General features: G+C 62.9%; 47 protein-coding genes, 5 tRNA genes and 1 pseudogene (2 of these 53 cut by a window edge). 34 read left to right on the top strand and 19 right to left on the bottom strand.

Features of this window, described 5'->3' with window-relative positions; genetic code table 11:
- The 7 genes from gltX to LMG28727_RS14740 all read left to right on the top strand — a co-directional run.
- Positions 1 to 217: the end of a glutamate--tRNA ligase gene (gene gltX / locus LMG28727_RS14770; protein ID WP_201643079.1), read on the top strand. The gene continues 1,193 nt to the left of window position 1, outside the view; 217 of the gene's 1,410 nt are visible here — the last part of the coding sequence; its start codon lies off the left edge, out of view; the stop codon is at positions 215 to 217.
- A 124-nt stretch (positions 218 to 341) separates the two neighbouring features.
- Positions 342 to 417: transfer RNA gene (locus LMG28727_RS14765), tRNA-Ala, on the top strand.
- 180 nt (positions 418 to 597) lie between these two features.
- Positions 598 to 673: transfer RNA gene (locus LMG28727_RS14760), tRNA-Glu, on the top strand.
- Between the two features lie 100 nt (positions 674 to 773).
- A tRNA-Asp gene (locus tag LMG28727_RS14755) sits at positions 774 to 850 on the top strand.
- Positions 851 to 911: 61 nt separating this feature from the next.
- A tRNA-Glu gene (locus LMG28727_RS14750) sits at positions 912 to 987 on the top strand.
- Positions 988 to 1,082: 95 nt separating this feature from the next.
- Positions 1,083 to 1,159, top strand: a tRNA-Asp gene (locus LMG28727_RS14745).
- 179 nt (positions 1,160 to 1,338) lie between these two features.
- Positions 1,339 to 1,803, top strand: a complete 465-nt coding sequence (locus LMG28727_RS14740; protein WP_201643078.1) for a GNAT family N-acetyltransferase — start codon at positions 1,339 to 1,341, stop codon at positions 1,801 to 1,803.
- Between the two features lie 9 nt (positions 1,804 to 1,812).
- Here LMG28727_RS14740 and LMG28727_RS14735 read toward each other — a convergent pair whose 3' ends face one another.
- Complete coding sequence (locus LMG28727_RS14735) at positions 1,813 to 2,715, bottom strand: AraC family transcriptional regulator (protein ID WP_201643077.1); 903 nt, start codon at positions 2,713 to 2,715, stop codon at positions 1,813 to 1,815.
- 188 nt (positions 2,716 to 2,903) lie between these two features.
- Here LMG28727_RS14735 and rraA point away from each other — a divergent pair, with 188 nt between their 5' ends.
- Together rraA and LMG28727_RS14725 are read left to right on the top strand one after the other, a co-directional pair.
- Entirely contained in the window at positions 2,904 to 3,398 is a 495-nt protein-coding gene (gene rraA, locus LMG28727_RS14730) for a ribonuclease E activity regulator RraA (protein WP_201643076.1), read from the top strand.
- A 65-nt stretch (positions 3,399 to 3,463) separates the two neighbouring features.
- Positions 3,464 to 3,865, top strand: a complete 402-nt coding sequence (locus LMG28727_RS14725) for a gamma-glutamylcyclotransferase family protein (protein WP_201643075.1) — start codon at positions 3,464 to 3,466, stop codon at positions 3,863 to 3,865.
- Positions 3,866 to 4,093: 228 nt separating this feature from the next.
- Here the strand turns inward: LMG28727_RS14725 and aceB are convergent.
- Positions 4,094 to 5,706, bottom strand: a pseudogene (gene aceB / locus LMG28727_RS14720) (malate synthase A).
- Between the two features lie 82 nt (positions 5,707 to 5,788).
- On the bottom strand, positions 5,789 to 6,646 hold the full coding sequence (locus LMG28727_RS14715; RefSeq protein WP_201643074.1) for a (S)-2-haloacid dehalogenase: 858 nt from the start codon (positions 6,644 to 6,646) through the stop codon (positions 5,789 to 5,791).
- A gap of 138 nt (positions 6,647 to 6,784) precedes the next feature.
- Here LMG28727_RS14715 and LMG28727_RS14710 point away from each other — a divergent pair, with 138 nt between their 5' ends.
- Positions 6,785 to 7,687, top strand: coding sequence for a LysR family transcriptional regulator (locus LMG28727_RS14710; RefSeq protein WP_201643073.1), 903 nt, complete (start codon positions 6,785 to 6,787; stop codon positions 7,685 to 7,687).
- Positions 7,688 to 7,802: 115 nt separating this feature from the next.
- Complete coding sequence (locus tag LMG28727_RS14705; RefSeq protein WP_201643072.1) at positions 7,803 to 8,237, top strand: universal stress protein; 435 nt, start codon at positions 7,803 to 7,805, stop codon at positions 8,235 to 8,237.
- Positions 8,238 to 8,500: 263 nt separating this feature from the next.
- Here LMG28727_RS14705 and aceA read toward each other — a convergent pair whose 3' ends face one another.
- The 3 genes from aceA to LMG28727_RS14690 form a co-directional block, all read right to left on the bottom strand.
- Positions 8,501 to 9,811 carry an isocitrate lyase gene (gene aceA / locus LMG28727_RS14700; protein ID WP_201643071.1) on the bottom strand — a complete coding sequence of 437 codons (1,311 nt, stop codon included), beginning with the start codon at positions 9,809 to 9,811 and terminating at the stop codon, positions 8,501 to 8,503.
- A 462-nt stretch (positions 9,812 to 10,273) separates the two neighbouring features.
- Positions 10,274 to 11,914: a DEAD/DEAH box helicase gene (locus LMG28727_RS14695; RefSeq protein WP_201643070.1), complete on the bottom strand. Its 1,641-nt coding sequence runs from the start codon at positions 11,912 to 11,914 to the stop codon at positions 10,274 to 10,276.
- A 523-nt stretch (positions 11,915 to 12,437) separates the two neighbouring features.
- Positions 12,438 to 12,707 carry an acyl-CoA-binding protein gene (locus LMG28727_RS14690; protein WP_201643069.1) on the bottom strand — a complete coding sequence of 90 codons (270 nt, stop codon included), beginning with the start codon at positions 12,705 to 12,707 and terminating at the stop codon, positions 12,438 to 12,440.
- Positions 12,708 to 12,890: 183 nt separating this feature from the next.
- Between LMG28727_RS14690 and tsaB the strand changes: the two genes are divergently transcribed.
- The 4 genes from tsaB (at position 12,891) to LMG28727_RS34175 (ending at position 16,906) form a co-directional block, all read left to right on the top strand.
- Entirely contained in the window at positions 12,891 to 13,784 is an 894-nt protein-coding gene (gene tsaB, locus LMG28727_RS14685; protein WP_236591903.1) for a tRNA (adenosine(37)-N6)-threonylcarbamoyltransferase complex dimerization subunit type 1 TsaB, read from the top strand.
- A complete protein-coding gene (rimI, locus tag LMG28727_RS14680) occupies positions 13,781 to 14,275 on the top strand; it encodes a ribosomal protein S18-alanine N-acetyltransferase (RefSeq protein ID WP_201643068.1) in 495 nt (164 codons plus the stop codon). The genes tsaB and rimI overlap by 4 nt, the downstream gene beginning before the upstream one ends.
- Entirely contained in the window at positions 14,262 to 15,347 is a 1,086-nt protein-coding gene (locus LMG28727_RS14675) for a uracil-DNA glycosylase (protein ID WP_201643067.1), read from the top strand. Before rimI ends, LMG28727_RS14675 begins: the two co-directional genes overlap by 14 nt.
- Positions 15,348 to 15,886: 539 nt before the next feature.
- Positions 15,887 to 16,906 carry a DUF1853 family protein gene (locus LMG28727_RS34175; protein WP_407945849.1) on the top strand — a complete coding sequence of 340 codons (1,020 nt, stop codon included), beginning with the start codon at positions 15,887 to 15,889 and terminating at the stop codon, positions 16,904 to 16,906.
- A 109-nt stretch (positions 16,907 to 17,015) separates the two neighbouring features.
- Here the strand turns inward: LMG28727_RS34175 and thiD are convergent, their stop codons facing one another.
- Together thiD and lplT are read right to left on the bottom strand one after the other, a co-directional pair.
- Positions 17,016 to 17,822: a bifunctional hydroxymethylpyrimidine kinase/phosphomethylpyrimidine kinase gene (gene thiD / locus LMG28727_RS14665; RefSeq protein WP_201643065.1), complete on the bottom strand. Its 807-nt coding sequence runs from the start codon at positions 17,820 to 17,822 to the stop codon at positions 17,016 to 17,018.
- A 67-nt stretch (positions 17,823 to 17,889) separates the two neighbouring features.
- The gene (gene lplT, locus LMG28727_RS14660; RefSeq protein WP_201643064.1) at positions 17,890 to 19,197 is read right to left on the bottom strand and encodes a lysophospholipid transporter LplT; all 1,308 of its coding nucleotides are present in this window, start codon (positions 19,195 to 19,197) and stop codon (positions 17,890 to 17,892) included.
- 218 nt (positions 19,198 to 19,415) lie between these two features.
- Here lplT and alr point away from each other — a divergent pair, with 218 nt between their 5' ends.
- From alr to LMG28727_RS14645, 3 genes are all read left to right on the top strand, one after another.
- On the top strand, positions 19,416 to 20,486 hold the full coding sequence (gene alr / locus LMG28727_RS14655) for an alanine racemase (RefSeq protein ID WP_201643063.1): 1,071 nt from the start codon (positions 19,416 to 19,418) through the stop codon (positions 20,484 to 20,486).
- A 393-nt stretch (positions 20,487 to 20,879) separates the two neighbouring features.
- The gene (gene radA / locus LMG28727_RS14650) at positions 20,880 to 22,256 is read left to right on the top strand and encodes a DNA repair protein RadA (protein ID WP_201643062.1); all 1,377 of its coding nucleotides are present in this window, start codon (positions 20,880 to 20,882) and stop codon (positions 22,254 to 22,256) included.
- Positions 22,257 to 22,398: 142 nt separating this feature from the next.
- Complete coding sequence (locus tag LMG28727_RS14645; RefSeq protein WP_201643061.1) at positions 22,399 to 22,677, top strand: DUF2866 domain-containing protein; 279 nt, start codon at positions 22,399 to 22,401, stop codon at positions 22,675 to 22,677.
- A 178-nt stretch (positions 22,678 to 22,855) separates the two neighbouring features.
- Here LMG28727_RS14645 and LMG28727_RS14640 read toward each other — a convergent pair whose 3' ends face one another.
- Together LMG28727_RS14640 and abc-f are read right to left on the bottom strand one after the other, a co-directional pair.
- Positions 22,856 to 23,917 (bottom strand): CaiB/BaiF CoA transferase family protein, encoded by a 1,062-nt coding sequence (locus LMG28727_RS14640; RefSeq protein ID WP_201643310.1) that lies wholly within the window; start codon positions 23,915 to 23,917, stop codon positions 22,856 to 22,858.
- A gap of 199 nt (positions 23,918 to 24,116) precedes the next feature.
- Positions 24,117 to 26,060 carry a ribosomal protection-like ABC-F family protein gene (gene abc-f, locus LMG28727_RS14630; protein WP_201643059.1) on the bottom strand — a complete coding sequence of 648 codons (1,944 nt, stop codon included), beginning with the start codon at positions 26,058 to 26,060 and terminating at the stop codon, positions 24,117 to 24,119.
- Positions 26,061 to 26,194: 134 nt separating this feature from the next.
- Here abc-f and LMG28727_RS14625 point away from each other — a divergent pair, with 134 nt between their 5' ends.
- Positions 26,195 to 26,674, top strand: a complete 480-nt coding sequence (locus LMG28727_RS14625; protein WP_201643058.1) for a glutathione peroxidase — start codon at positions 26,195 to 26,197, stop codon at positions 26,672 to 26,674.
- Positions 26,675 to 26,969: 295 nt separating this feature from the next.
- Here the strand turns inward: LMG28727_RS14625 and cls are convergent, their stop codons facing one another.
- From cls to dapC, 6 genes are all read right to left on the bottom strand, one after another.
- On the bottom strand, positions 26,970 to 28,421 hold the full coding sequence (cls, locus tag LMG28727_RS14620) for a cardiolipin synthase (RefSeq protein WP_201643057.1): 1,452 nt from the start codon (positions 28,419 to 28,421) through the stop codon (positions 26,970 to 26,972).
- Between the two features lie 295 nt (positions 28,422 to 28,716).
- The gene (gene prmB, locus LMG28727_RS14615; RefSeq protein WP_201643056.1) at positions 28,717 to 29,601 is read right to left on the bottom strand and encodes a 50S ribosomal protein L3 N(5)-glutamine methyltransferase; all 885 of its coding nucleotides are present in this window, start codon (positions 29,599 to 29,601) and stop codon (positions 28,717 to 28,719) included.
- A 16-nt stretch (positions 29,602 to 29,617) separates the two neighbouring features.
- Complete coding sequence (gene dapE, locus LMG28727_RS14610; RefSeq protein ID WP_201643055.1) at positions 29,618 to 30,757, bottom strand: succinyl-diaminopimelate desuccinylase; 1,140 nt, start codon at positions 30,755 to 30,757, stop codon at positions 29,618 to 29,620.
- Between the two features lie 325 nt (positions 30,758 to 31,082).
- Positions 31,083 to 31,448: an ArsC family reductase gene (locus tag LMG28727_RS14605; RefSeq protein WP_074764257.1), complete on the bottom strand. Its 366-nt coding sequence runs from the start codon at positions 31,446 to 31,448 to the stop codon at positions 31,083 to 31,085.
- Complete coding sequence (dapD, locus tag LMG28727_RS14600; protein ID WP_201643054.1) at positions 31,448 to 32,275, bottom strand: 2,3,4,5-tetrahydropyridine-2,6-dicarboxylate N-succinyltransferase; 828 nt, start codon at positions 32,273 to 32,275, stop codon at positions 31,448 to 31,450. Before dapD ends, LMG28727_RS14605 begins: the two co-directional genes overlap by 1 nt.
- A 104-nt stretch (positions 32,276 to 32,379) precedes the next feature.
- The gene (dapC, locus tag LMG28727_RS14595; protein WP_201643053.1) at positions 32,380 to 33,597 is read right to left on the bottom strand and encodes a succinyldiaminopimelate transaminase; all 1,218 of its coding nucleotides are present in this window, start codon (positions 33,595 to 33,597) and stop codon (positions 32,380 to 32,382) included.
- Positions 33,598 to 33,980: 383 nt separating this feature from the next.
- Here dapC and LMG28727_RS14590 point away from each other — a divergent pair, with 383 nt between their 5' ends.
- The 6 genes from LMG28727_RS14590 to def all read left to right on the top strand — a co-directional run bounded on the left by LMG28727_RS14590 (position 33,981) and on the right by def (position 43,177).
- Positions 33,981 to 34,208 carry a hypothetical protein gene (locus LMG28727_RS14590; protein WP_201643052.1) on the top strand — a complete coding sequence of 76 codons (228 nt, stop codon included), beginning with the start codon at positions 33,981 to 33,983 and terminating at the stop codon, positions 34,206 to 34,208.
- Entirely contained in the window at positions 34,205 to 35,224 is a 1,020-nt protein-coding gene (locus LMG28727_RS14585; RefSeq protein ID WP_201643051.1) for a DMT family transporter, read from the top strand. The genes LMG28727_RS14590 and LMG28727_RS14585 overlap by 4 nt, the downstream gene beginning before the upstream one ends.
- A gap of 231 nt (positions 35,225 to 35,455) precedes the next feature.
- Complete coding sequence (smc, locus tag LMG28727_RS14580; protein WP_201643050.1) at positions 35,456 to 38,974, top strand: chromosome segregation protein SMC; 3,519 nt, start codon at positions 35,456 to 35,458, stop codon at positions 38,972 to 38,974.
- A gap of 113 nt (positions 38,975 to 39,087) precedes the next feature.
- Positions 39,088 to 40,380, top strand: a complete 1,293-nt coding sequence (locus LMG28727_RS14575; RefSeq protein ID WP_201643049.1) for a cell division protein ZipA C-terminal FtsZ-binding domain-containing protein — start codon at positions 39,088 to 39,090, stop codon at positions 40,378 to 40,380.
- 200 nt (positions 40,381 to 40,580) lie between these two features.
- A complete protein-coding gene (gene ligA / locus LMG28727_RS14570; protein ID WP_201643048.1) occupies positions 40,581 to 42,647 on the top strand; it encodes an NAD-dependent DNA ligase LigA in 2,067 nt (688 codons plus the stop codon).
- Entirely contained in the window at positions 42,644 to 43,177 is a 534-nt protein-coding gene (gene def / locus LMG28727_RS14565; protein ID WP_201643047.1) for a peptide deformylase, read from the top strand. The genes ligA and def overlap by 4 nt, the downstream gene beginning before the upstream one ends.
- Before the next feature lie 152 nt (positions 43,178 to 43,329).
- Here the strand turns inward: def and LMG28727_RS14560 are convergent, their stop codons facing one another.
- Genes LMG28727_RS14560 through map form a run of 3 tightly spaced genes read right to left on the bottom strand, consistent with a single transcriptional unit; the run spans position 43,330 to position 49,012 of the window.
- On the bottom strand, positions 43,330 to 45,579 hold the full coding sequence (locus tag LMG28727_RS14560; protein WP_201643046.1) for a pseudouridine synthase: 2,250 nt from the start codon (positions 45,577 to 45,579) through the stop codon (positions 43,330 to 43,332).
- A 6-nt stretch (positions 45,580 to 45,585) separates the two neighbouring features.
- A complete protein-coding gene (locus tag LMG28727_RS14555) occupies positions 45,586 to 48,165 on the bottom strand; it encodes a [protein-PII] uridylyltransferase (RefSeq protein ID WP_201643045.1) in 2,580 nt (859 codons plus the stop codon).
- 37 nt (positions 48,166 to 48,202) lie between these two features.
- On the bottom strand, positions 48,203 to 49,012 hold the full coding sequence (gene map / locus LMG28727_RS14550) for a type I methionyl aminopeptidase (RefSeq protein WP_201643044.1): 810 nt from the start codon (positions 49,010 to 49,012) through the stop codon (positions 48,203 to 48,205).
- A gap of 510 nt (positions 49,013 to 49,522) precedes the next feature.
- Between map and rpsB the strand changes: the two genes are divergently transcribed.
- The 9 genes from rpsB to bamA form a co-directional block, all read left to right on the top strand.
- Positions 49,523 to 50,275, top strand: coding sequence for a 30S ribosomal protein S2 (gene rpsB, locus LMG28727_RS14545; RefSeq protein ID WP_201643043.1), 753 nt, complete (start codon positions 49,523 to 49,525; stop codon positions 50,273 to 50,275).
- A gap of 193 nt (positions 50,276 to 50,468) precedes the next feature.
- Positions 50,469 to 51,350, top strand: coding sequence for a translation elongation factor Ts (gene tsf, locus LMG28727_RS14540; RefSeq protein ID WP_201643042.1), 882 nt, complete (start codon positions 50,469 to 50,471; stop codon positions 51,348 to 51,350).
- Positions 51,351 to 51,568: 218 nt separating this feature from the next.
- Complete coding sequence (gene pyrH / locus LMG28727_RS14535; RefSeq protein ID WP_201643041.1) at positions 51,569 to 52,282, top strand: UMP kinase; 714 nt, start codon at positions 51,569 to 51,571, stop codon at positions 52,280 to 52,282.
- 100 nt (positions 52,283 to 52,382) lie between these two features.
- Positions 52,383 to 52,943 carry a ribosome recycling factor gene (gene frr / locus LMG28727_RS14530; protein ID WP_054035184.1) on the top strand — a complete coding sequence of 187 codons (561 nt, stop codon included), beginning with the start codon at positions 52,383 to 52,385 and terminating at the stop codon, positions 52,941 to 52,943.
- Positions 52,944 to 53,109: 166 nt separating this feature from the next.
- Entirely contained in the window at positions 53,110 to 53,892 is a 783-nt protein-coding gene (gene uppS / locus LMG28727_RS14525) for a polyprenyl diphosphate synthase (protein WP_201643040.1), read from the top strand.
- Positions 53,886 to 54,707 carry a phosphatidate cytidylyltransferase gene (locus LMG28727_RS14520; protein ID WP_201643039.1) on the top strand — a complete coding sequence of 274 codons (822 nt, stop codon included), beginning with the start codon at positions 53,886 to 53,888 and terminating at the stop codon, positions 54,705 to 54,707. The genes uppS and LMG28727_RS14520 overlap by 7 nt, the downstream gene beginning before the upstream one ends.
- 10 nt (positions 54,708 to 54,717) lie before the next feature.
- Entirely contained in the window at positions 54,718 to 55,923 is a 1,206-nt protein-coding gene (locus tag LMG28727_RS14515; protein WP_201643038.1) for a 1-deoxy-D-xylulose-5-phosphate reductoisomerase, read from the top strand.
- A 7-nt stretch (positions 55,924 to 55,930) separates the two neighbouring features.
- Positions 55,931 to 57,325 carry an RIP metalloprotease RseP gene (gene rseP, locus LMG28727_RS14510; RefSeq protein WP_201643037.1) on the top strand — a complete coding sequence of 465 codons (1,395 nt, stop codon included), beginning with the start codon at positions 55,931 to 55,933 and terminating at the stop codon, positions 57,323 to 57,325.
- Positions 57,326 to 57,392: 67 nt separating this feature from the next.
- Positions 57,393 to 57,406, top strand: the 5' portion of a protein-coding gene (gene bamA / locus LMG28727_RS14505; RefSeq protein ID WP_201643036.1) for an outer membrane protein assembly factor BamA. It continues 2,299 nt past the right edge of the window; the window shows 14 of its 2,313 coding nt (coding positions 1-14); the start codon lies at positions 57,393 to 57,395; its stop codon lies off the right edge, out of view.

Here is a 57,406-nt window from a genome sequence, read left to right as displayed (position 1 = left end):
TCTGGCCGCCGCGCTCAAGACCGTCGAGTGGACCAAGGAAGCGATCGCCGCAGCGTTGAAGGCAACGCTCGCCGCACACAAGCTAAAGATGCCGCAACTGGCGATGCCGGTTCGTCTGCTGGTGGCGGGCACGACGCATACACCGTCAATCGACAGCGTGCTGATGTTGTTTGGTCGCGATGTCGTTGTCGGCCGCATTGAAAAAGCGCTGACCTGAGCGAGTTCGAGCGTGTGTTGAGAGGGTTTGCATGCGACTTGCGAAAAAAGTCGCATGCAATTGCTCAAAGGGTATTTACAAGACGCAAATTGGCCTCTAGAATCTCGTTTCTCTGATGTGCCGCGGGGGTATAGCTCAGCTGGGAGAGCGCTTGCATGGCATGCAAGAGGTCAGCGGTTCGATCCCGCTTACCTCCACCAACACAGCAGAGCGAGTAGTAGAAAGTTGTTGAGAAGTCTGCAAGTTGTAGTAAAAAAACTTCCCCAACGACTGAAACGTAGTTATAATAGCGGTCTTCGCAGTTGACGAAACGAAGTAGCAAGTTAGCAACAGTTACTGGCGTGTTAGCAGCGAATTAAAGACAGATCTGAAAAGATTATGTCCCCTTCGTCTAGAGGCCTAGGACATCACCCTTTCACGGTGAGTACAGGGGTTCGAATCCCCTAGGGGACGCCAAACATCAGCGTCGCTTTAGTGTTCGAGTGAAATCTCGATTGGCAGTAAAGCAGCGCAGCTTGCAGAGAAAAAACCAACGCTCGCAAGTAGATGGAAAACTGGAGTGGTAGTTCAGTTGGTTAGAATACCGGCCTGTCACGCCGGGGGTCGCGGGTTCGAGTCCCGTCCACTCCGCCAGATAAAGCCCGTTCGCACGAACATGAACGGGCTTTTTCATTAAAGTTGTAAGCAGTACGCTGTCCCCTTCGTCTAGAGGCCTAGGACATCACCCTTTCACGGTGAGTACAGGGGTTCGAATCCCCTAGGGGACGCCAAAACATCGGCGTCGTTCGGTTGGAAGTTTGAACGGTGCAGTAGCAGGTTGCTGTAGGTAAGTGGGCGTAGCTCACAAGCCAGCGGTACAAAATCTGGAGCGGTAGTTCAGTTGGTTAGAATACCGGCCTGTCACGCCGGGGGTCGCGGGTTCGAGTCCCGTCCGCTCCGCCAGATTTTAGAAAGCCCACTTCGAAAGAAGTGGGCTTTTTTTATTGCCGCTTATTTTTCATCGCTTATTCCACAGACTATCCCGCCTGGGTATGCTCGGGACAAACAGCCATTGCCAGCGCGCTTCGCCTGTTTTACCGTTGACCCGAATTATCCCCGTCGCTCATCTTCGTCGTTGCGCCATGTTCGATCCAACCGAAGCTACCTCACCGTTTCATCTGCGTCATGCCAGCATGGATGATTTCGAGTTCGCCGAGGCGCTGACTCGCAACAACATGGGTGGCTACTATCGCCGGCATCATCTGGTCTGGCGCGGCGATCTTTTTCTCGGCAGTTGGCGCGAATCGGAGAATTTTATTCTCGAGGTGGATGGCACGCCGATCGGCGTACTGCGCATCACGCAAGAGGGCGATTCGCTGCATATCCGCGACGTGCAGATTGCCGAGGGGCATCGGCGGCTTGGAGCCGGCACTTATCTGCTCGATATTTCGCACCAGTGGGCACGGGAGCGCGGGCTGCGCGAACTGCAACTGCGGGTGTTCGTCGACAATCCCGCCGCACGGCTCTATCAACGCAAAGGCTACAAACTGACGGGACCACGGCTCGCGCAGCTTGGCGCAATCCGCCATCTGGCGCGACGGGTCTGAGATCGCCACTTAGCGGTCGCGGTCGCCTGCCACGTCGACACTTTCTCGCGCAGTTTCTTCATCATCGGGCCGCGCACTGCGAGGCTCGCGATTTTCCGGACGATGCTCCGAGCCCCGCTCGATAAACGCGCGCGGACTTTCGCCGAACGCGCGCCGGAACATGGCGGAAAACGCACTCTGGCTTTGATAGCCAAGTTCCTGCGCGACATGCGAAAGCGGCCGCCCCTGGCTCAATAGCGGAATGGCGCGCGCCAGAATTGCCTGCTGACGCCATTGCGAAAAACTCACTCCCAATTCCTGCCGGAACAGCCGCGCGATCGTACGCGTACTCGCGCCGACACTGGACGCCCATTGTTCGAGCGATTCGCCATGCGTCGGGTCTTCGATCACCGCTTCGCATAACGCACGCAGACGTTTCTCGTTAGGCATCGGCACGGATAACGGCAACGGCTGCGAGCGGGTCAATTCATCAAGCGCAAGGGCGCCGAGCAACTGCTCACGCGCGGCGGAAATGCCAGGGGTGTCGAGCGCGGCAATCACCTCTCGCAACAGATCCGAGACTTCGACTACGCGCGGCGTATCCAGCCCGGCGGGCACGGTGCTTTCGGTAATGTAGAGCGTGCGCAGATAGGCATCTTCGACGGCCACCACTTCGTGCGTCACATGCGGAGGCACCCAGATCGCGCGCGATGGCGGCACCATCCACGTCGTACCGGTTGTCCCGATTCGCAGCACGCCGCGCGATGCGTAGGCGACCTGCGCCCACGCATGCCGATGCCGTGCGATGCGCGAACCCAACGGCATGGGCCGCGAGCGCACACGGATCGGATGCTCGTCGGTGGGTTGGTGCTCGGGCGGAATGTCGGCGAAGCGTACGAAGCTCAGCAGGTCTGAGTCGGCAGGCGAAGTCATGGCGAAGAGCGATCCAGAAAGCGAATGCTAAATGCGGGGGCCTCAATGCCGACAGTGCAAGCTCGTGAACCTCGCGTCGAAAAACCGTGAAGGTCCGAAGCCCAATCTCCAGCCGGCCTCTCATTGTAGAGGGTGCCCGCCATCCGACGTGCATAATGTCCCGATTGCCCGGTCCGAAGGAGAATCCCATGAGCTTTGCTACAACGGATTTGTGCGACTCACACGAAGTCCAACTGGTGCAGGGCACGCTGCGTGTGCTCGAGCCGGTCTTCCATCTGTTCAGTCGCCCTGAGTGTTTTAGCGGTGAGGCGGTGACCCTGAAAGTGTTCGAAGACAACGCGCTGGTGCGCACCACACTCGAAGAGCAAGGGCAGGGCCGGGTGCTGGTGGTCGACGGCGGCGGCAGTCTGCGTTGTGCGCTGGTGGGCGGCAATCTCGCGCAACTCGCCGAGCAGAACGGCTGGGCGGGCGTCGTCGTGAACGGTTGCGTGCGTGATACGCTGGAGTTGAATGACGCCGACGTCGGTGTCGCGGCGCTGACCACCTGTCCGCGTCGCGCACAAAAGCTCGGCACGGGCGAGCGCAATGTGCCCGTGCAGTTACCGGGCGCACTGGTGCGTCCCGGCGAATGGATTTACGCGGATCTCGACGGCATACTCGTTGCGAGCACCGCGCTGAGCTGAAGCGTTGAGCGAACCTTGGCCTGACTCCAGGCCACCCATCCCTCATTCCAGGAGAACCCACGACGATGCAGACCGTCTTTGTCTACGGCACGTTGCGCGCCGGTGAAGTGAACGACATCCACGAAGCCGCGGCACGCAACGATATCGCCGAGCCGAACCGGCTTGGTACGGCCACGGTGCGCGGCCATCTGTTCGACTTCGGTTCGTACCCGGGTCTCGTCGTCGACGAAGCGGGTGTCGACGTGATCGGCGATGTCTACGAAATCGACGACGCGCTGGTGGCGGTGCTCGATGAAATCGAGGCAGTTTACCCGGGTGTCGAGGATCGCTTTCTGGCACGCGAGGTGATGCTGAAAGTGGACGGCAACGTGGTGAATTGCCGTTTCTATCCTGTCACGCCGAATGCGGTGAAGGGGTTGCCTGAAATCAGATCGGGCGATTGGGTGGGCTATCGTAGTACGCGTTAGCAGCTCAAAAAATGGGATCAAGCAACCGGCTCAAACAACGCGCATGAAAAAAAAAGGCCCGGCAGGTATACGCCTGTCGGGCCATCCGGTCGGTCAGTCCTGCAAGTCAGGCTGGGTTCGCGCAACGTGTGCTCTGCATGAACCCAGTCTTGCCATTGCGTCATGAATTGCCGCCGTCACGGGGCGTCACGAGGCGTCATGAAGCGTCACGAAGCATGAAGCGCCGCGTCAAATTTCCTCATACAGCGGCAGCGTCAGAAAGTCGGTGAACTGCTCCGACGTCGACATTTCTTCGAAGATTTGCGCAGCACGTTCATATGGTTTCGTATTGCCGCCAGCCTCACCGCCGACCGCCTGCTTCACCTTGTCCAACTCCTGCGCCGACAATTCGCGCACGAGTTCCACCGTCACTTTGCGGCCATCGTCGAGCTTGCCCTCGGCGAGCGAATCCACTGCCACACCTGCGAGCGCGAAATTTCCGCGGTGGCTGCATCTTCCATCAGGTTGTGAATCGGCACGCAGCCATTGCCCGCCAGCCACGAGCCCAGGTAGTGAATGCCGACATTGATGTTGTTGCGCAGACCGCCTTCAGTGATCGGCGCTTCCGGACGGAAGTCCGTCAGGTCGGTGGCCGTGACGAGTACGTCGTCGCGTTGCTTGCCGATCTGGTTTGGCCGGTCGCCGAGCACCTTGACGAACTCTTCCATCGCGATCGGCACGAGGCCCGGGTGCGCGACCCAACCGCCGTCGTAGCCGTCGCCCGCATCGCGCGCCTTGTCTGAGCGCACACCGCCCATCGCCTTGTCGTTTGCCGCCGGATCGTTCTTGATCGGAATCAGCGCGCTCATGCCGCCAATCGCCGGCGCGTTGCGTCGATGGCAGGTCTTCAGCAGCAACAGCGCATACGCGCGCATGAACGGCGAGGTCATCGTGATCTGCGAGCGGTCGGCCAGACAGAAGTCGCGGTCGGCCTTGAACTTCTTGATCGCCGAAAAGATGTAGTCCCAGCGGCCCGCGTTCAGTCCCGAGCTATGTTCGCGCAGTTCGTACAGGATCTCGTCCATCTCGAATGCGGCGACGATCGTTTCGATCAGCACGGTCGCGCGAATCGTGCCGCGCGGCACGCCGACCGCTTCCTGCGCGGCGAGGAAAATGTCGTTCCACAGACGCGCTTCCAGATGGCTCTCCATCTTCGGCAGATAAAAGTACGGCCCCGAGCCGCGCGCGACCAGTTCTTTCGCGTTGTGCACCATGAACAGCGCGAAGTCGAAAATACCGCCCGACACGCGCTTGCCGTCCACCTTCACGTGCTTCTCATCCAGATGCCAGCCGCGCGGACGCACGATCAGCGTGGCGACCTTGTCGTTCAGCCGGTATGACTTGCCGTTCTGTTCCAGCGAAATCGTGCGGCGCACGGCGTCTTTCAGATTGATATGGCCGCTGATCTGGTTATCCCAGCTCGGCGCATTCGAATCCTCGAAGTCGGTCATGTACGAATCCGCGCCAGAATTCAGCGCGTTGATGATCATCTTGCGCTCGACCGGACCGGTGATTTCCACGCGACGGCATTGCAGATCCTGCGGCAGCGGCGCGACTTTCCAGTCGCCTTCACGCACGTGTTTCGTCTCGGCGAGAAAGTCGGGACGCTCGCCGGCGTCGAGCCGTTTCGTGCGTTCCACGCGCGCCTGCAGCAACTGCTGACGGCGCGGTTCGAACGTGCGATGCAGCGCGGCGACGAGTTCGAGTGCTTCGCGCGTGAGGATTGCTTCGTAGCCCGGCTTGATCTCAGCCGAAATTTCCATGCCCTGCGGCAGCGACAACGATGACAGCGAATTCGCCATGGTTTTTCCTTGGTCGGTCAGATTGCAATGATGCAAACGAGGTTAAGCGGTGGAGGTGTGTTGCATGGACCGGTGACAGCCGTCATGCGCCAGGGCTGTGGCGCGTACGGTTGCCAGCCGGCTTGCCGGAGCTTCCCGGCGTACTGCTGCCGCGGCTGGGAGAAGAGAGCGTCTGCAGGAAGGCAAGCAGATCGCTCATGTCTTCGCCCGTGCCGTGTGGCATGACGCCCAGTTCTTCAACGGGGGCGTTTTGCCGGTTGAGCCAGAAAGTGGTGAAGCCGAACCACGTCGCGCCCGCCACGTCCCATCCATTCGACGACACGAACACGATCTCGCGCGCTGGCGCGTCGAAGGCTTGCGTGCCGAGCGCATAGGCGGCGGGCGAGGGCTTGTACGCGCGGACCGCATCGACGGAAAGAACGTGATCGAACAGGCCGTTCATACCCGCGCTTTTCACCGCGATGTCGAGCATTTGCGGATTGCCGTTCGAGAGAATCGCGAGACCGGGGCGTTGAGTGTTTTCGCCGGTCGCCGGCGTTGTGTTGTGACCCGGCACAGCGGCCGCACTGACGGCTGCATCGCGCAACGTACGCAAAACGGGCGCCGCATCGGGAAACGCCGACAGGCACGCATATTCGTCCATCAGACGCTTCTCAGCGGCACGGCCCAGCGTGAGCTGGCGTTTTTTCGCCGCGAAACGCAATGCGTCGAGCGTGATCTCCCAGAACGGACGGTAGTGCGCGCCGGGCGTCTCCGACGGAGCGGCCAGCGTGCGCAGTTGCGTGTATTCGATCTGCTTCTGACGCCACAACTGCGAGAGCGCGTCGCCGTGACCGGGGAACATCTGCTCTGCGGCAGCGATCACCGAATGCACGTCGAAAAGCGTGCCGTATGCGTCGAAAATCACCGCTTTGGGGGAATGTGTCGTTGTGGCCGACATTGCCGTGCGCTCCAGTTAGAGGTCGAGAAGGATTGTATTAGCAGCTCACAACGCTAAAAAAGAGGCTAAACATCACTTGATCTTTTACTTTTATCCACCTAATCTTGCGCGCTTCAGCCACTTCCCGCGTCGCCGTTCATGGACCGTTTCAAGCAGATCGAGACTTTCGTCACCGTCGCGGCCAAGGGGAGCCTGTCCGCGGCGGCGTTGGCGGAAGGGGTTGCGCCGGCGATTATCGGGCGCCGCATCGATGCGCTCGAAGAGCGTCTGGGCGTCAAACTGCTGGTGCGCACCACCCGCAAAATCACGCTGACGTTCGAGGGCTCGGCGTTCCTCGAAGACTGCCAGCGCGTCATTCACGACATGCAGAACGCCGAAGCCAGCGTGTCGGCGGGTGGCGTGAAAGCCAGCGGCCATTTGCGGCTGTCGGCGCCGGCCGGGTTTGGCCGCAGGCACGTTGCACCGTTGGTGCCGGCCTTTACGGTTGCGCATCCGGACGTCTCGATCACGCTCGATCTGTCCGACCGTCTGGTCGATCTGGTCAACGAGGGTTTCGATTGCGCAGTGCGCCTGGGCGAACTGCCGGATTCGTCGCTGGTGTCGCTCAAACTTGGCGAAAACCGGCGTGTCTGCGTGGCGTCGCCCGCCTACGTGAGCCGGCGCGGCGCACCGCGCACGCTCGCCGATCTCGCGCATCACAACTGTCTCGCGCTCGGTGCGAGCGCCAATCAGCAGCGTGGCTGGATGTTCCAGCAGGGCGACAAGGTCGTATCGATCAAGGTGTCCGGCACGATGGAATGCTCGGACGGTGCGGTGCTGCACGAGTGGTGTCTCGACGGGCACGGCCTCGCGTGGCGCTCGTGGTGGGAAGTCGGCACCGAAATCGCAGCGGGGCGGCTCATCACCGTGCTCGACGAATTCGCAGCGCCGCCGATCGGCATCCACGCGGTGTTTCCGCAGCGTCGCCATTTGCCGCTGCGGGTGCGGCTGTTTCTGGATTTTCTTAAGCATACGTACGGTCATCCCGGTTACTGGGGCTGAACCTCACACGGGGTTTCCGATATGCGGACAGACCCTTCAAGCGCTCCAAACCCGCTTTCGCGCGACCTACAATCGATTGAAGCGGCTTGCACGCCGAGCCAAGACCGAGGGCACCATGTTCACGCACATCCTGGTTCCGACCGATGGTTCAGACCTGTCGCGCAAGGCGATCAACGGCGCGATCGATCTTGCGCAGGCAGTTGGCGCGCGCGTGACGGCTTACGCGTGCCTGCCGCAATATCCGTATTCGCCGTTTTCCGATGTCGTGGTCGAGCCGCCGTCCGAGTTTCTGCAGCGCAGCGAGCGTGAGGCGCGCGTGCATCTGCGGGAAGTGGAGATGGCCGGGCGGCAGGTTGGCGTGGTTGTCGAGAGTCACACCAGCGTGCATCCGGCGCCCTATCTCGGCATCATCGAGGCGGCGCAGCGCGGTGCCTGCGATGTCATCTTCATGGCTTCGCATGGGCGGCGCGGGCTGGGCAGCCTGCTGATCGGCAGCGAAACGCAACGGGTACTCACGCATACGAAAATTCCGGTGATCGTGTATCGCTGACGCGCGTCATGAAAAAACGCGGCGGATGATGAGTCCGCCGCGTCCCTGATAAACCGGCCCGATCTGCTGTGCCGGTTCTTTCTGCGCTGCTGCGAGATTTTTCCTCGGACTTCCGGTCGTCCGCGCTGATTGCCCGCAAAACAGCTTGCGCACAACCATGCCGACGGCGCGGCTCCTCCCTGTGACGGCGGCTCTCTGACGGAGCCGCTTGACGTCTTCTGCTGTCGTTCCTGCGATCAGGCCACGGGGCTGGTCATCGCCAGTTACGCGACCTTCTTGTCGAAGAACTGTTCGTCTTCCGTCGAACCGTGCAGCGCGGTCGTCGATGCTTCGCGTTCGACCGTTTGCGTGACGGCGTCGAAGTAGCCCGTGCCGACTTCGCGTTGGTGCTTGACTGCGGTGAAGCCCTTTTCGGCGGCCGCGAATTCAGCCTGCTGCATTTCGACGAAGGCCGTCATCTGGTTGCGGGCATAGCCGTGCGCGAGGTTGAACATCGAGTAGTTCAGCGCGTGGAAACCGGCCAGCGTGATGAACTGGAACTTGTAGCCCATCGCGCCGAGCTCGCGCTGGAACTTGGCGATCGTCGCGTCGTCCAGATTCTTCTTCCAGTTGAACGACGGCGAGCAGTTGTACGACAGCAGTTGATCCGGGAATTCCTTATGGATCGCGTCGGCGAATTTCTTCGCGAACTCGAGGTCCGGCTTGCCGGTTTCGCACCAGATCATGTCGGCGTACGGCGCGTAGGCGAGGCCACGCGAAATCGCCTGTTCGATACCCGGCTTGGTGCGGTAGAAACCTTCCACCGTGCGCTCGCCGGTCAGGAACGGCTTGTCGTTGTCGTCGATGTCGGACGTGACGAGGTCGGCGGCTTCCGCGTCGGTGCGGGCCAGCAGCACGGTCGGCACGCCGGAGACGTCGGCGGCGAGGCGTGCGGCCGTCAGCTTGGCGATGTTTTCACGGGTCGGCACGAGCACCTTGCCGCCCATGTGACCGCATTTTTTCACCGAGGCCAGTTGGTCTTCGAAGTGCACGCCCGCAGCGCCGGCTTCGATCATTGCCTTCATCAGTTCGAACGCGTTCAGCACGCCGCCAAAACCGGCTTCCGCGTCGGCGACGATCGGCTGAAAGTAGTCGATATAGCCTTCGTCGCCGGGATTCTTGCCTTCCGACCACTGGATCTGGTCAGCGCGGGTCAACGTATTGTTGATGCGCTTGACGACCAGCGGCACCGAGTTCGCCGGATACAGCGATTGGTCCGGATACATTTCACCGGCGACGTTCGCGTCCCCCGCCACCTGCCAGCCCGACAGATAGATCGCCTTGAGGCCGGCCTTCACCTGCTGCATTGCCTGATTGCCGGTCAATGCGCCGAGCGAGTTGACGAACGGCTCGTTGTTCACGCTTTCCCACAGCTTTTCCGCGCCGCGCTTGGCGAGCGTGTGCTCGACCTGCACCGAGCCGCGCAGACGGATCACGTCTTCGGCCGAGTAGCTGCGCTTGATGCCCTTCCAGCGCGGATCGGTGTCCCATTGCTGCTGGAGTTGCTTGGCTTGTTCCTGGCGGGATGCGGTCATGGTGTTCTCCTTGATTTGCCTGTAATGGATGGGTGACCTGGTTGTCTTCGTCGAAGCATCTGGCCGGCTTGGCGTTTCGTTCCGTGAAGTCTTGTATAAGAGTCTAGGCAAATCGAGGTGCGCGCAATAGCCGCAGCAACGCGCTTTTCCAATATTTATTTGTGTTTTAAATCAATTGTTTATATCGATCGTTCCGCATTGAGAAACGACTTTTCCCATCTCGCAATAGGGCTTCTTGTGCCTTGCAGCATGATTTTTTACGACGCAAAAAAATTTTCCACATCGTGAAATTTTGAAGGCTGTAAGAGGCTGACTGGTACAGACGAAAAAAAACCGGCGCCTGAGCACCGGTTTCTTCCAACTGACGGACGGCGGGGAGGCCGTCCGGGTCTTTTCTGACTGACTGCTGTTCTGCTACGAAACTGCCGCACGCCGCCAAGGCGTGCATGCCGGATGCGAAGCTTAGCTGCCGCGACGAGCCGTGCGCGGACCGTCGCTGCGGCGTGCGCCGTAGCCGCCGTCACGCGAACCGCCGTAACCTTCACGCGAGCCGCCGCCGAAGCCGCCGCCGCCTTCACGCGAAGCGCCGCCAGCCGACTTGCCGGCCCAGCCGCCGCCCGTGCCGCTACCGCTGCGCGCGCCGCCGCCATTACCGGCCGGCTTGCCCGAACCGCTACCGAAGCGACGGCCACCGCCGTTGCCACCGCCCGGACGGCCACGGCCACCAAAGCCAGGACGGCCGCCATTGCCCGACGGAGCCGACTTGCGCGGCTCGAAGCCTTCGACGACGCTGACCGGCAGCGGGGTACGCACGAAACGCTCGATGCGCTTGAGCGCGCCTTGCTCGGCGTGGTGCACGAGGCTGACTGCGATACCCGAGCGGCCAGCACGGCCGGTACGGCCGATACGGTGCACGTAGTCTTCAGCGAACTTCGGCAGGTCGTAGTTGAACACGTGCGTGATGCCCGGGATGTCGATACCACGAGCCGCGACGTCCGTCGCCACCAGTACGCGGACACGGCGCTCGCGCAGTGCCTTGATGGTGCGGTTACGCGCGCCTTGCGGCAGATCGCCGTGCAAAGCTGCCGATTCGAAACCGGCATCGGCCAGACGGCCAGCCAGCTGGTCGGCGTCCATCTTGGTTGCCATGAACACGATAGCCTGATCGAGGCCTTCGTCGCGCAGCAGATGGTCGAGCAAACGATCCTTGTGATCGCGGTCATCCACGTAATGGACGGTTTGCGCGATGTTGGTGCGCTGTTCCAGACGCTGAACGATCTCGATCCGTTCCGGATCCTTCAGCAGACGGCCCGTCAGCGAACCGATCTTGCCGTCGAGCGTAGCCGAGAACAACATGGTCTGACGCGTAGCCGGCGTAGCGGCGACGATCGTTTCGATGTCTTCGATGAAGCCCATGTCGAGCATGCGGTCAGCTTCGTCGAGCACGAGAATCTGCAGTTGCGACAGGTCGATACGGCCACGTTCGAGGTGGTCGATCAGACGGCCCGGCGTAGCAACCAGGATTTCCGGGTTCTTCGCCAGCAGCATCAGCTGTTGACCATAAGCGACGCCGCCCAGAATGCTGACGGTGCGCAGGCGCTTGAGGTGCTTGCCGTACGTGGAGGCGGCGGTCGTGACCTGCATCGCGAGTTCGCGGGTCGGCGTCAGAACCAGCATGGTCGGACGGGCAACCGGTTGCGGACGGCGGGTGTTGCGGGCGCCGTCAGCCGGACGCGGTTCACGCGGCTGGCTGGCTTGCGCCTTTTGCAGTTGCGAGAAACGTTCGATAGCGGGCAGCATGAACGCGGCGGTCTTGCCCGAACCGGTCGGGCTCGACACCAGCAGATCGCGGCCGGCGATACCAGCCGGGATAGCGCGTTGCTGAACCGGCGTCGGGTTCTGGTAACCAGCTGCGGTCAACGCGGAGACGACATCCGCGGAAAGACCAAGCGACGCGAACGTCGGGCCGGTCGGGACTGCGGCTTCAGCGGCGACGGCTTCCGGAGCGGCAGCAACGGCTGCGGCTTGTGCGGGTGCGTCGGCGAGACCGAGTGCCTGTTCGGCGATGGCGTTCAACGGGCTGGAGGTGTTGCTCGAAGTCATGAGAATCCTTGGTACACAGGGAATTAAAACGTCGGCGCCAATCGGCATACCCAAGTCGTCGGATTCAGCGAGCAAAGAAGCAGCGAGCAAATCGAAAAACGGGGGCAGCTCGCGACAATAAAGGCGAGCTTTTTGTTAGAAGCTGTATCGGATGCGACATGCCAACACGGCGTGCCGCCAGCCTGGGACATGATCGCCCGTAGGGGGCTAGGCAGGAGGGGACAGGTTCTAAACTGGATTGGAGCTAAACGCTACGAGGCGCTGCGCCGCAAAGGCCGCTAGAAGAAAGCCGGGCAAAGCAGTGAAGCGCAGGCAGCATTGTATAGGCTTTTGTTGCACTGCGCCACTATTAGGAGTTTTCTTAATGAAAAAGTCCTATCGGGCGCGGCGGCGATAGTCAATGCGTGGTTGCCCGACAGTCAACGGGCTGGCGCGCAGGTCGCGCACCACCTGGCTATCGTGAAGGGAAGGCCGGGTGCCCGTGCGGCCGGCTGCGGCGGGCGGGCATCGCGGCCAGCCTGCTTCAGGCGGCAGTGCCGCTTTTCAGCGATTCGACGAGTTCGACATATTGCTGCTTCGCGGCGTCCTGATCGGTGCCCTTGAGCGCTGCCCACGCGTCGTACTTGTATTTACCGACGATGTCGGTAAAGCCCGGCTTGTCGCCGTGCACGTCGCCCTTGGTGGCCTGCTTGTAGAGCGCATAGAGGCGCAGCAGGGTGAGATTGCCCGGACGCTCCGGCAACTGCTGGACTTCTTCATGGGCTTTTGCAAACTGGGTGTCGATATCTGTCATTGTCGTTTTGCCCGTCAGGCGGGATCGGGTTGGTGGGTGTTGAGTTGAAATCGGTTGACGATCATAACAATTGGACGCCGCCGCGGGGCCGAGAGCTTATTCCAAACATCGGCTGCCGGCTTTGAGCGGCAAGGCGCGCGCCAAACCACATTTGCGCGCGCCGCGCCGATTACAATACGGTCCATGACTCAAACTGTGCTCCTTGCCCTCGATACGTCGACCGAATTCTGTTCGGTGGCGCTTCTGTCCGTCACCGCCGACGCAGCCGGCGAGACGTCCGCTGAACCGCGCGTCTGGGTTCGTCACGAACAGACCGGCGCGGTCTCCAGCACGCGGCTGTTGCCTGCCATTCGCGAATTGTTCGACGAGGCTGGCCTCACGTTGGCGGATTGCAGCGCGATCGCCTTCGGTTCCGGTCCCGGTTCATTTACCGGTTTGCGGACGGCGACCGGTGTCGCTCAAGGCCTCGCGTTCGGCCTGAACCTGCAGGTGGTGCCGATCAGCACGTTGCTGGCGTGCGCGGAGAGCGCCCGCCTGCGCGATCCGTCGGTGACCCGCGTGCTTGCCGCGCTCGACGCCCGTATGGACGAAATCTATTGGGCCGACTATGCGTGGGATGCCGCGCAACACGAATGGCGGACGGTTCAGCCGGCGTCGCTCGACGCGCCGGAACGGCTGGTGTTGCCGGACGCGCCGTTTACGCTGGCTGGCAACGCGGCAGCGGCTTTTGGTTCGCGCCTGCCCGCTGTCGCGGCGGCGCGAAGCGTCGACGGCGAAGCGCTGCCGCATGCGTTGCCGCTCGCGTACGCGGCGCTGCGCGCGCTTCGCGCCGGCCGCACGGTGCCCGCCGATCAGGCCGCGCCCGACTATATTCGTGACAAAGTCGCGCAAACCACGGCGGAGCGGATGGCGGATAAAGCGGCCAAGGCGGAGCGGGCGGCGCAGGCTGCCGGGCCGGACCAGCACGCGCCTCAAGCTGCACCTTGCGCGCCGGATCGCCGTGCCTCTGATGAGGCGCCGCAACACGCATCGCAACGGTCGTCGCACGGCGCATCGGGCGGTGAGGGCCAGCAATGAGTGGCGTGCTGCTCGCGGATCGTTATATGTCGCCGATGACCGAAGGCGATCTGGACGAGGTCGCGGCCATCGAGAAAATCGCCTATGAGTTTCCGTGGAGTCGCGGCAATTTCGGCGATTCGCTGCGCAACGGCTATTTCGGCGTTTGCCTGCGGCATGTCACAGGAACGCTGATCGGCTATTGCGTGCTGATGCCGGTTGTCGATGAAATGCATCTGCTCAATCTGTGTGTGACGCCGCAGGCCCAAGGCGCCGGAGCGGGGCTCGCGTTGCTGCGCGAAGCAGTGCGTATCACGCGCGCGGAAAAACTCGATGGGCTGCTGCTGGAAGTGCGGCCATCGAATCATCGGGCGATCCGGCTTTACGAGCGCTTCGGCTTTGCTTCGATCGGCCGGCGCAAGAACTACTATCCGGCGCGGCATCGCAGCCGGGAGGACGCCATCGTGATGCGTTTCTCGTTTGCCACGGAGGGCGCAGATGGCGCTGCATGAATCGGTACTGGAAGAATTTGGGCTTGCGCCGCTGTGGGTGCGTCGCGGTATGGCGGCGCAGCAGGCCGTCGATGCGGCGGATAGTGGCGCGGTAGCGCCCCAGGCGGCGGATGCTGCTGACGCTGCTGGGTTGGCGCGTGCGTCCGCGGCGCAGCAGCGGACTCAGCAGGCGCCTGAGCAAGCGGTTCCTGCTGACGCTCAATCTGCACACGCATATCGACCCGAACCGAAGGCCCACGCAACGCAGCAGCTTCAGCCTGCGTCTGGACAGCCGCCTGCCCAGGCGCGCACGCCGGCTTCCGAGCCGCCGCCCGTTCTGCCGCGTCAAGCTGCAGCGTCGCTTCAATCCGCGCCGCTATCCCGGCCGCCCGAACCCGAGCTCCCCGCCTTCGACGCGCCACCCGCCGACGATTTCGCGTGGTTCGACGATTTGCCCTCCGATTCCTCACCGCAAGCGCGTACCGAAAAACCGGCGCTGCCCGCCATCCAGACACTCGACTGGGATGCGTTGAGCGAGCGGGTCGCGGGCTGCCAGCTTTGCCGCCTGTGTGAGAAGCGCACGAACACCGTGTTCGGGGTCGGGGATCGTGGTGCCGACTGGATGCTGATCGGCGAAGCGCCCGGCGAGAACGAAGACCGTCAGGGCGAGCCGTTCGTCGGCCAGGCGGGCAAGCTGCTCGACAGCATGCTGCGTTCGCTGACCTTGGCGCGCGACACCAACGTCTACATCGCGAATGTGATCAAGTGCCGCCCGCCCGGCAATCGCAATCCCGAGCCGGACGAGGTCGCGCGTTGCGAGCCGTATCTGCAGCGCCAGGTGTCGCTGGTGAGGCCGAAGTTGATCGTCGCGCTCGGCCGGTTTGCCGCGCAGAGTCTGTTGAAGACCACCGCAAGCATCTCGTCGCTGCGTGGCCGCGTGCACGAATATGAGGGGGTGCCGGTGGTCGTCACCTATCACCCGGCGTATCTGCTGCGCAGTTTGCCTGACAAGGCGAAGGCCTGGGCCGACCTGTGCCTCGCACGCGATACATGGCGCGCGGCGGGGGCTGCAGCGCCGAACGCATCCGAGTGATGAGCGCTGACGGGACCAAGGCGGCGCGCGTCGCCGCTGCTGCTGCCGAGTCGGGTTCTTCGAAGGCGCAGACGTTGACTTCTGCTGAGCCGGGGTCGGGGTCGGCCGTGTCGGGGAGCGTGGCTTCGGCTGAGTCTGGTCCTTCAGCGCCGCAGAGCGCGGCTTCGGCCGGGTCTGGTTCTTCGGCGCTGCAAAGCGCTGCTGCTGCCGGCTCCGGTTCTTCAGCGCGGCAGAGCGTGGCTTCGGCTGAGTCTGGTTCTTCAGCGCGGCAGAGCGTGGCTTCGGCTGAGTCTGGTTCTTCAGCGCGGCAGAGGGTGGCTTCGGTCGAGTCCAGCTCTTCGGCGCTGCCAAGCGCGGCTTGGGCCGGGTCCGGTTCTTCAGCGCTGCAAAGCGTGGCTTCGGCCGGGTCCAGTTCTTCGGCGCTGCCAAGTGCGGCTTGGGCCGGGTCCGGTTCCTCAGCGCTGCAAGGCGCGGCCTCGTTCGCGTCCAGTTCTTCAGCGCTGCCAAGCCCGGCTGCTGCCGAGCCCGGCTCCCCAGCGCTGCCAAGCGCGGCTACCCCCGAGCCCGACTCCCCCATAGCGCTGCTCGACACCCTGCTCGGTACGTTGCGCGACAGCGTCGTGCGCGATCTCGCCTGGTTGCTGCTAAGCGCCGACCTGCTGCGTCCGCAACCGCCTGCGGGTGTTCTCGCGAGCCCATTCGAAACGCCCCAGGAACTTCACGCCACCGTCGACTGGCTGCGTGCACTGGACGTCGCGCCGCAGGCATTGCATCGCGATCTTGCGACGACCCGCATGACCCGTCTCGGCCGTTACGCCGAGTGGCTGCTCGGCTGGTTTCTGCAACATGGCCCGGCGGCGCGGCTGATCGCGGCTGGCGTGCCGTTGCGTCGGGCGGGCGTCACGCTTGGCGAATGCGATTTCCTCTTACAGACGCAGCAGGGTGCGCGTTTGCATTGGGAACTCGCGGTGAAGTGCTATCTGCATGCAGGCGATGTCAGTTCGCAAACGCCGGTGCGTCTCGCGGATTACGTCGGTCCCAACCTGAAAGACCGGTTCGACCTCAAGCTCTCGCATCTGTTGAATCATCAGCTGCCATTGAGCGCGCGCGAAGAGTTCGCGTGGGTCGGCCATGTCGGTCCATGGACGCCGCAGATGTTTATCAAAGGCTGGTTGTTTTACCGGCATGGCGCCGCATCGGTCAATGCGCTCGAGCTCGATCCCGGGCATGGTCGAGGCTGGTGGGTGACACGCAGCGACTGGCCGGCATTTGCCGAGAGCCACGCGCAGAAATGGCGGGTGTTGCCGCGTCTCGCGTGGCTGGCGCCTAGGCGCGTTGAATCGGATGAGCCGGGGGGCGACGCCCACGCCGCAGACGAGGCCACCGGAGCGCTTTGTGTCGATGCGCAAACACTCGCCGGGCAAACGTCACATCAGCATGGACCCGCGATGGTGGTCGCCTTCGCTGAAGACGATGCGGGTGATTTGATCGAGCGATCGCGCGGCTTTATCGTGCCGGACGAATGGCCGGAGATGGCGCGGAACTACGCCAGGCAGTAGAAGGAAACGACGAAGGAAACGACGAAGGAAACGACGAACATGAGCCGGAAAAGCACCGGCTTTTCCGCAACGCCGCGCGCCCGGCGTATCCCGCTTAATACCGCTTAACTTACCACCACCGATAAAAATGATGCACCGGTCCGACGCCGCTCCCGACGTCGAGCCGATCGCTAGCCTGGAGCGCGCCGGTCAGATAAACCTTCGCATCGGCTACCGCGCTCGCCAGATCGGCGCGCTGCGGAATCAGCGCCGCAATCGCCGACGACAACGTGCATCCCGTTCCGTGGGTATTCTTCACCGGCACGCGCGGACCGCCCAGACGCAGCGTGCCGCTGTCCTGAATCAGCCAGTCCGGGCTATCCGTCGCGCTCAGATGGCCACCCTTCATCAGCACCGCGCGTGCGCCGAGCGCGCGCAGCGCTTCGCCTTGCTCGACCATGCCGGCTTCGTCGGCGGCCGCCTGGATGCCGAGCAACGCGGCGGCTTCCGGCAGATTGGGCGTCAGCACGTCGGCGAGCGGCAGCAATTCATCGCGCACCGCCGCCACGGCATCCGGCAACAGCAATGCATGATTGCTCTTCGAAATCATCACGGTATCGAGCACGACGTGCTTCGGCTTATGCCGACGCAGCGCCTCCGCGACCGCACGCGCGATCGGCGCATTCGCCAGCATGCCGATCTTCACGGCATCGACCCGGATATCGTCGAACACCGCGTCGAGCTGCGCGGTGATGAAGCCAGCGTCCGGCGCGTGAATCGCGGTCACGCCGCGCGTGTTCTGCGCAGTCAGCGCGGTAATCACGCTCGCGCCATAAGCGCCGAGCGCCGAGAAAGCCTTCAGATCGGCCTGAATGCCGGCGCCGCCGCCGGAATCGGAACCGGCGATCGTCAGCACATTGGGAATCGGTTGAGTCATGGTCAGGCGAGAAGGAAAGAGGTACGGGCGCGCTGTTGAATGCGCGGCCGCCGCAGGTCAGTGTCAGTCAGTGCTTGGCTTCGCCGATCAGCGCGACGGAATCGAACGCGCGCTGGTTGGCCTGGTGGCGTCGCATCACGAACCACATCATCACGCAGACGAAGGTGCCGAACAGCACGATCACCGCCGTGACCGGCACGTCGAGCCAGACGAGCACCGCGTACAGGCACAGCATCACGAGCACCGAGAGATTTTCGTTGAAGTTCTGCACGGCGATCGAGTGTCCCGCCGACAGCAGCACGTGCCCGCGATGCTGCAGCAGTGCGTTCATCGGCACGACAAAAAAGCCCGACAGACCGCCGACGATCATCAGGAAAATATACGCAAAGATCAGATAGCCCGGCACGTGCATGTGGCCGACATAGAAGCCCCAATGGGCGGGGAACAGATCGCGCGTGTAGAACGCCATCAGCATCACGGCGATCCCCATCATTATGCCGACCGGCAACACGGAGAGCGACTTCTTCAGCGGCACGCGCGAGGCGGCGAAAATCGCGCCGGCCGCGACGCCGACCGCGACGACCGCCTGCAGGATCGCCGCCTCGGAAAGCGACATGTTCAGCGATACTTCGGCCCACTTCAGCACGATGAATTGCAGCGTTGCACCTGCGCCCCAGAACAGCGTGGTGACGGCAAGAGAAATCTGTCCCAGCTTGTCGCGCCACAGTACGAGGAAGCAGTCGGCGAAATCGGTGACGAGCTTGATCGGGCCGCGTTCCTGTTTCGGATAACGCGCGCCGGTATCGGGAATTCGCAGATTGAAAAGCGCCGCGATGACATAGATCGCCATGATCACCAGCATCGCCGCCTCGGCGGGCGTGTTGACCGTGGGGATGTGCTGCCGCAGGATCGGCGCGGCAATGTGCGGACTGATCAGCGCGCCACCCAGCACCGTGCCGAGAATGATCGAGCCGACCGTGGTGCCTTCGATCCAGCCGTTCGCGGCGACCAGACGGTCAGGCGGTAACAGCTCGGTAAGAATGCCGTATTTGGCGGGCGAATACGCTGCCGCGCCGAAACCCACGATGCCGTAGGCAATCAGCGGGTGTGCGCCGACCAGCATCGTGATGCAGCCGAGCACCTTGATGGTGTTCGTGACGAACATCACGTGGCCTTTCGGACGGGAATCTGCGAAGGCGCCGACGAACGCGGCAAGAACGACGTACGACAGGACGAAGAACAGCTTGAGCAGCGGCGTCATCCAGTTCGGGGCGTGAAGATCTTTCAGCAGTGCGATAGCAGCGATCAGAAGCGCATTGTCGGCCAGCGACGAAAAAAACTGCGCGGCCATGATGGTGTAAAAACCTTTTTTCATCTGATGCGATGCTGTCCTCGCTGCGGTCTGTCTGCCCCGACCGTTTGAAATGCGTGCGGGCCTATGCCGTTCGAAATGGGTTGTGCGCACGGCTTTATATCACGAAAATAGCTGAATTCGGACTAGCAGAATCCTTGATCGCACCGCCCAGCAGGCTGCCGAGCGCTGAAAACGCCCTGTAAGCTGCTGATTCGCAAGCGTCTTTACGAAAATATCCCATGCCGCGCCCCCTCTCAGCCACGATCCACACCGCCGCACTTGCCAATAATCTTGCCGTTGCCCGCCGCTATGCGCCGAAATCCAAAATCTGGGCCGTCGTCAAGGCAAACGCCTACGGGCATGGTCTCGCGCGTGTCTTTCCCGGTCTGCGCGCAACCGACGGCTTTGGATTGCTCGACCTCGAAGAGGCCGTGAAGTTGCGTGAATTGGGCTGGGCGGGCCCAATTCTTTTGCTCGAAGGCTTCTTTCGTCCGACCGATATCGACGTGATCGACCGTTACAGCCTGACCACCGCGCTGCATTCGGATGAACAGTTGCGCATGCTGGAAATGGCGCGACTGTCCAAACCCGTCAATATCCAGTTGAAGATGAACACCGGTATGAACCGGCTCGGCTATACGGTCGAAAAATTCCGCTCGGCGTGGGAACGGGCGCGCGCATGCCAGGGGGTTGGCCAGATCACGCTGATGACCCATTTTTCCGATGCCGACGGCGAGCGCGGCATTGCCTATCAGATGGAAGCATTCGAGCGCGGCGCGCAGGGCATTGCCGGTGCGCGCAGCCTTGCCAATTCGGCCGCCACGTTGTGGCATCCCGGTTCGCATTTCGACTGGGTGCGGCCGGGGATCATCCTTTACGGCGCATCGCCGTCGGGCGTGACGGCAGCGGTGGCCGGTGCCGGATTGCAGCCGGCGATGACGCTCACGTCGGAACTGATCGCGGTGCAGACGTTGAGCGAAGGCAATACGGTCGGCTACGGTTCGGCGTTTAAGGCGCGCGGATCGATGCGTATCGGCGTGGTCGCATGCGGGTATGCGGACGGCTATCCGCGAGTTGCACCCGACGGCACGCCGGTGATCGTCGACGGCGTCAGGACGCGGATCGTCGGACGGGTGTCAATGGACATGCTCACAGTCGACTTGACGCCGGTTCCGACCGCCAATATCGGTTCGCGCGTGGAGCTGTGGGGTGCCACGCTGCCGATCGACGACGTCGCACAGGCGTGCGGCACGATCGGCTATGAGTTGATGTGCGCGGTCGCACCGCGCGTGCCGGTGCGCGCGGAGTAACGCGAGGCCGTGTCCGGAGCGGGAGCACGGCGCTGGACCGGCTAGGCGCGGGCGGGTAGTGCGGTGGTGTTGGCGGGTGGGCGCGGGGCAGGCATCGTGGCGGTACGGTGCGGCGTGTAGGTCGCGGTTGCCGTCACTGTTGCCGTTGTACGCGTCAGTGCGATGGCAGCGGGCTTGCAGTTCCGTGTGCGCCACCGTTTGCCTGATTGCAGCGTATCAATAGCCCTTTAGCAAACCGCCAGGCCGGCCGCTTAGCTTATCCACCCGGTCGCCGACAACCTCACCGCGCGCCACCCAGTTTCTCATCTGAGGCTCGCTGAACCGGCCCAATCCGGCTGGTTCAGCGAGCGTATCAATCCCCCGAACACCAACAGGCAACACAGGCAATCACGCGTGGCTAAACCGAAGACCTTGTACATCTGCAGTGAATGCGGCGGGCAGTCGCCGAAATGGGCCGGACAGTGCCCGTCGTGCCAGGCGTGGAACACGCTGGTCGAGTCGGTCGCGGAGGCGCCGTCCACGCACCGTTTCCAGTCGCTCGCGAAAAGCGCGCCGGTACGCCGTCTCGCCGATATCGACGCGTCCGACGTGCCGCGTTTCTCGACCGGCGTCAGCGAGTTCGACCGGGTGCTCGGCGGCGGTCTGGTGCCGGGCGGCGTGGTGCTGATCGGCGGCGATCCGGGGATCGGCAAATCGACGCTGCTGCTGCAATCGCTCGCCGAAATTGCCGCCGACAAACGCGCGCTGTATATCAGCGGCGAAGAATCGGCCGCGCAGATCGCGTTGCGTGCGCAACGGCTTTCGCTGCTGGAGCCCGGTTCGAAAGCGAGCGAGCTGCAATTGCTCGCGGAAATCCAGCTCGAAAAAATTCAGGCGACGATCGCCGATCACAAACCCGATGTCGCGGTGATCGACTCGATCCAGACCGTCTATTCCGACGCGCTGACGTCGGCGCCCGGCTCGGTCGCGCAGGTGCGCGAGTGCGCGGCGCAGTTGACGCGCATCGCCAAGCAGTCGGGCACGACCATCATCATGGTCGGCCACGTGACCAAAGAAGGCGCGCTGGCCGGCCCGCGTGTGCTGGAGCATATCGTCGACACGGTGTTGTACTTCGAAGGCGACACCCATTCGTCGTACCGTCTCGTGCGCGCGATCAAGAACCGCTTCGGTGCGGTCAACGAGCTCGGCGTGTTCGCGATGACCGAGCGCGGTTTGCGTGGCGTGGCGAATCCGTCGGCGCTATTTTTGTCGCAGCACGAGCAGTCGGTGCCGGGTTCCTGCGTGCTGGTGACGCAGGAGGGCACGCGCCCGCTGCTGGTCGAAGTGCAGGCGCTGGTGGACGCCGCCAACGCGCCGAATCCACGGCGGCTCGCGGTCGGCCTCGAACAGAACCGTCTCGCGATGCTGCTGGCCGTGCTGCACCGGCATGCCGGGATCGCGTGTTTCGATCAGGACGTGTTTCTGAACGCAGTGGGTGGCGTGAAGATTACCGAACCCGCCGCCGATCTGGCCGTGCTGCTCGCGATCCATTCATCGATGCGCAACAAGCCGCTGCCGAAGGGGCTGGTGGTCTTCGGCGAAGTGGGACTGGCGGGCGAAATCCGGCCCTCGCCGCGTGGCCAGGAGCGTCTGAAGGAGGCTGCCAAGCTCGGCTTCTCGGTTGCCGTGATTCCGAAGGCGAATGCGCCGAAGCAGCCGATAGAAGGCTTACAGGTCATTGCGGTCGAGCGGATCGAACAGGCTATCGACCGGGTCCGCACGCTTGAATAGACAGGACGGCGGCGCCTGCCGCCACCTTGCGCGCCGTAATGACCGGTAAAGATCTCCATATTGGCTGTAACCTGAATGCCGTTCCTTTTTCCTAAGCTGCGAGGGTAAGCATCCCCTTTGATGCCCGAAAAAGGATCGCGCCTTGAAACAGTCATATGAAACCGTCGCCGAGCGGCCAATCCAGGTACGTGGCTGCCGTGTCTCCGCACCGATTCGCCAGCCTTGGGGCGGTGCTTGCCGGATTGTCGAGTGGATCGACACCGCCGGTCAGATATCGCGCCGGGTCGTGGCCGAAGACGCCACGGCCGCCGATGTGCGTGCCACGATCGACCGTCACGTGGAAGGCCGCAAGCACGTGCTGTATGACGATGAAAAGACGCCGCGTCAGACGTTGCCGAGACAGACGGTGGCGAGGCGGTGATTTGACGGGAGGTCTGGAGCCGAAGCGTTTGGGGTTTCCCAGTTGGCTTTGGGCAGTTTTTATGGCGCGTTCTGAACGCGCGTCGCGGGCGCTACCTGGATCCGCACCAGCTTTTTCGTGGTCGGCCTGGCGTGGTCTGGCTTGATCGGGCAGCAACGCAGTCGGCCAGTCGGGCGTGTCAGCCCATCAGGTTGTCGCCGTGGTCCGCTTCTTCGTCATCGTCCTGCGGCACGTAGGCCGCCGGATTAAACAGCGGATGCTGCGCCGCTTCGGCCGGTGTTAGTACCGGCGAAACACAGCAGTCGATCGGCTCCAGCAGCATCACCCATTCTCCCAGCGGACGCTTGTCAATCACATCGGCCAGTTCCTGCGTCAGCGCAACGGCATCCGGGCCGCCAATCGCCTGACCGAGACTCCAGTGGCGCGTCGCCCATTCGGGATGATCGAGCGCCATGCATAGCGTTTCCCAGAACTTCAGTTCGAGCGCGCCGACTGCGAGCCAGCGGTGATCGAGCGTGCGGTACAGGTTGTAGCAGGGCACGCCACCGTTCAGCAGACCCTCGCCGACCGCGGGCGTCGCGCCTTCATTGGCCAGCGCGACTTGCGCGACGAGGTTATGCGCATGCGTGACGTGCGTCATCGAGACATCGACGAAGCGGCCTTCGCCGCCACGCGACACGTGCCATAACGCGGCGAGAATCTGCGTGACCGCGCTCAGTGCGCCGCCGAGCAGGTCGGCGATCTGGAAATTGGGCAGGATCGGTGTGCCGTCGCGGCTCGCCAGTTGATCGAGCACGCCCGCATAGCCGATGTAGTTCAGATCGTGGCCCGCGTAATCGACGAACGGGCCGCTCGCGCCGTATCCACTGATCGCGCAGTAGACGAGCCGGGGATTGGCCGCGCGTAGCGTTTCGTAGCCGATGCCCAGACGGTCCATCACGCCGGGGCGAAAGCTCTCGATCAGCACGTCTGCTTCCGCCGCGAGCGCGCACAACACATTGCGCCCCGCCGCGGATTTGAGATCGAGGCGTGTCTCGCGTTTGCCGCGATTCACCAGCCGGTAAAACGCGCCGGGGCGGCCGGCCACGCGGTCGCTCGACGACTGCATCATCGTGCGGGTGGGGTCTCCCGCGCCGGGTGCTTCGATTTTCAGCACGTCGGCGCCGAGTTCGGCCAGCCGCAAAGCGGCAACCGGGCCGGGCAGCAGTCGCGTCAGATCGAGTACGCGCAGCCCCTGCAACGCGGGCGGTGCCGACACGGGCAGCGCCGCAGTGGCGGCCGACGAAGCCGACGAAGCCGACGAAGCCGATGAAGCCGATGAAGCCGACGAAGCCGATGAAGCCGATGAAGCCGATGAAGCCGATGACCCGGATGATGATGTCGCAGATGACAAAGCCAACCTCTCGTCGGTGCTGGCGCGGGCCGCGAACAGCGTGCCGTTAGCCGATTTGTTCGAGTTCCTCGTGAGTCTCGAGCCATTCGGCTTCGAGCGCTTCGAGACGCGCGTTCACATCTGCCTGACGGCGGATCGCCTCCGTCAGCCTGCTTTTCTGCTCGGGCTCGTAACTGGCCGGATCGACGACGAACGCGTCGAGCGTCGTTTTCTCCGCGTTGAGCGAGTCCATTTCCTTCTCGATCTTCGTGATGCGGCTTTGCAGCGGCTTTTTCAGATGCGCGAGCTTCTGACGCGTTTCCGCTTCAAGCCGACGCTGTTCCTTGCGATTCACGCCGTTATCGGCGCTGCTGTCAGGCCCATTGGTGCCCGCCGTGCCCGCCTTGAGTGCCGCGCGCTGGTCCGCTGCGTGTTGCAGCAGCCAGTCGCGGTAATCGTCGAGATCGCCGTCGAATTCCTGCAAGCGATGCCTGGCGACCAGCATGAATTGATCGGTGGTGGCGCGCAGCAGATGCCGGTCGTGCGACACGAGAATGAGCGTGCCTTCGAACTGCGCGAGCGCCATGGTCAGCGCGTGACGCGTTTCGAGATCCAGGTGGTTGGTCGGCTCGTCGAGCAGCAGCAGATTCGGCTTTTGCCAGATGATCAACGCGAGCGCGAGACGCGCCTTTTCGCCGCCGGAGAAAGGCGCGATTTTCGACGTCGCCATTTCGCCGGAAAAGTTGAAGCTGCCGAGGAAGTCGCGCAACTCCTGTTCGCGTGTATCGGGTGCGAGACGGGCGAGGTGCTGCAACGGCGTGTCGTCGGCGCGTAGCGTTTCGAGTTGATGCTGCGCGAAATAGCCGATGCGCAACCCCTTGCCTTCGCGCACGTGGCCGCCGAGCGCTTCCAGCGTGCCGGCGAGCGTCTTGATCAGCGTCGATTTACCCTGGCCGTTCGCGCCGAGCAGGCCGATGCGCTGACCGTTCTGGATCGACAGCATCACGTGGTCGACGATCGGAATCTCGACACCTTGTTCGCCGTGATAACCGCAGCGCACGTCGTCCATCACCATCATCGGATTTGGCGCGGAATCGGGCGTGCGGAACTCGAACGTGAACGGCGACGCGGCATGGGCCGGCGCGATCAGTTCCATCTTTTCCAGCGCCTTCACGCGGCTCTGTGCCTGACGCGCCTTGGTAGCCTGCGCCTTGAAGCGGTTGATGTAGCTCTGCAGATGCTCGACCGTGCGCTGCTGCTTTTCATACGCGCTCTGTTGCAGCGCGATCTGCTGCGCCCGGAGCACTTCGAATTGCGAGTAGTTGCCGCCGTAACGCTTGATCTGCTGCTGTTCCAGATGCAGCGTGACATTGCAAACCGAGTCGAGGAATTCGCGGTCGTGCGAAATCACGACCAGCGTGCCGGGATAGCGGTGCAGCCAGTCTTCGAGCCAGACGATCGCGTCCAGATCCAGGTGATTGGTCGGCTCGTCGAGCAGCAGCAGATCGGAGCGGCACATCAGCGCCTGCGCCAGATTCAGCCGCATACGCCAGCCGCCCGAGAAACTGCTGACCGGCTCGCGGGTTTGTTCCAGCGTGAAGCCGAGGCCAAGCAGCAACGCTTCGGCGCGCGCGGGCGCGGTATAGCCGTCGGCGTCGGCGAAGGCTGCGTGCGCTTCGCCTTCGGCTGCGCCGTCGTGCGCGGCGGAGGCGGCGGCAATGCGAGCTTCGATCGCGCGCAACGCGGCGTCGCCGTCGAGCGTATAGGCGAGGGCGGTTTTGTCCGCGGCGGGCGTTTCCTGCGCGACGTGGGCGATCTGCCAGGTGGGCGGCATCGAGAAATCGCCGCCGTCCGCGTGCAGTTCGCCGAGCAGCACGGCAAACAGCGTCGACTTGCCCGCGCCGTTTGCCCCCACGAGGCCGGCCTTTTCGCCGGGATTGAGGGTGAACGTGGTGTTGTCGAAGAGCGGCTTGGTGCCGCGCGCGAGGCTGAACTGATTAAAGCGGATCACGAAGAGGCCGGCTGAAGAAAACCGCTATTTTAGACTGCCGGGCGTGACACCGGGCGCTCAGTCGGGATCGGCCATTCGGCCGACTGTTGTGGCGCTCCTTTTGGCATAGACTGACGGCTTTCACGGGAGAGCACATGACATCGATTTATTCGTTTTCGGCACGTACGCTCGGCGGCGACGAAGTGAGTCTCGAGCAGTATCAAGGCAAGGTTTTGCTGATCGTCAATACGGCGAGCGAATGCGGATTCACGCCGCAGTATGCGGGCCTGCAGAAACTGTATGACGACCTGGCGGCGCGTGGGCTGACGGTGCTTGGCTTTCCGTGCAATCAGTTCGGCAAGCAGGAGCCGGGCGATGCCGCGCAGATCGGCAGCTTCTGCGAAAAAAATTACGGCGTGACTTTTCCGATGTTCGACAAGATCGATGTGAACGGCGCGAACGCGCATCCGCTGTTCCGTTACCTGACCGAAGAGGCACCGGGCTTGCTGGGGCTGGAAGGAATCAAGTGGAATTTCACCAAGTTTCTGATTGCACGCGATGGCACCGTGGTGAAACGCTATGCGCCGCTGACCAAGCCTGAGGCGATTGTCGAGGATATCAAGAAGCTGCTTTGATCTGCGTTGCGTTGCTTCGGGCGGAAGCGGTTAGCGAAGCCTCGATATCTGCCGGCAGCCGGACACACCGCGTTGGGCGGAGCCGCCGGCCGCATTTACCAGCCCTTCAGCGCGTGCGTGGCCATTGGGTTCTGGACACGCTGTTCAGACTAGCCAGCGAGCCTTGTGCGCCACAACGAAGTCGTGACGGCGGCTGCCGCACGGCAACGTCATTGTCTGGTGATGATCCGCGACGGCGGAAGCGTCAGAACAACCGCCGCGCAGCCTGCAATGGTGCAGTGGCTGCGCATGCGGCTTAAAGAATTGGCGAGAATAAGCGCGCCACATGCATCAGCACGCGTTTAAGCGCACTGGCCTGCCGGTACTCGTTGCGGTCGATTTCAAGCGACTCGGCAAAATCGTTCAGCAGCATCGTTTCGACCTCCTGCGCGAAGCCACGGTCGACGGTCAGCACCATGATCTCGAAGTTCAAACGGAACGAGCGGTTGTCGAGATTCGCGCTGCCGATCGCCGCGGCCACGCTGTCGATCAGCACGACCTTCTGGTGCAGGAAACCCGGTTGATAGCGGAAAATCCGGATGCCCGCGCGCAGCGAATCGTACGCATACAGCTTCGACGCGGCGAACACCACCAGATGGTCGCGCCGGCTCGGAATCAGAATGCGGACGTCCACGCCGCGCAGCACGGCGAGTCGCAACGCCGAAAACACGGCTTCGTCGGGGACGAGGTACGGCGAGGTGATCCAGATCCGCTCGCGCGCCGCGTTGATCGCTTCGACGAAAAAGAGTGAACAGGTCTCCTGTTTGTCAGCCGGACCGCTCGGCACGACAAGGCAGTGCATGCCCTGATCGGCGGAGGGATCGACCGGCGCGGCAGGCGGCACGTCGAACTCGGGCAACTGCTGCGTCGCCCAGTGCCAGTCTTCGGTAAACACGAACTGGATGCTGGCGACCGCCGGGCCGCGCACCTCGATATGCGTGTCCCGCCACGGCGAAAGCGGCGGCTTGCTGCCGAGATATTCGACGCCCACGTTGTGTCCGCCGACAAACGCGCGTTCGCCGTCGACCGACACGATTTTGCGGTGATTGCGGAAGTTCAGTTGCAGGCGGTTGACGAAGCGGCGATTGGTCGCGAACGGATGGGTTTCGACGCCTGCGGCGCGCAACGCCGCCACATAACGATGTGGCAAATCGAAACTGCCAATGCTGTCGTACAGGAAATAGACACGCACGCCTTGCTGCGCTTTGGCGATCAGCGCGTCCCTGAGCATTTCGCCGAGCGCATCGTCGCGCACGATGAAGAACTGCACGATCACATAATGACGTGCATTCCCGATGGCCTCGAAGATTGCCTCGAACGTTGCCATGCCATTGACGAGTGTCCGCACGGAATTGCCAGGCAGGAACGGCATGCCGCCCAGGCGCGTCAGCGAATGCACGAGCCTGACGCCGAGTTGCTGCGTAGGCACGCCCGCCGACGACGACCGTGTGTCCCATTCCGGCGGATGCGCGCGGGTACGCAGCAATTCGTTCTCGACACGGCGAGCGTCCGCGTAACCCGCGAATTTGCTGCGTCCGAGGAACAGGTAAGGCACCAGCGTCAGATAAGGCATCGCGACGAGCGACACGGCCCACGCAATCGCGCCTTGCGATGTGCGCGTGTTGAGAATCGCATGACACGCCGCGACCATGCCGAGGATATGGGCGAGGGCGACCAGCGGGCCGACGTGAAGCAGGTCGAATTGCATAGGCGGACGAAGGGTTGGCGAAGCGCTGCGTGTTCCAGCCGATGTCGCGGCGGGCAGCTGACCGCGCTCATCTTACCGAACGCCGGTGTGTTGGGGTGCCACAGTAGGGGGCTTTGGCGTCCGGAGGGTGCGCGACGGGAAGTCTGGACGCGCGAGGAGGAGCGGTCAGGGAGCGGGTGAAACAGCGCAAACGGTGGCGGAGGCGCGCCCACCCACCCGCTACGGCGTGCCGCACGCGGGAGAAGAAGCCACGCACGCCACGCCACAAAACCAACACACCAACAAACCAGAAAACTCAAACCGGCAAATCGGCAGCCTGAATCAAAAACACATTGTCGTCACCGGCGCTGGTCGACAACCACACCAGATCCAACCCGCCGAACGCCGCTTCGACGTTCTCACGCTCATTGCCGATCTCTACCACCAGCACGCCATTTTCGGTCAGCCAGTTGCGCGCATCGGCGATGATGCGACGCACGATATCCATGCCGTCAGCGCCGCCTGCCAACGCCATATCCGGCTCGTGCTTGTATTCAGCGGGCAATTCCTGCATCGACGCCGCGTTCACATACGGCGGATTGCTGATGATCACGTCATAGCGGCGCTCGGCGAGCGGCGCGTAAAGATCGCCCTCGAACAGCGCGATACGGTCGTCGAGCTTGTAATCCATCACATTGCGCGTGGCGACTTCCAGCGCGGGCGCGGACAGATCGACCGCATCGATATCCGCATTCGGGAACGCATGCGCGGCAAGAATCGCGAGGCAGCCCGAACCGGTGCACAGTTCCAGCACCGCGCTGACCTGTTCAGGATCTTCCACATACGGCTGCAAACCGTCCTGCAGCAATTCGCCGATAAACGAACGCGGCACGATCACGCGCTCATCGACGTGAAAGCGGAAACCGTGCATCCACGCTTCCTGCGTGATGTACGCCGCCGGCACGCGCTGCGTGGCACGGCGCTCGATCACGTTCAGCACGGCGTCGATCTCCGCCGCGCTCAAACGTGCGTCGAGGAACGGCTCCAGCAGATCGAGCGGCAAGTGCAGCGTGTGCAGCACCAGGTAAGCCGCTTCGTCGTAAGCATTGGCCGAGCCATGACCGAACGACAGTTCGGCCTGGTTGAAACGCGACACCGCAAAGCGCAGCAGGTCGCGGACGGTGGAAAACGGGAGCGTCATCGCAAATAGTCCTTGTTCAGGCGATCAGTTGTTCGAGCACGCGGCGATACACGTTCTTCAGCGGCTCGATGTGTGCGACTTCGATATGTTCGTCGATCTTGTGGATGCTGGCGTTCAGCGGACCGAATTCGATCACCTGCTCGCAGATGCGAGCGATAAAGCGGCCGTCTGATGTACCGCCTGTGGTCGACAGTTCGGTGCTCACGCCGGTTTCATCCTTGATGGCTTTCGCCAGCGCGTTCGACAGATCGCCACGCGGCGTCAGGAACGGCAGGCCGCTCACGTTCCATTGCAGATCATATTCGAGGCCGTGTTTGTCGAGAATCGCATGCACGCGGGCCTGCAAACCTTCGACCGTGCTGGCCGTCGAGAAGCGGAAGTTGAACATCACGTCCGCATGACCCGGGATCACGTTGGTCGCGCCGGTGCCGCTGTGAATGTTCGATACCTGCCAGGTAGTGGGCGGGAAGTATTCGTTGCCGTCGTCCCAGCGTTCGGCGACCAGTTCGGCCAATGCGGGCGCGAGCAGATGCACCGGATTTTTCGCCAGATGCGGGTAGGCGATATGGCCTTGCACGCCTTTGACGATCAGCTTGCCGGACATCGAACCGCGTCGGCCATTCTTCACCATGTCGCCGAGTTGCGCGCTCGAAGTCGGTTCGCCGACGATGCAGTAGTCCATCCGCTCGCCGCGTGCCTGCAACGCTTCGACGACCTTGACGGTGCCGTCGGTGGCCGGGCCTTCTTCATCGCTCGTGATCAGGAACGCGAGCGAGCCGCGATGGGCCGGGTGCGCCGCGACGAACTCCTCGCTCGCAACCACGAAGCCGGCGATCGACGCCTTCATGTCCGCCGCGCCACGGCCGTACAGCTTGCCGTCGCGCTGGGTCGGCTCGAACGGCGCCGAATGCCATTGTTCGAGCGGGCCGGTTGGCACCACGTCGGTGTGGCCGGCGAACGCGAGCAGTTTGCCCGCAGTGCCGTCGACGCCGCGTTTGACGGCCCACAAATTGGTCACGCCATTCGATTCGATCGTCTCGTGCTCGAAGCCGATCGCGGACAGGCGTTCGATCAGCAGACGCTGGCAATGCTGGTCGTCGGGCGTCACGGACGCGCGGGCGATCAGTTGTTCGGTAAGGGCGAGGGTGCCGGACATGGATTCAGTACAAGCCACTTTGAAATGAAAAAATGCCGGCTGGCGGTGGAACACCGCAGCCGGCAACAGCTTTTGAGCGACGCGGCGAGGCCGCGTTTTGCTTCTTGTTGCTTACCGGTTCCGATTGCCGCGCCTGATGCCAGCGCTGGCGTTCAGGTCCGCGTGCCGGGTCCGGCGTACCGCGTTCAATGCGCGTTAGCACACCGAGTTTGCGGTGGCGCGTTTGCGGCGCCGCGTTTGCGGGCGCCGCATTCGCAGCCGTTTATGCACAGCGGGCGTTCGCTGCGGCAGAGCGCGCCGCGTGCTAACACTCAGACACGCGTACTCAGGCAAACAACGCCGTGTACTCGTCCGCGGAAAAACCGAGCGATTTGACGCGCCCGTTCACCACCAGCACCGGCCGCTTGATCACCGACGGCTTGTGGATCATCAATGCGATCGCGCCTGGCTGCGTTTCAGCCGCCGCTTTCATGTCGTCGGACAGACCACGCCAGGTGGTGCCGCGACGGTTCAGCAGCGCGTCGAGCTTCACGTCTTTCAACCAGTCCTGCACGAGCGGTTCGGTCACGCCATGCTTCTTGAAGTCGTGAAACTCGAACTCGACGCCGTGCTCTTCCAGCCACACGCGGGCTTTCTTCACGGTGTCGCAGTTCGGGATGCCGTAGACAACGGTTTTGGTGCCGCGCGCCATCAGTCGCCTCGCAGCAGCTCGTTCAGGCCGACCTTCGCGCGGGTCTTCGCATCTACCTTCTTGACGATCACCGCGCAGTACAGGCTGTGCGAACCGTCTTTCGACGGCAGGTTGCCCGCAACCACCACCGAGCCCGCCGGAATGCGGCCATACGTGACTTCGCCGGTTTCGCGGTCGTAAATCTTGGTGCTCTGGCCGAGGTACACGCCCATCGAGATCACCGAGTTTTCTTCGACGATCACGCCTTCCACCACTTCCGAACGCGCGCCGATGAAGCAGTTGTCTTCGATGATGACCGGGTTCGCCTGCAGCGGCTCCAGCACACCGCCAATGCCCACGCCACCCGACAGGTGGACGTTCTTGCCGATCTGCGCGCACGAACCAACGGTGGCCCATGTATCGACCATCGTGCCTTCGTCGACGTACGCGCCGATGTTGGTGTACGACGGCATCAGCACGACGTTCTTCGCGATGAACGAGCCACGGCGCGCGATAGCGGGCGGCACGACGCGGAAGCCGCCGGCGGCGAAGTCTTCAGCGGTGTAGTTCGCGAACTTCGACGGTACCTTGTCGTAGAACTGCGAATAGCCGCCAGCCGGCATCGGCGCGTTGTCTTCGAGGCGGAACGACAGCAGCACGGCCTTTTTCAGCCACTGATTGACGACCCAGTCGCCGTCCTTCTTTTCGGCGACGCGCAGCACGCCCTTGTCCAGTTGTTCGATCGCGTGGGCGACGGCTTCGCGGACGTCGGCCGGCGCGGCCTTCGGCGACAGGTCGGCGCGGTTTTCCCAGGCGGTGTCAATGATCTGCTGAAGTTGTTGCGACATATGCGTGTTTTCTGAAGAGTTGAAGGCTGAAGAAGGCGAGGCGGCGCAGCGGGAGCTGATGCGCCAACGGCGGGAGGTCGACCCCAACCGTTGGCCCGGCAGACTCAACCGGCAAGCTTGCGGCAAAAATCGACGATCCGCTGAACACCTTGCGTGCATTCGTCGACGTCCGCGACCAGCGCGAGGCGCACGAAATTGCGGCCGGGGTTCTCGCCGTGCGCAGTACGCGCGAGGAACGAGCCCGGCAGAACCGTCACATTATAGTCGGCGTAGAGGCGCTGGGCGAACTCGGTATCCGTCAGGCCAGTGCGCGACACGTCGGCCCATAGGTAGAACGCGGCGTCCGGCAGGCGCACGTCGAGCACCTCGGCGACCATCGGCGTGACGGTGGCGAACTTCTGCACGTACTTCGCGCGGTTCTCGCGCACGTGCGCCTCGTCGTTCCACGCGGCAATGCTGGCGCTCTGGAATACCGTCGACAACGCCGCGCCGTGGTACGTGCGGTACAGCAGGAAATCTTTCAGGATCGCCGCGTCGCCGGCGACGAAACCCGAGCGCATGCCCGGCACGTTGGAGCGCTTGGACAGGCTCGACAGCATCACCAGCCGCTCGAAGCCGCGGCCGAGCTTGTGCGCGGCTTCCAGGCCGCCGAGCGGCGGATTCACTTCGTCGAAATAGATTTCGGAGTAGCACTCGTCCGACGCGATCACGAAACCATAACGGTCGGACAGCGCGAACAGTTCGCGCCAGTCGTCGAGCGTGAGCACCGCGCCGGTCGGGTTGCCCGGCGAGCACACGTACAGCAGCTGCGTGCGCGCCCAGATGTCTTCCGGCACCGCCGAATAGTCGCAGGCGAAGTTGCGCGCCGGGTCGCTATTGACGAAATACGGCTGCGCGCCGGCCAGAATCGCCGCGCCTTCGTAGATTTGGTAGAACGGGTTCGGACAGAGTACGATCGCAGGCTCGCCGTCAGCATTGCGCTTCGGGTCCACCACGGTTTGCGCGAGCGCGAACAGCGCCTCGCGCGAGCCCGCCACCGGCAGTACCTCGGTAAGCGGATCGACTGGCGGCAGGTTGTAGCGTTGCGTGACCCACTTCGCGATCGACTCGCGCAGCGGCGCCGAGCCGAGCGTGGCCGGATATGCGGCGAGACCACCGAGCGAATTCACCACGGCGTCGCGGATCAACGTGGGCGTGGGATGTTTCGGCTCACCGATGCCGAAGCTGATATGCGAAAGGCCGGCTGGCGGCGTGACCTTCGCGAAAAGCATGCGCAGCTTTTCGAACGGATAGGACTGAAGGGAGTCGAGTAGCGGGTTCACGGGTGGATCGAGCCTGATCGAAGAGGGCGCAGAACGGATGCAGGAAGCAGCGGGGCACGCGCGCTGGCGTTGAAAACGCTGAAATGCCTGAAACACACGATAGACAGATGCGCTAAACATGCTGGCAGCGGCGGCGAACGAATAATTATAGCGTGGGCTGTCGCCGTGCGCGGACGCGCGAGGTCTGATGAGCCGGATAGGGAAACTCGTGAAACGCGGCGAATGCTGCGAGTCGCGGTGAAAATGTAGTGTGAATTGAACGTAGTGTGAACGTAGTGCGCCGCCCCGGAAGCGACGCGACCCGCCAGGCGGCGTATTCGATGCGTTGCAGCGGGAACGACGCGAACCGCCGACGGTTCGCGCAAAAAGAAGCAGGAGCAGCAATGGTTGCAGCAATCCCGGAGACATTCAGACCTGACAGGTGCAGGAGCGCCGCGGTCCATGCGAACGACGCCACGAACCCGCACATCAGGAACGCGGCGCGCAAGGCGGGCGAGCCGGCCGTGACCGACGTGACGGTTATAACGAGCGTAAAGCGTGTAGCGACCACGCCGGTCAGCCCGCGCACCGACGACACGCCGCCACACGCCGTCCGGCGTTTCGCATCATGACCAACTGGCTGCGTAACGGTTGGCCGACGCTTGCGATCATGCTGGGCGCATCGGTGTGGGGAATGATCTGGTATCCGTTGCGGATGCTGGCCGCGCTTGGCGTCACCGGCACGGCGGCGAGTGCGCTGACGAGCGCAGCGGGCTGTCTGTTCGTGCTGCTGGTGCGGCATCGCGCGATCAGAACGGTGCGTTGGCACTGGCTGCTACCCGCGCTCGCGCTGGCGGCGGGCATCACCAATCTCGGCTTCGTGTGGGGTTCGATCCACGGCCAGGTGATGCGGGTGCTGCTGCTGTTTTACCTCACCCCTGCATGGACCGCGCTATTCGCGCATTTCATCCTGCATGAACGCCTGACGTGGTCGGGCGCGGCTCTTGCCGCGCTGTCGCTGGCGGGAGCGATGACCATGCTGTGGTCGCCGCAACTCGGCATCCCGGTGCCAGGCAATCTCGCCGAATGGGCAGGCCTTGCAGGCGGCATGGGCTTTGCCATGAGCAACGTGCTGATTCTGAAGACCAGCCGGGTATTGCCGGAGATGAAACCGGAAATGCGCACTGCGACGATCTTTGGCGGCGCGGCGATCTTCAGCGCGTGCGCGTCGCTGTTCGAAGCGATGCCCGCACCGCCCACCGGCGCGCACCTGGGCACTGCCGCGTGGCTCGTACTCGGGCTCGGCTTTCTGCTGGCGTCGAACAATATGCTCGTGCAGTACGGGCTCTCCCGCGTGCCGGCGAACCGGGCATCGATCATCATGCTGTTCGAGATCGTCGTCACGGCGTTGTCCGCGTGGCTATTTGCCGGCGAGACTCCCGGCCCGCGCGAATGGGCGGGCGGCGTATGCATCGTGCTGGCGTCGGCGTTGTCGAGCTGGGTCCACAGGACGAGGCCCACGCCACCCGATCCGGCCGCGCAGGACGTGAGCCAGGCCGACGCGCTCGACGCCGATAACACGGCTGACAACAATGCGGATAACCACGACCGTAAGGCCGGTAAGAATCGCTCACGCGCGATGGTATGATTGCCCCTCATTAGCCGGCACATGCATGAGCGTGCACAGTGAACGTGCACTATGAGCGTTGTAGTGAGCGTGTGCAGTGAGCGCGTTCTGCGGACTTCAGTGGCCGCATGAAGCCGGCATCCGTGTTCCGAGGGCTTGCGAGCTTCGCTGGCTGCTTCGCTTCATTGGCGAGCGGCTGGCGCGGCCTTCACAAGCCACCTATTTTTTCCCTTTTCAAACAGCGAAATCGCCGTGCGTCTGACCTCGATCAAACTCGCTGGCTTCAAGTCATTCGTCGATCCTACGCATTTCCAGGTCCCAGGCCAGCTGGTCGGCGTGGTCGGACCGAACGGGTGCGGCAAGTCCAACATCATCGACGCCGTGCGCTGGGTGCTCGGCGAATCGCGCGCTTCCGAGCTGCGCGGCGAGTCGATGCAGGACGTGATCTTCAATGGCTCTACCGCGCGCAAGCCAGGTAGCCGCGCCAGCGTCGAACTCGTGTTCGACAACGCCGACGGCCGTGCCGCCGGGCAGTGGGGCCAGTATGCCGAAATCGCCGTCAAGCGCGTACTCACGCGCGACGGCACCTCGAGCTACTACATCAACAATCTGCCGGCGCGTCGCCGGGACATCCAGGACATCTTCCTCGGCACCGGTCTCGGGCCGCGTGCTTACGCGATCATCGGGCAGGGCATGATCGCGCGCCTGATCGAGGCGAAGCCGGAAGAGCTGCGCGTGTTCCTCGAAGAAGCCGCGGGCGTGTCGAAGTACAAGGAACGCCGTCGCGAGACGGAGAATCGTCTGCATGACACGCGCGAAAATCTGACGCGGGTCGAAGATATTGTCCGCGAACTGAGCGCGAATCTCGAGAAGCTGGAAGCGCAAGCGGTCGTCGCCACGCGCTACAAGGAACTGCAAACCGACGGCGAAGAGAAGCAGCGCCTGTTGTGGCTGCTGCGCAAGAACGAAGCGGGCGGCGAACAGCAGCGTCAGCAACGCGCGATCGAACAGGCCCAGATCGACCTCGAAGCGCATACCGCGAAGCTGCGCGAAGTCGAAGCGCAACTCGAAACGCTGCGCGTCGCGCATTACTCCGCCAGCGACGCGATGCAGGGCGCGCAAGGCGCGCTGTACGAAGCCAACGCGGAAGTCAGCCGGCTCGAAGCCGAGATCAAGTTCATCGTCGAATCGCGTAACCGGGTTCAGGCGCAGATCGCCGCGCTGGGCGCGCAGCGCGAGCAGTGGCAGTCGCAGGCCGAAAAGGCCCAAGGCGATATCGAAGACGCTGAAGAGCAGCTTGCCGTCGCCGAAGAAAAAGCCGCGCTCGCCGAAGACGACGCTGCCGCCAAGCACGACGCGATGCCCGCGCTCGAAGCACGCTGGCGCGATGCGCAGACCGAGCTGAACGCGGAGCGCGGCGGCATCGCGCAGACCGAACAGGCGCTGAAGCTCGAAGCGGCGCATCAACGCAATGCCGATCAGCAATTGCAGCAACTGCAGCAGCGTCACGAGCGGCTGAAGTCGGAAGCGGGCGGTCTCGACGCCCCCGACGAAGCGCAACTCGAAGAGTTGCGCATGCAGCTTGCCGAGCACGAAGAGATTCTGCACGACGCGCAAGCCCGTTTGAGCGACGCGCAGGAAACGCTGCCGCGCGTCGACGGCGAACGCCGCGCCGCGCAGGAGCGCGTGCAGGCGGAAAGCTCGCAAATTCATCAGCTCGACGCACGTCTCAGCGCGCTCAAGCAATTGCAGGAAAACGTCCAGACCGAAGGCAAGATTCAGCCGTGGCTGGAAAAGCACGAACTCGGCGGCCTGCCGCGTCTGTGGAAGAAGCTGCACGTCGAAGCCGGTTGGGAAAACGCGCTTGAAGCGGTGCTGCGCGAGCGTCTGGCCGCGCTGGAAGTGTCGAACCTCGACTGGGTCAAGGCCTTCGCGACCGACGCACCGCCCGCCAAGCTCGCGTTCTACGCACCGCCCGCAGCCGGTCAGCCGGTCGCGACGCCGCCCGCGCTGCGGCCGCTGCTGTCGCTGGTGCGGATCGACGACGCCGGCATTCGCGCGGTGCTGAACGACTGGCTCGGCCTCGCGTTCGTCGCCGACGACCTGCAGCAGGCGCTCAGCATGCGCGCGCAGTTGCCGGAAGGCGGCTCGTTCGTCGTCAAGGCGGGGCACGTCGTGACGCGCGTCGGCGTGCAACTGTATGCGGCCGACTCCGAACAGGCCGGCATGCTGGCGCGTCAGCAGGAAATCGAAAATCTCGGTCGGCAAGTGCGCGCGCAGGCACTGCTCGCAGATGAGGCGAAGGCTGCCGCGATCCGCGCCGAAGCCGCGCATACGCAAGCCGCACAAGCGCTGACCGATGTGCGTCAACAGTCCGAGCGCGCGACGCAACGCGTGCACGCGTTGCAAATGGACGTGCTCAAGCTCACGCAGGCGCACGAGCGCTACACGCAGCGCAGCACGCAGATTCGCGAGGAACTCGAAGAGATCACCGCGCAGATCGAAGAGCAGCGTGCGATGCGTGCGGAGTCGGAAGCTAATTTCGAGCGGCACGATTCCGAACTCGCCGAATTGCAGGCGCGTTTCGAAGATCATCAACTGGCCTTCGAAGCACTCGACGAAACGCTCACCACCGCACGTGGGCAGGCGCGCGATCTCGACCGCCACGCCACCGACGCACGCTTCGCCGCGCGCAACATGGCGAATCGCATCGACGAATTGAAGCGCAGCATTCAGGTCGCGCATGAGCAGAGCGAGCGGGTCGAAGGGGCGCTCGAAGACGCTCGCGCCGAGCTCGAAACGATCAACCAGCAGACCGCGCACACGGGCTTGCAGGACGCGCTCGACATCCGTTCGGCGAAGGAAGAGGCGTTGCACGCCGCGCGTCTGGAACTGGACGATCTGACCGCCAAACTGCGTGCCGCCGACGAAACCCGCCTCACCGCCGAGCGCGCGTTGCAACCGCTGCGCGACCGCATCAACGAATTGCAGTTGAAAGAACAGGCCGCGCGGCTGAACGGCGAGCAGTTCATCGAGCAACTCGCCGCAGCCGGTGTCGACGAGGCCGACTTGCAGGCCAAGCTCACGCCGGACATGAAGCCGTCGTACCTGCAAGGCGAAGTCACGCGCATCAACAACGCGATCACCGCGCTGGGCCCGGTCAACATGGCCGCGCTCGACGAGTTGAAGGCGGCAACCGAGCGCAAGACGTTCCTTGACGCGCAGTCGACGGACCTGAACAGCGCGATCGAAACGCTCGAAGACGCGATCCGCAAGATCGACGGCGAAACGCGCACGCTGCTGCAAGGCACGTTCGACCAGGTGAACCATCATTTCGGCGAACTGTTCCCGCGTCTGTTCGGCGGCGGCCAGGCGAAGCTGATCATGACCGGCGACGAAATTCTCGACGCCGGCGTGCAGGTGATGGCGCAACCGCCGGGCAAGAAGAATTCGACGATTCACCTGCTGTCGGGCGGCGAAAAAGCGCTGACCGCCACCGCGCTGGTGTTCGCGATGTTCCAGCTGAATCCCGCGCCGTTCTGTTTGCTGGACGAAGTGGACGCGCCGCTCGACGACGCGAACACCGAACGTTTCGCGAACCTCGTGCGGGCAATGTCGGACAAAACCCAGTTCCTGTTTATCTCGCACAACAAGATCGCGATGGAAATGGCGCAACAGTTGATCGGCGTGACCATGCAGGAGCAGGGTGTGTCGCGGATCGTCGCGGTCGACATGGAAACGGCGGCCGGTTTCGCCCAGAATATCGTTTAAGTTAAAGCCTTCGCGGGCGTTTGGATCCAGCGCAGCGGCTTGACAGGCAAGCCGCGCGACAGGTGGAGCGGGCGCACAACCGCGCAGATAGAAGAATTGCTGATGGAGCATGCATGGACGAGTTGACACTCGGTTTGATCGGCGCGGGTGCCGTGGTGGTCGGAGGCGTGGTCGTGTACAACGCTTGGCAGGGTGCCAAAGTGCGCCGCAAGATGCCGCGGCCCATGCCGGCCGAAGCCGCCGAAAGCTTTGCGCGGGATGAGCCCGAGGAGCAGAGCCCGTTCATCGAACCGGCCCGGCCGACTACGCGTCGTGAACCGGCGGTCGGTGCGGACGCACCGGTGGAGACAAACACGGCGCGTGTCGAGCCGACGTTTGGCGCGCCGGTAGGCGCGGCGCCGCTCGATACGCCGGCCGATATTCAGGCCGAGACGACTACACCGAATGGTTATCAGGAAGCCGAAGGCGTGGCGGAAGGGGCCGGCACCGAAGCGGGCGACGCGGTTGCTGCTGCGGGTGAAGCGGCGCCACTCGCTGACGAGCCGGTAGAACCGATTCTGCCTGCGGCCACGACTATCTCGTCGGCGCCGCCGGCGATCGTCGATCGTCGCATCGACTGCATCGTGCCGATTCGCCTGAACGGCCCGGTGGCTGGCGACAAGGTGATTCCGTTCGCACAGCGCCTGCGCCGTGCCGGCAGCAAGCCCGTGCACATTGAAGGCAAGCTCGAAGGCGGCGCGTGGGAGTTGCTGCAAAACGGCGCGCGCTACGAAGAACTGCGCGCGGCCGCGCAACTGGCCAACCGCAGTGGCGCGCTCAACGAACTCGAGTTCTCCGAGTTCGTGACCGGCGTGCAGCAATTCGCCGACGCGCTCGATGCGTCGCCGGAGTTTCCCGACATGCTCGAAACGGTGGCGATGGCGCGCGAACTCGACGCTTTCGCCGCGCAATGCGACGCGCAGTTGTCGATCAACGTGCTGTCCGACGGCGCACCCTGGTCGGCCAATTACGTGCAGGCGGTGGCGTCGCAGGACGGTTTGCTTCTGTCGCGCGACGGCACGCGCTTCGTCAAGCTCGATTCGCGCCAGAGCCCCGTGTTCATGCTGCAATTCGGCGACACCAACTTCCTGCGCGACGACCTCACGTACAAGGGCGGCCAGATGATCACGCTGGTGCTCGACGTGCCGGTCGCCGACGAAGACATCCTGCCGTTCCGTCTGATGTGCGATTACGCGAAATCGTTGGCGGAACGCATCGGCGGGCGGGTGGTCGACGACGGCCGCCGTCCGTTGCCGGAAAACGCATTGCTCGCGATCGAAAAGCAGTTGATGACGCTTTACGCGAAGCTCGAACAGGCGGGCATTCCGGCCGGTTCGCCGGCCACGCGGCGTTTGTTCAGCCAGTAATTTTTGGCGTTTCCCTGATGCTTTCGACGGCCGCACGATGTGCGGCCGTTGTCGTTGATGGCGGCGCGTTCGTGTTCTACCGGCGGCCAATAATAAACACGTTGAACCGGACCCGAAACCTGGCCATTCGGCCGATGTAAAGGGGCACGCTTCCTGCGATAATCCAATGTCCGACTTTCATTGAAGAACCGCTCCCCAGCATGGCCCGAACTCCCGCTACTCCGTCCGCAACCAGCACGCCTGCCGAGCGCGCCATATCGCTGCGCGCGGAACTCGAACGCGCGAACTACGCGTACTACGTGCTCGACCAGCCGGACCTGCCGGACGCGGAATACGACAAGCTGTTCAAGGAGCTGGAAGGCATCGAGACTGAGCATCCGGATCTGATCGTGCCGGACTCGCCCACCCAGCGCGTGGGCGGCGAGGCGGCCAGCGGTTTCGATCAGGTGGTGCACGACCAGCCCATGCTGTCGCTAAACAACGGTTTCGCCGACGAAGACATCGTCGCGTTCGACAAACGCGTCGGCGACGCGCTCGGCAAGAACACGAGCGAGCCGCCGGTGCCGGTCGACTACGCGGCTGAGTTGAAGTTTGACGGGCTCGCCATTTCGCTGCGCTACGTCGACGGCGTGTTCGTCCAGGCGTCCACGCGGGGCGATGGCACCACCGGAGAGAACGTCACTGAAAACGTCCGGACAATCCGCTCCATTCCGCTCAAGCTGAAGGGCAAGCGTGTGCCGCAGGTGCTCGATGTGCGCGGCGAAGTGCTGATGTTCAAGCGCGATTTCGAGCGTCTGAACGAACGGCAGCGCGCGGCGGAACAAAAGGAATTCGCCAATCCGCGTAATGCTGCAGCCGGCAGCTTGCGGCAGCTCGATTCGAAGATCACTGCGCAACGGCCGCTGTCGTTTTTCGCGTATGGCATCGGCGTCCTCGAAGGTATCGACATGCCGGCCACCCATAGCGAACTGCTCGACTGGTACAAGGAGCTCGGTTTGCCGGTGAACGGCGAGCGGGCGGTGGTGCAGGGCGCTGAAGGCTTGCTGGGTTTTTTCCACTCGGTAGGCGAGAAGCGCGACAAACTGCCTTATGACATCGACGGGGTGGTTTATAAGGTCAACCGCCGCGATGAACAGGACGCACTCGGCTTCGTGTCGCGCGCCCCGCGCTTTGCGCTCGCGCACAAATTCCCCGCGCAGGAAGCGCTGACCAAACTCGTCGCGATCGACGTGCAGGTTGGGCGCACCGGCGCGATTACGCCGGTCGCACGGCTGGAGCCTGTGTTCGTCGGCGGCGCGACGGTCACCAATGCCACGCTGCATAACGAAGACGAAGTGCGCCGCAAGGACATTCGTATCGGCGACACGGTGATCGTGCGGCGTGCCGGCGACGTGATTCCCGAAGTGGTGAGTGCGTTGCTCGACCGCCGTCCAGACGACGCGCGCGAATTCGTGATGCCGACGCAGTGCCCCGTGTGCGGTTCGAACATCGAGCGTCTGCCCGACGAGGCGATTGCGCGTTGCACCGGCGGTCTGTTCTGCCCGGCGCAGCGCAAGCAGGCGCTGTGGCATTTCGCGCAGCGACGCGCGCTGGATATCGACGGGCTCGGTGAGAAAATCATCGATCAACTGGTCGAACAGAATCTGGTCCGCACTCCCGCCGATCTGTTCAATCTCGGCTTTGCGACGCTCGCTGAACTCGACCGCTTCGCTGAGAAGTCGGCGCAAAACCTGCTCGATTCTCTGGAAAAAGCCAAGCACACCACGATGGCTCGCTTTATCTATGCGCTCGGCATCCGCCATGTCGGCGAATCGACCGCGAAAGATCTGGCGAAGCACTTCGGCTCGCTGGACCCGATCATGGACGCGTCGGTCGAAGCATTGCTGGAGGTCAACGACGTGGGCCCGGTCGTCGCCGAATCACTCCATCAGTTTTTCGCCGAAGAACACAATCGCACGGTGATCGAGCAACTGCGCGCACCGGGCAAGGTCACGTGGCCGGAAGGACCGCCCGCGCCGAAGGCGCCGCAGGGCGTGCTGGCCGGCAAGACCGTGGTATTGACCGGCACGTTGCCGAGCCTCGCTCGCGAAGAGGCGAAGGAAATGCTCGAAGCGGCCGGCGCGAAGGTGGCGGGGTCCGTGTCGAAGAAAACGGATTATGTGGTCGCGGGAGCCGATGCAGGCAGCAAGTTGGCGAAGGCCGAGGAACTCGGCGTCCCCGTACTCGACGAAGATGGTATGCGTAAGCTCCTGGAGGGGCAGTTATGATCCGCGAAATTCTCAAGATGGGCGACCCGCGTCTGCTGCAGATTGCCGATCCGGTCGATCACTTCGACACCCCCGAACTGCACGAACTCATCAAGGACATGTTTGAGACCATGCACGACGCGAACGGCGCGGGCCTTGCGGCGCCGCAGATCGGCGTGAATCTGCAGGTCGTGATCTTTGGTTTTGGGCAGAATCAACGTTACCCTGACGCTCCGCCAGTGCCGGAAACGGTGCTGATCAACCCGACTATCACGCCGGTCTCGCAGGACATGGAGGAGGGCTGGGAAGGCTGTCTGTCGGTTCCGGGACTGCGCGGCGCAGTCAGCCGGTTTTCGATGATCAAGTATCACGGCTTTGATCAGTACGGCAAGCCGATCGACCGGGTTGCCGAGGGTTTTCATGCGCGTGTCGTCCAACATGAATGCGATCATCTGATCGGCAAGCTGTATCCGATGCGGATCAACGATTTCGCAAAGTTCGGTTTTACCGAAGTGCTGTTTCCGGACATGGATCCGAATAGCGACGATTGACGCAGCGGTTGCTTTGGCGATGATCAGTCGGCTGAAACAAAAAACCCACGCCAAGGCGTGGGTTTTTTATTTAGTGCATGTGAGTCAGGCCAGGAGGCGTCTTAACCGTCTGACTTGCGTGCGCCTGCTTAGTCATTCACAGGCGCCCGTGATCAAAACGACTCATCCGCCGACAGATAGCGCCATTGCCCTGGCGGCAACGCACCCAGCATCACTTGACCCATCCGCACGCGCTTCAGGCCGATCACTTCGAGACCGACCAGTTCGCACATCCGGCGAATCTGGCGCTTCTTGCCTTCACGCAGCACGAAACGAAGCTGCTCGCCATTCTGCCAGTTGACTTGCGCCGGCTTCAGCGGCTGGTCGTCGAGCGACAGGCCATGACATAGCAGTTCAAGGCTTTCAGCCGGGAAATGGCTTTCGACGTCGACCGTGTGCTCGCCGTACGCCACTCGCACCAGATACTCTTTGTCGATCTCCGAGTGGCCACCAATCAACTGCTTGGCGACGCGGCCGTCCTGCGTCAACACCAGCAGACCGGTGGAGTCGATGTCCAGACGTCCGGCCGGCGCGAGCTGACGCAGATGCGCAACCGAGAACCGAATTTCCGACTGGTCGCCTTCCCAGCGATTTTCCGGCGTGACCAGGGTAATGGCCGGCTGGTAGCCGTCTTCCGCCTGGCCGGACACCAGACCGACCGGCTTGTGAATTAGCACCGTGACCTGGCTCGCTTGCGCGGCTTCGGCGGCGGGATTGATCTCAATACGTTGATCCGGACGAACCTTGGTGCCAAGCGTGTCGACGACTTCGCCGTCCACCATCACCCAGCCTTTTTCGATCCATTCGTCGGCTTCGCGGCGCGAGCACAGGCCGAGTTCCGACATCAGCTTCGACAGACGCAGCATGCCGGGTGCGTCTTCGTAATCGCGACGCGGTGTGCGCGGCGCGGCATCCGCGTCGCTGTCGGCAACGGGGCGTTCGGCTCGTGCAGCGTGCGAGGGGCCGCGCGGCTTGTCGGCGCGTGCCGGACGGTCATCGCCGAAACGGCGTGTCGCCGACGGCAGCGATTTGTCGAAACTGCGCGCCGGGCGTTCACCACGCTCGGCACGGTCGCCTGCGCGTGCGGGACGGTCGCCGAAAGTACGCGGAGCGCGTTCAGCGCGATCACCGGACTCACGGCGGGGCCCGCGGTCACCCTCATCGCGGCGCGGCGGACGGTCGCCAAAAGCACGCGGGGCGCGTTCACCACGATCGCCGGCGTCACGGCGCGGGCCGCGCTCACCTTCATCGCGGCGCGGCGGGCGGTCGCTGAACGAACGCGGAGCGCGTTCACCACGATCACCGGCGTCACGGCGCGGGCCACGATCACCCTCATCGCGGCGCGGCGGGCGGTCGCCAAAAGTACGCGGAGCGCGTTCACCACGATCACCGGCGTCACGGCGCGGACCGCGATCGCCCTCATCGCGGCGCGGCGGACGGTCACCAAAAGTACGCGGAGCGCGTTCACCACGATCACCGGCGTCACGACGCGGGCCACGATCACCCTCATCACGGCGCGGCGGACGGTCTCCAAAAGTACGCGGGGCGCGTTCACCACGATCACCGGCGTCACGGCGCGGACCACGATCGCCTTCATCGCGGCGCGGCGGACGGTCGCCAAAAGTACGCGGGGCGCGTTCACCACGATCACCGGCGTCACGGCGCGGGCCACGATCACCCTCGTCGCGGCGCGGCGGACGGTCGCCAAAAGTACGCGGGGCGCGTTCACCACGATCACCGGCGTCACGGCGCGGGCCACGATCACCCTCATCGCGGCGCGGCGGACGGTCACCAAAAGTACGCGGAGCGCGTTCACCACGATCACCGGCGTCACGGCGCGGCCCACGATCACCCTCATCGCGGCGCGGCGGACGGTCTCCAAAAGTACGCGGAGCGCGTTCACCGGCGTCACGGCGCGGACCACGATCACCCTCATCGCGACGCGGCGGACGGTCACCAAAACTACGCGGAGCGCGTTCACCACGATCCGAACTACCCTCGAACCTGCGCGGCGCCCGCTCACCATCATCCCGACGCGGACCGCGATCGCCCGCAGTCCCTTCCCGGCGCGGCGGCCGATCCGACGGGGCACGCCGCGGCGCGCCCGAATCCCGCTCACGCGAGAACGAACCTTCTGCGCGCGGCGCACGTGCGCCGGCGCCTGCCGGCTTACCACCCGCCGGCCGCTTACCACCACCAGCCGTAGCGCCAGCGCCTTCATCCCGCGCCCCGCTAAAGCCGGCCGTTGACGGCTTCGGTCCCGCCGGGCGTGTCGGCTTGCGTGCCGATGTGCTACCGGTGCGGACAGGGGCGCGTTCGGACGAAGCCGGCCGCGGGTGCTTGGCTGTTAATTTGACTCGCATGAAATCTCACACTGCAATCGCGCGCAGCAGTTCGGTCTCGACCTGAATTTGCAGGCGGTTGTCCGACAGACCGCGTCCTTCCAGAAGGAACACGTCTTCGACGCGTTCGCCGAGCGTATTGATCCGCGCCGAAGCGACGCCGACCCGGTGCTCGGCCAGCACGCGCGCGATCGAATAAAGAAGGCCTGGCCGGTCGTTCGCCGACACGGACAGGATGTAATATTGGCCGCGCTCGTCGGCCCGAAGATCGACGCGCGGCGTAACAGGGAAGGTCCGCGACAGCCGCGACAACCGGCCTTTCGATGGACCCGGAAGGAGGGTGCCGTCGCCGGTCAGACGTGCGGTCAGTTCCTGTTCGACCAGATTGGCAATATCGCGATAATGCACGTCTTCTTCGGTATGCGCGACGAGGAAATTATCGAGTGCATAACCGTGACGGGTCGTGCTGACCCGTGCATCCAGCACCGACAGGCCGCTGCGGTCGAAATACGCGCAAATGCCAGCGAACAGATCGGGCTGATCTTTCACATACACCAGCACCTGAAGGGCTTCGCCGATCGGCGACGGACGGGCTCGCACGATCGGCGTTGGCGTTTCGACGTGCCGCGACAGCACGCGGGTTTGCCACGCAATATCCGCCGCGTCATGGCGCAGGAAATAGCCGACGTCCAGTTGGTCCCACAGCGCTTTTTGCGCGCCGTCCGGCACGGTTTCGAGACGCAGCAACGCTAGCGCCTCTTCCTTGCGGGACTTCAGTTCCGAATGTTCATCGGGCCGCGCGCCGCCGAGCACGGCCAGCGTTGCGCGATACAGGTCTTCGAGCAGCTTGCCTTTCCACGTATTCCAGACCTTTGGGCTGGTGCCGCGGATATCGGCCACGGTCAGCAGATAAAGCGCGGTGAGACGCCGCTCCGTGCCGACCAGTTCGGCAAAGCGCTTGATGACTTCCGGGTCGCTCGTGTCCTGCTTCTGCGCGACCTGGCTCATGGTCAGATGTTGCTGCACCAGCCAGACGACCAGTTCGCCGTCCTCGCCCTCGATGCCATGGTGGCGGCAGAAGCGCCGCGCGTCGGACATGCCGAGCGTGGAATGGTCGCCGCCCCGGCCCTTGGCGATATCGTGAAACAGCGCTGCTACGTAAAGCACCCACGGCCGGTCGAAATTGACGATCAACTGGCTGCAGAACGGATATTCGTGCGCGTGCTCGGCGACTGCAAAGCGGCGCAGGTTACGCAGCACCATCAGAATATGCTGGTCAACCGTGTACACGTGATACAGATCGTGCTGCATTTGCCCGACGATACGTCTGAAATTCAGAAGATAGCGTCCGAGCACGCTTGTCTGGTTCATCAGACGCAGCGCGTGCGTGATGCCGGCCGGCTGCTTCAGGATATCCATGAAGAGCCGCCGGTTCTCCGGATCGCGACGCCAGTGCTGGTCCATCACGTCGCGTGCGTTGTAGAGCGCACGCAGCGTGCGCGCCGACAGGCCCTTCACGCCCGGCGTCTGCTCGTATAGCAGGAACGCTTCGAGGATCGCGTTCGGCTCGCGCTGGAACACGTCGTCGTCGGCAATTTCGAGCATGCCCTGTTTCTCGACGAAACGATCCGACAACACGCGGGTAATGCCGCTGGTATTGGGGAAAAGCTGCGCTTCGATGTTCTGGATCAGAATCGTCGCGAGTTGCGTGACGGCTTTGGCGGCCCAGTAGTAGCGGCGCATCAACTGTTCGCTGGCACGCTTGGTGGCCGTCGGCTTGTAGCCGAAACTTTCGGCCACCGGTGTTTGCAGATCGAACACCAGAATGTCCTGCCGACGCCCGGCGGTCACATGCAGCCGCGCGCGCAGCGCCTTCAGGAAGCTCTCGTTGCGGCGCAACTCGCCCGCCTCGCGCTCGGTAATCAGCCCGCGTGCTTCGAGCTCCCGCCAGCTGCTGCCGAATTCGGCAGCCTGGGTAATCCAGAGAATCAGTTGGAGATCGCGCAGGCCGCCCGGGCTTTCCTTGATATTGGGTTCGAGCGAGTAAGGCGTGTCCTGAAACTTCGCATGACGCTGACGCATTTCCAGGACTTTCGCCTGGAAAAACGCTTTTGGGTCGAGCGCCTCGCGATAACGTTTCGCGAAGTCGTCAAACAGCGCGGCACTCCCCGTGATGCGTCGGGCTTCGAGCAGGGCCGTGCGCACCGTGACGTCGTTGGCGGACTCTTCGAGGCACTGCGACACGCTGCGCACGCTGCTGCCCAGTTCGAGCCCCAGATCCCATGCAAGGCTGATAAAGCGTTCGACGCGAGCTTCCAGATGCTCGATCGGCGCGTCGGGCAGCAGCACAAGAATGTCGATGTCGGAATGCGGCGCGAGTTCGCCCCGCCCATAGCCGCCGACGGCCAGCAGCGCTAGTTCGTCCGGCAGTTCACACGTGTCCCAGGCGGCGCGCAGGGAGTTGTCGGTCGCGCGGGCCAGAGCGCCCATCAACGCATCGACGTTGGTGGCGGTTTTGAAGCGTTCCAGCAGTTGGGCTTTGGCCACTTTATAGTCCGCCTTGAGCGACCTGGCATGGGATTGGGCGACGGCTGGAACACTACTCATTGGCAGGTGGGTCGGCAGGCGGTGGGTCGGAGGTCGGTCAGGCGGTAGCCGCAACCACTGGCGGACGCGCCGGCGTGCCGGCAGACACGGTCAACACGTCGTAACCGGTTTCCGTGACGAGCACGGTGTGCTCCCATTGCGCCGACAGGCTGCGGTCCTTCGTCTTGACGGTCCATTGGTCGGGCATGGTGCGAATGTCGCGGCGACCGGCGTTGATCATCGGCTCGATCGTGAAGATCATGCCCGCCTGCAATTCAAAGCCGGTGCCGGGACGGCCGTAATGCAGAATCTGCGGGTCTTCATGGAACACCGTGCTGATGCCGTGGCCGCAATATTCGCGCACCACGCTGTAGCCTTGAGCTTCCGCATGCTTCTGGATCGCATGGCCGATGTCGCCGAGATGCGCGCCGGGGCGCACCTGGTCGATGCCGAGCCACATGCATTCAAATGTGGTCTGAACCAGCCGTTTGGCCAGAATCGAGCCTTCACCGACGATAAACATCCGGCTGGTGTCGCCGAAATAGCCTTCTTTAATGACGGTGATGTCGATATTCAGCGCATCGCCGTTTTTCAGCGTTTTGTCGCCCGGAATGCCGTGGCAGATCACGTCATTGACGGAAATGCAGGTGGCTTTCGGATACGGCGGGTACCCCGGCGGCTGATAATTCAGCGGCGCCGGCACGGTGCCCTGTTCTTTCAGCATGTATTCGTGACACAGACGGTCGAGTTCACCGGTGGTGACGCCGGCCTTGACGAACGGCGTGATGTAGTCGAGCACTTCGCTCGCGAGTTTGCAGGCGACGCGCATCTGCGCGATATCGTGTTCGTTTTTGAGCGTAATAGCCATGAGTCGGGCCTGAAATGCAAGTTATTGCATGATTATCGCACCATATTCCGGCTGCCGCAGGCTTTTGCACCCGCGCTGCCGCGTTTAGCCGACTGCTTCGCGGAGCGACGGTGGCTCCCTCGATACGCGCAGGTAGCGCGGTAACGCGTCAGTCCGGACCCGTTTCATGCGCAGGACATCTACCTGACACACTATTGAGCCCGCGAGTCTGCGGTGCAACCCGGCGACCGCCGGTTCGGGGCAACCAGGCAGGTTGAGTCGACCGATAGTCACGTGCTATAATGTTTGGCTAAGTCGATCCATGTCGTGGTTTATTGCTCTTTAAGAGTTCTGGCCTGCAGGAAAGGCTTCTCATGACGGCCGTTGCCTTCGTCATGGGGCAGAAGCAGTAACAAGGCAGCAGACTCGCAAGCCGGCGCACCCAGGGTGTCCGTCGCGTTCAGCCAAAGATAAAGGCGGGCGCGGCCGATACGGCAGCCGGCTTAAGACCCAACCCTCGCGGAGATTTTCATGGCAGTTACCATGCGTCAAATGCTGGAAGCAGGTGTCCACTTCGGTCACCAAACGCGCTTCTGGAACCCGAAGATGGCTCCCTTCATTTTCGGTCATCGCAACAAGATTCACATCATCAACCTCGAAAAGACGCTGCCGATGTACAACGACGCGCTGAAGTACGCGCGTCAACTGGCAGCGAACCGTGGCACGATCCTGTTCGTCGGTACGAAGCGTCAATCGCGTGACACGATCGCTGAAGAAGCGCAACGCGCGGGCATGCCGTTCGTCAACGCACGCTGGCTCGGCGGTATGCTGACCAACTTCAAGACGCTGAAAGTATCGATCAAGCGCCTGAAAGACATGGAAGCAGCGCTGGAAGCCGGCGAAACCGAACGCATGAGCAAGAAAGAAGCTCTGTTGTTCGAACGCGAAATGGCCAAGCTGCAGAAGTCGATTGGCGGCGTGAAAGACATGGGCGGCATTCCGGACGCAATTTTCGTGGTCGACGTCGGCTACCACAAGATTGCTGTGACCGAAGCTAACAAGCTCGGCATTCCGGTTATCGCTGTGGTCGACACGAACCACTCGCCGGAAGGCATCGACTACGTGATCCCGGGTAACGACGACGCCTCGAAGGCTGTCGCTCTGTACACGGCTGGCGTGGCTGACGCAATCATCGAAGGCCGTGCAAACGCGGTCAACGAAGTGGTGCAAGCTGCTCGCGGTGGTGACGGCGACGAGTTCGTCGAGGTCAACGCGGAAGCGTAAAGCTGCCCCGTGTCCGGCAAAAAAGGGGGCTTTCTACAGGCCCCCTTTTTTTAAGTCGCGACAGTGTAGTAGGGCGCTGATTGTGGCGCCCAAAGCGTTGTCCGTGAAAAATTCGCGCAATGCTGAAACGAATTCTTGCCGCCGGCATCGAAGTGCGGGCGGTGTGTGACAGACGGAACTCAAGGAGCAAATGATGGCGGCAATTACCGCAAGCATGGTTGCAGAACTGCGCGCAAAGACCGACGCGCCGATGATGGAATGCAAGAAAGCGCTGACGGAAGCCGACGGCGACATGGCGCGCGCTGAAGAGCTGCTGCGCGTGAAGCTGGGTAACAAGGCCAGCAAGGCAGCGTCGCGCGTGACGGCTGAAGGCGTGGTCGCGTCGTTTATCGGTGGCAACGCTGGTTCGCTGGTCGAACTGAACTGCGAAACCGATTTCGTTTCGAAGAACGACGACTTCCTGGCTTTCTCGAAAACGGTCGCTGAACTGGTCGCTACGCAAAACCCGGCTGACGTCGCAGCGCTGTCGGCACTGCCGCTGGACGGCTCGACGGTCGACGCAGTGCGTCTCGCGCTGGTCGGCAAGATCGGTGAAAACCTGTCGATCCGCCGTTTCGTGCGGTTCGACACGGCTAACAAGCTGGCAGCGTACCTGCACGGCACGCGTATCGGCGTGCTGGTCGAGTACACCGGCGCGGACGAGCAGGTCGGCAAGGACGTGGCAATGCACATCGCCGCAATGAAGCCGGTTTCGCTGTCGTCGGACGACGTTCCGGCAGAACTGATCGCCAAGGAACGCAGCATTGCTGAACAGAAGGCTGCTGAATCGGGTAAGCCGGCTGAAATCGTCGCCAAGATGGTCGACGGCAGCGTGCAGAAGTACCTGAAGGAAGTGTCGCTGCTGAACCAGACGTTCGTTAAGAACGACAAGCAGACAATCGAACAGATGCTTAAGGCTGGCAACGCGAGCGTCCAGAAGTTCGCGCTGTTCGTGGTTGGCGAAGGCATCGAGAAGAAGCAGGACGACTTCGCAGCTGAAGTGGCCGCTCAAGTCGCTGCTGCAAAGCAACAATAAGCTTTAGCTAAGCCTCACCGTAGTACTGTTGGACCCGCGGCGGAGCAAGACTTTGCCGCGGTCGGCAGCGCCGCAAGACCGCACGCGGGTTGACCCTCGCGGGGCGGTCGCCGGCGGATCTCAGGGTCCGTCAATTTGGCGACGCTTGCCCGAATCAGCATTTCACCCCTACATTAGTCCCTTGTTGTTGCCCTGTTCTGCGCGATCTGGATACCCCTATGCCCACTGCCTACAAACGCGTCCTGCTTAAACTCTCCGGTGAAGCTCTGATGGGCGACGATGCCTTCGGCATCAACCGTGCGACCATCGAACGAATGGTGGCGGACGTGGCCGAAGTGGTCCGTCTCGGAACGCAGCTGGCCGTGGTGATCGGCGGCGGCAATATTTTCCGCGGTGTCGCGGGCGGTGCGGCCGGTATGGACCGCGCCACGGCTGACTACATGGGCATGCTGGCCACCATGATGAACGCGCTGGCCCTGCAGGACGCTATGCGCCACGCCGGCATCGAAGCGCGCGTGCAATCCGCGCTGCGCATGGACCAGGTCGTCGAGCCGTACATCCGCCCCCGCGCGATCCGCCAGCTCGAAGAAGGCCGGGTCGTGATTTTCGCGGCGGGTACTGGCAACCCGTTCTTCACGACCGACACGGCCGCCGCGCTGCGCGGCTCGGAAATCGGCGCCGAAGTCGTGCTGAAAGCTACCAAGGTGGACGGCGTTTATTCGGCCGATCCCAAGAAAGACCCGAGCGCGACGCGCTACACCACGATCAGCTTCGACGAAGCGATCGGCCGCAATCTGCAGGTCATGGACGCGACGGCATTTGCGCTGTGCCGCGACCAGAAGCTGCCGATCCGGGTGTTTTCGATCGTCAAGCCGGGCGCGCTCAAGCGCATCATTCAAGGCGAGGACGAGGGCACCCTCGTCCACGTGTAAACTCTCGTTCACATAACGTGGGCTTTGACGCGAGCCCAGGCCGCCGCATCTTGCGCGCGCTGGCCGGCTCGCACCGTTTTGAAGGTTCGGAGGTTAAAAAATGTCTGTGGCTGATATCAGGAAGGGCGCTGAACAAAAGATGCAGCGCTCCATCGACGCGTTCAAGAACGACCTGTCGAAGATCCGCACGGGCCGTGCGCACACGGGCCTGCTCGATCACATCCAGTGCGATTACTACGGTTCGCCGGTACCGATTTCTCAGGTCGCTAACCTGACGCTGATCGACGCACGTACGATCGGCGTGCAGCCGTGGGAAAAGAAGATGGTTCAGGTCGTCGAAAAAGCGATCCGTGAATCGGACCTCGGTCTGAACCCGGCGACGCAAGGCGACGTGATCCGCGTGCCGATGCCCGCTTTGACCGAAGAACGCCGCCGCGAACTGACCAAAGTGGTCAAGAGCGAAGCGGAAACGGCCAAAGTTGCAGTGCGCAACCTGCGTCGTGATGCTAACGAGCAACTGAAAAAGCTCGTCAAAGACAAAGAAATTTCGGAAGACGACGAGCGTCGTGCAGGTGACGACGTTCAGAAGCTGACGGACAAGTTCGTCACTGAAATCGACAAGCTCGTCGTGACGAAAGAAGCCGAGATCATGACGGTTTGAGGCCGTTCGGCTCCCAGGAAAGCGCCGGGTCATCCCAGCGTTTTCACTCGCAGGAAGTCCCGTTGAGGATTATCTGCTGGGGGCCTGGCGCGAAGCACCAGGTTTGGGGGCACTCAGTACCTTCAGGGTTTCCACTTCTTTATTTGCAGTCACAGTCCCAACGGCCATGACCTATACAAGCTCAACCGTGCGCGTGCCTGATGTCGCCGCGGTGCCGCGACATATCGCGATCATCATGGATGGCAACGGCCGTTGGGCCACTCAGCGCCGTTTGCCGCGCGTGGCGGGCCATACGCGCGGGGTCGACGCAGTGCGTGCGGCCGTCGAGGCGTGCGCCCGTCAAGGTGTCGAGTACCTGACGCTGTTTGCGTTCAGTTCGGAAAACTGGCGTCGTCCGAACGAGGAAGTCTCGTTCCTGATGCGCCTGTTCGTCACCGCGCTGGAGCGCGAAATCGGCAAACTGCACGCCAACGGCATCCGTTTGCGCGTGGTAGGCGACCTGGATCGTTTCGACACGCGTATTCGCGACCTGATCAAGCGTGCGGAGACCAAGACCGCACGCAACACCCGTCTCACGCTGACCATCGCCGCGAACTACGGCGGCCGGTGGGACATCATGCAGGCCACCCGCAAGCTCGCCGAGCAGTCGGCGCTGGCGGGCAAGGCGGTCGAGGTCAATGAAGACTCGTTCGCCGAGCACCTGTCCATGGCTTATGCGCCGGAGCCGGATCTGTTTATCCGCACTGGCGGCGAGCGCCGCGTCAGCAACTTCCTGCTGTGGCAGCTTGCCTACACAGAGTTCTACTTCACCGACACGTTCTGGCCTGATTTCGACGCCGACGCGCTCGGTCACGCCATCGCTTCGTACTCGGAGCGTGAACGCCGCTTCGGCCGCACCAGTGCTCAACTCGAGCCGCAATCGCAAAACGTCGATTCGCTTCCATGCTAAAAACCCGTGTCATCACGGCGATCATCCTGCTGGCAGTGTTCCTGCCGGTCACGCTGTTCGCGCCGGTGGGCGCGTTCGGCGCGCTGATCGCTTTCGTCGTCGTGTTCGCCGCGTGGGAGTGGGCTCGCCTGCTCAAGCTGGGCGGCGCCGGTCCGGTTATCTATGCGCTGATCGCAGCGGCCGCGCTGGTCGCCAGCACGCGGCTCGGCACGGGCGTCGTCGAGGCCCGTTCGCTGTTCAAGGCCTCGGCCATTTTCTGGGTAATCGCCGGTCCATTCGTGCTGTTGCGCAAGCCGACGCTCGCGCAGGGCGCATGGCGCATCTTCCTGTTTCTGGCCGGCATTGTGATATTCGTCGCCTGCTGGCATGCTCTCGTCGCCGCACGCATGCAGGGTGTACCGTTCGTGCTGTCGCTGCTGGTATTGGTATGGCTGGCCGATATCGGCGCATACTTCTCCGGAAAAGCATTCGGAAAGCATAAGCTGGCGCCTGCCATCAGTCCGGGTAAAACCTGGGAGGGCGCGATCGGGGGCTGGCTGGTGGTGATGATCGTCGCGGCGGCGGTGATCTTTTTGCATGCGTTCGAGCCGACCCTGTATTCTGCGCTGCTGGCGCAATGGGGCGCCGTGCGCACACTGCTCGCACTGACCTTGCTGGTGGCATTCAGCGTGGTGGGCGACCTGTTCGAATCCATGATGAAACGCCAGGCCGGAGTGAAAGATTCAAGCGGCCTGTTGCCGGGGCACGGTGGCGTGCTCGACCGCATCGACGCATTATTGCCGGTGCTGCCGCTTGCCATGCTGCTGCTCGGCTAGAGAAAGAGATATGCAAAAACGTCTGACATTGCTCGGTTCCACGGGCTCGATTGGAGACAGCACGCTCGACGTCGTCGCGCGTCATCCCGAGCGCTTTTCGGTTTATGCGCTTACTGCGCATCGCAACGGCGACAAGCTCGTCGAGCAATGCGTGCGCTTTCAGCCGGAGGTCGCGGTGGTTGGCGACGCCGATACCGCCGCACGGGTTGCTGCGAAGCTGCGCGAAGCCGGTTGCAAAACCGAAGTCACGTATGGCCCGCAAGCGCTTGTCGACGTGTCGAAGAGCGACGGTTGCGACACGGTGGTGGCGGCAATCGTCGGCGCGGCCGGCCTTGCGCCGAGTCTTGCCGCCGCACGCGCTGGCAAACGCATCCTGCTCGCGAACAAGGAAGCGCTGGTGATGTCCGGCGCGATCTTCATGGATGCGGTGCGCGACAACGGTGCGGTGCTGCTGCCCGTCGACAGCGAACACAACGCAATTTTCCAATGCCTGCCGCGCGAAGCCGCGCTGCATGGCGGCGTCTCCAAGATCATCCTGACCGCGTCGGGCGGCCCGTTCCGCACTCGCGAACCGGCCACGCTGGTCGACGTTACGCCGGAAGAAGCCTGCAAACATCCGAACTGGGTAATGGGCCGAAAGATTTCGGTCGACTCCGCCACGATGATGAACAAGGGGCTCGAAGTCATCGAGGCGCACTGGCTGTTCAATTTGCCGGGCGAGCGCATCGACGTGCTGATTCACCCGCAAAGCGTGATCCACTCGCTGGTTTCGTACGCCGACGGCTCGGTGCTCGCGCAACTCGGCAACCCCGACATGCGCACACCGATCGCTCACGCACTGGCCTTCCCGGATCGCGTGGATTCGGGTGTCGCTCAACTCGATCTCGTGGAAATCGCGTCGCTGTCGTTCGAAAAGCCGGATTACGCGCGCTTCCCATGTCTCGCGCTCGCCATGAAGGCGCTGGCCGAAGGCGGCGTAGCGAGCGCGGCGCTGAACGCCGCGAATGAAATCGCCGTCGAGGCGTTCCTTGCTCGCCAGATTGGCTTCATGACGATTGCCCAGGTGGTCGACTCGGTGCTGAACGCTTTGCCGAACCGCAGCGCGCATGCGCTCGAAGACGTAATCGAAGCGGATGCTGCCGCGCGTCGTGCCGCTGCCGAATTTATCGCGCGTCTGCCGGACGGCGCCCGTCGCACGGAACGCGCCGTCCAGTGAGGCGCCTATGAACCTGCTGATCGAATTGCTTGCCTTCGCGGTCGCGATTGGCGTGCTGGTGGTCGTCCACGAGTACGGGCATTACAGTGTCGCGCGCCTGTGCGGCGTGAAGGTACTGCGCTTTTCGATCGGCTTCGGCAAGCCGCTGTTCCAGTGGGTGAGCCCGAAAACGGGTACCGAGTGGACCATCGCCGCGCTGCCTCTCGGCGGCTACGTGAAGATGCTCGACGAGCGCGAAACCGGCACTGCGCCGATTCCCGCCGAATTGTTGCCGCAGGCGTTCAACCGCAAATCGGTATGGCGCCGGTTCGCGATTGTCGCCGCCGGTCCGATCGCGAACTTCCTGCTGGCCATCGTGTTGTTCGCGCTGGTGTTCGCGACCGGCGTGTCCGAACCGGCGGCCGTGATCGCACCACCTGCACCGAACACGCCGGCGGCGTTGGCCGGTTTCGAAGGCGGCGAGACGATCGTCGCGGCGCGGACGTCTACCGCCGGTGAATCCGAGCCCGTGCGTTCATGGTCGGACTTGCGCTGGAAGCTGTTAGGCGCGGCGTTCGATCACAAGTACATCGAGTTGAGCGCGAAAGACGCGCACGGCACGTCGCAATTCCAGATCGATCTGCGCGGCATCGGCGAGAAAGATGTCGACGACGATTTCATGTCCCATCTCGGCTTCGAGCCAGGCGGTGGCAAGTTGACAGTGGCCGGTGTGCAACCGGGCAGCGCGGCGCAAAAAGCCGGGCTGGTTGCGGGCGACCGCTTGCGCGCCGTCAACGGAATTCCGACGGATAACGCCACAGCGTTCATCGCTTATGTAAAATCGCACGCCGGCGTGCCCGTGACGTTGCAGATCGAGCGCGGCGGCCAGGCAGGACATACGCAAGGCAGCCTCGAAGACATCAGCATCGTGCCGCAGTCGCAGCGCGACGAGACGACCGGTCAGCAGATCGGCCGCATTGGTGCCGAGCTGGCGACCCAGGTGCCGTCGATCGACGTGCGCTATGGGCCTATCGAAAGCCTGCAACTGGGTGCACGCCGCACGTGGGACCTCGCGGTTTACTCCGTGCGCATGTTCGGAAGAATGATCGTCGGCGAAGCATCGCTGAAAAATCTTTCCGGTCCCGTGACGATCGCCGATTACGCAGGAAAGAGCGCACGTCTAGGTCCTTCTGCATTTTTGTCGTTCCTGGCCCTTGTCAGTATTAGCCTCGGCGTACTGAACCTGCTACCAATTCCGGTATTGGACGGGGGTCATCTGTTATATTATTTGGTTGAAGCTGTGACCGGTAAGGTTGTCTCCGATCGCTGGCAACTCGTTTTTCAGAGGGCGGGTCTCGCCTGCATCGTCGCATTGTCGGCGATCGCGCTGTTCAACGATCTGGCTCGTTTAATCCATTTTTAAAGTGTCCGGCGGCGTTCACGATGGCGACCGTCTGACCTGATGCAGCTATACACACTGGGGAAGCACGTTGTTTAAACCTCA

Source organism: Paraburkholderia metrosideri, assembly GCF_904848625.1.
GTDB lineage: Bacteria > Pseudomonadota > Gammaproteobacteria > Burkholderiales > Burkholderiaceae > Paraburkholderia > Paraburkholderia metrosideri.
The sequence above is the reverse complement of the archived record's forward strand: the minus strand, read 5'-3'. Positions and strand labels throughout refer to the sequence as shown.

Excerpts from the sequence above, each read along its gene's own strand:
- LMG28727_RS14605 (WP_074764257.1), bottom strand. The coding sequence starts at position 31,448 with ATGGCGCGCGGCACCAAAACCGTTGTCTACGGCATCCCGAACTGCGAC.
- LMG28727_RS14675 (WP_201643067.1), top strand. The coding sequence starts at position 14,262 with ATGGCGCTGCATGAATCGGTACTGGAAGAATTTGGGCTTGCGCCGCTG.
- LMG28727_RS14690 (WP_201643069.1), bottom strand. The coding sequence starts at position 12,707 with ATGACAGATATCGACACCCAGTTTGCAAAAGCCCATGAAGAAGTCCAG.
- cls (WP_201643057.1), bottom strand. The coding sequence starts at position 28,421 with ATGCAATTCGACCTGCTTCACGTCGGCCCGCTGGTCGCCCTCGCCCAT.
- LMG28727_RS14560 (WP_201643046.1), bottom strand. The coding sequence starts at position 45,579 with ATGCGAGTCAAATTAACAGCCAAGCACCCGCGGCCGGCTTCGTCCGAA.
- tsf (WP_201643042.1), top strand. The coding sequence starts at position 50,469 with ATGGCGGCAATTACCGCAAGCATGGTTGCAGAACTGCGCGCAAAGACC.
- pyrH (WP_201643041.1), top strand. The coding sequence starts at position 51,569 with ATGCCCACTGCCTACAAACGCGTCCTGCTTAAACTCTCCGGTGAAGCT.
- LMG28727_RS14520 (WP_201643039.1), top strand. The coding sequence starts at position 53,886 with ATGCTAAAAACCCGTGTCATCACGGCGATCATCCTGCTGGCAGTGTTC.
- LMG28727_RS14710 (WP_201643073.1), top strand. The coding sequence starts at position 6,785 with ATGGACCGTTTCAAGCAGATCGAGACTTTCGTCACCGTCGCGGCCAAG.
- dapD (WP_201643054.1), bottom strand. The coding sequence starts at position 32,275 with ATGTCGCAACAACTTCAGCAGATCATTGACACCGCCTGGGAAAACCGC.
- def (WP_201643047.1), top strand. The coding sequence starts at position 42,644 with ATGATCCGCGAAATTCTCAAGATGGGCGACCCGCGTCTGCTGCAGATT.
- LMG28727_RS14585 (WP_201643051.1), top strand. The coding sequence starts at position 34,205 with ATGACCAACTGGCTGCGTAACGGTTGGCCGACGCTTGCGATCATGCTG.
- LMG28727_RS14705 (WP_201643072.1), top strand. The coding sequence starts at position 7,803 with ATGTTCACGCACATCCTGGTTCCGACCGATGGTTCAGACCTGTCGCGC.
- rimI (WP_201643068.1), top strand. The coding sequence starts at position 13,781 with ATGAGTGGCGTGCTGCTCGCGGATCGTTATATGTCGCCGATGACCGAA.
- prmB (WP_201643056.1), bottom strand. The coding sequence starts at position 29,601 with ATGACGCTCCCGTTTTCCACCGTCCGCGACCTGCTGCGCTTTGCGGTG.
- rpsB (WP_201643043.1), top strand. The coding sequence starts at position 49,523 with ATGGCAGTTACCATGCGTCAAATGCTGGAAGCAGGTGTCCACTTCGGT.
- thiD (WP_201643065.1), bottom strand. The coding sequence starts at position 17,822 with ATGACTCAACCGATTCCCAATGTGCTGACGATCGCCGGTTCCGATTCC.
- frr (WP_054035184.1), top strand. The coding sequence starts at position 52,383 with ATGTCTGTGGCTGATATCAGGAAGGGCGCTGAACAAAAGATGCAGCGC.
- LMG28727_RS14625 (WP_201643058.1), top strand. The coding sequence starts at position 26,195 with ATGACATCGATTTATTCGTTTTCGGCACGTACGCTCGGCGGCGACGAA.
- LMG28727_RS14695 (WP_201643070.1), bottom strand. The coding sequence starts at position 11,914 with ATGACTTCGAGCAACACCTCCAGCCCGTTGAACGCCATCGCCGAACAG.
- ligA (WP_201643048.1), top strand. The coding sequence starts at position 40,581 with ATGGCCCGAACTCCCGCTACTCCGTCCGCAACCAGCACGCCTGCCGAG.
- rraA (WP_201643076.1), top strand. The coding sequence starts at position 2,904 with ATGAGCTTTGCTACAACGGATTTGTGCGACTCACACGAAGTCCAACTG.
- LMG28727_RS14735 (WP_201643077.1), bottom strand. The coding sequence starts at position 2,715 with ATGACTTCGCCTGCCGACTCAGACCTGCTGAGCTTCGTACGCTTCGCC.
- LMG28727_RS14740 (WP_201643078.1), top strand. The coding sequence starts at position 1,339 with ATGTTCGATCCAACCGAAGCTACCTCACCGTTTCATCTGCGTCATGCC.
- tsaB (WP_236591903.1), top strand. The coding sequence starts at position 12,891 with ATGACTCAAACTGTGCTCCTTGCCCTCGATACGTCGACCGAATTCTGT.
- LMG28727_RS14555 (WP_201643045.1), bottom strand. The coding sequence starts at position 48,165 with ATGAGTAGTGTTCCAGCCGTCGCCCAATCCCATGCCAGGTCGCTCAAG.
- alr (WP_201643063.1), top strand. The coding sequence starts at position 19,416 with ATGCCGCGCCCCCTCTCAGCCACGATCCACACCGCCGCACTTGCCAAT.
- uppS (WP_201643040.1), top strand. The coding sequence starts at position 53,110 with ATGACCTATACAAGCTCAACCGTGCGCGTGCCTGATGTCGCCGCGGTG.
- LMG28727_RS14575 (WP_201643049.1), top strand. The coding sequence starts at position 39,088 with ATGGACGAGTTGACACTCGGTTTGATCGGCGCGGGTGCCGTGGTGGTC.
- rseP (WP_201643037.1), top strand. The coding sequence starts at position 55,931 with ATGAACCTGCTGATCGAATTGCTTGCCTTCGCGGTCGCGATTGGCGTG.
- aceA (WP_201643071.1), bottom strand. The coding sequence starts at position 9,811 with ATGACCGCATCCCGCCAGGAACAAGCCAAGCAACTCCAGCAGCAATGG.
- lplT (WP_201643064.1), bottom strand. The coding sequence starts at position 19,197 with ATGAAAAAAGGTTTTTACACCATCATGGCCGCGCAGTTTTTTTCGTCG.
- LMG28727_RS14590 (WP_201643052.1), top strand. The coding sequence starts at position 33,981 with ATGGTTGCAGCAATCCCGGAGACATTCAGACCTGACAGGTGCAGGAGC.
- LMG28727_RS14515 (WP_201643038.1), top strand. The coding sequence starts at position 54,718 with ATGCAAAAACGTCTGACATTGCTCGGTTCCACGGGCTCGATTGGAGAC.
- dapE (WP_201643055.1), bottom strand. The coding sequence starts at position 30,757 with ATGTCCGGCACCCTCGCCCTTACCGAACAACTGATCGCCCGCGCGTCC.
- LMG28727_RS14715 (WP_201643074.1), bottom strand. The coding sequence starts at position 6,646 with ATGTCGGCCACAACGACACATTCCCCCAAAGCGGTGATTTTCGACGCA.
- LMG28727_RS14725 (WP_201643075.1), top strand. The coding sequence starts at position 3,464 with ATGCAGACCGTCTTTGTCTACGGCACGTTGCGCGCCGGTGAAGTGAAC.
- map (WP_201643044.1), bottom strand. The coding sequence starts at position 49,012 with ATGGCTATTACGCTCAAAAACGAACACGATATCGCGCAGATGCGCGTC.